Source organism: Tenacibaculum salmonis (assembly GCF_041053065.1).
GTDB lineage: Bacteria > Bacteroidota > Bacteroidia > Flavobacteriales > Flavobacteriaceae > Polaribacter > Polaribacter pacificus_A.
This window is the reverse complement of record NZ_JBFCVV010000001.1, coordinates 883358-925000: the sequence shown is the minus strand read 5'-3', so window position 1 is coordinate 925000 and position 41643 is coordinate 883358. Positions and strand designations below refer to the sequence as shown.

45 protein-coding genes (2 of these 45 only partly in view) are annotated in these 41643 nt (G+C 28.1%); 26 read left to right on the top strand and 19 right to left on the bottom strand.

What is annotated here, in order from left to right; all coding sequences use genetic code 11:
• The 3 genes from AB0T67_RS03870 to AB0T67_RS03860 form a co-directional block, all read left to right on the top strand.
• On the top strand, positions 1–134 hold the 3' portion of the coding sequence (locus AB0T67_RS03870; RefSeq protein ID WP_058884578.1) for a cold-shock protein. Its footprint begins 58 nt before the window's first position; 134 of the gene's 192 nt are visible here — the last part of the coding sequence; its start codon lies beyond the left edge, outside the window; it ends in the stop codon at positions 132–134.
• Between the two features lie 246 nt (positions 135–380).
• Positions 381–572: a cold-shock protein gene (locus AB0T67_RS03865; protein WP_271231713.1), complete on the top strand. Its 192-nt coding sequence runs from the start codon at positions 381–383 to the stop codon at positions 570–572.
• 88 nt (positions 573–660) lie between these two features.
• On the top strand, positions 661–861 hold the full coding sequence (locus tag AB0T67_RS03860; RefSeq protein ID WP_369219228.1) for a YwbE family protein: 201 nt from the start codon (positions 661–663) through the stop codon (positions 859–861).
• Positions 862–905: 44 nt separating this feature from the next.
• Here AB0T67_RS03860 and AB0T67_RS03855 read toward each other — a convergent pair whose 3' ends face one another.
• The 3 genes from AB0T67_RS03855 to mtaB form a co-directional block, all read right to left on the bottom strand.
• The gene (locus tag AB0T67_RS03855) at positions 906–1808 is read right to left on the bottom strand and encodes a lytic transglycosylase domain-containing protein (RefSeq protein WP_369219227.1); all 903 of its coding nucleotides are present in this window, start codon (positions 1806–1808) and stop codon (positions 906–908) included.
• A 52-nt stretch (positions 1809–1860) separates the two neighbouring features.
• Complete coding sequence (locus AB0T67_RS03850; RefSeq protein WP_369219226.1) at positions 1861–2523, bottom strand: alpha/beta hydrolase; 663 nt, start codon at positions 2521–2523, stop codon at positions 1861–1863.
• Positions 2524–2657: 134 nt separating this feature from the next.
• Complete coding sequence (mtaB, locus tag AB0T67_RS03845) at positions 2658–3974, bottom strand: tRNA (N(6)-L-threonylcarbamoyladenosine(37)-C(2))-methylthiotransferase MtaB (protein ID WP_369219225.1); 1317 nt, start codon at positions 3972–3974, stop codon at positions 2658–2660.
• A 39-nt stretch (positions 3975–4013) separates the two neighbouring features.
• Here mtaB and AB0T67_RS03840 point away from each other — a divergent pair, with 39 nt between their 5' ends.
• From AB0T67_RS03840 to AB0T67_RS03820, 5 genes are all read left to right on the top strand, one after another.
• Complete coding sequence (locus AB0T67_RS03840; RefSeq protein WP_369219224.1) at positions 4014–4520, top strand: GNAT family N-acetyltransferase; 507 nt, start codon at positions 4014–4016, stop codon at positions 4518–4520.
• A gap of 78 nt (positions 4521–4598) precedes the next feature.
• Positions 4599–5030, top strand: coding sequence for a PaaI family thioesterase (locus AB0T67_RS03835; protein WP_369219223.1), 432 nt, complete (start codon positions 4599–4601; stop codon positions 5028–5030).
• Positions 4987–6621, top strand: coding sequence for an ABC transporter substrate-binding protein (locus AB0T67_RS03830; RefSeq protein ID WP_455432240.1), 1635 nt, complete (start codon positions 4987–4989; stop codon positions 6619–6621). Before AB0T67_RS03835 ends, AB0T67_RS03830 begins: the two co-directional genes overlap by 44 nt.
• A 94-nt stretch (positions 6622–6715) precedes the next feature.
• Positions 6716–6910 (top strand): hypothetical protein, encoded by a 195-nt coding sequence (locus tag AB0T67_RS03825; RefSeq protein WP_271231721.1) that lies wholly within the window; start codon positions 6716–6718, stop codon positions 6908–6910.
• A gap of 11 nt (positions 6911–6921) precedes the next feature.
• Positions 6922–7626, top strand: coding sequence for a hypothetical protein (locus AB0T67_RS03820; RefSeq protein ID WP_369219222.1), 705 nt, complete (start codon positions 6922–6924; stop codon positions 7624–7626).
• A 59-nt stretch (positions 7627–7685) separates the two neighbouring features.
• Here AB0T67_RS03820 and AB0T67_RS03815 read toward each other — a convergent pair whose 3' ends face one another.
• The 8 genes from AB0T67_RS03815 to AB0T67_RS03780 all read right to left on the bottom strand — a co-directional run bounded on the left by AB0T67_RS03815 (position 7686) and on the right by AB0T67_RS03780 (position 15831).
• A complete protein-coding gene (locus tag AB0T67_RS03815) occupies positions 7686–8837 on the bottom strand; it encodes a geranylgeranyl reductase family protein (RefSeq protein ID WP_369219221.1) in 1152 nt (383 codons plus the stop codon).
• Positions 8838–8945: 108 nt separating this feature from the next.
• Complete coding sequence (locus tag AB0T67_RS03810) at positions 8946–9959, bottom strand: endonuclease/exonuclease/phosphatase family protein (protein WP_369219220.1); 1014 nt, start codon at positions 9957–9959, stop codon at positions 8946–8948.
• A 4-nt stretch (positions 9960–9963) separates the two neighbouring features.
• Entirely contained in the window at positions 9964–10818 is an 855-nt protein-coding gene (locus AB0T67_RS03805; protein ID WP_369219219.1) for a rhomboid family intramembrane serine protease, read from the bottom strand.
• 38 nt (positions 10819–10856) lie between these two features.
• Positions 10857–11582, bottom strand: coding sequence for a rhomboid family intramembrane serine protease (locus AB0T67_RS03800; RefSeq protein WP_271231726.1), 726 nt, complete (start codon positions 11580–11582; stop codon positions 10857–10859).
• Between the two features lie 9 nt (positions 11583–11591).
• A complete protein-coding gene (mutL, locus tag AB0T67_RS03795; protein ID WP_369219218.1) occupies positions 11592–13469 on the bottom strand; it encodes a DNA mismatch repair endonuclease MutL in 1878 nt (625 codons plus the stop codon).
• Positions 13469–13753, bottom strand: coding sequence for a riboflavin synthase subunit beta (locus tag AB0T67_RS03790; RefSeq protein WP_271231728.1), 285 nt, complete (start codon positions 13751–13753; stop codon positions 13469–13471). Before AB0T67_RS03790 ends, mutL begins: the two co-directional genes overlap by 1 nt.
• A gap of 181 nt (positions 13754–13934) precedes the next feature.
• Positions 13935–14441, bottom strand: a complete 507-nt coding sequence (gene ribH / locus AB0T67_RS03785) for a 6,7-dimethyl-8-ribityllumazine synthase (RefSeq protein ID WP_369219217.1) — start codon at positions 14439–14441, stop codon at positions 13935–13937.
• A 4-nt stretch (positions 14442–14445) separates the two neighbouring features.
• Complete coding sequence (locus tag AB0T67_RS03780; RefSeq protein WP_369219216.1) at positions 14446–15831, bottom strand: OmpA family protein; 1386 nt, start codon at positions 15829–15831, stop codon at positions 14446–14448.
• A 114-nt stretch (positions 15832–15945) separates the two neighbouring features.
• On the opposite strand from AB0T67_RS03780, the gene recF reads away from it, so the two are divergent.
• Positions 15946–17025 (top strand): DNA replication/repair protein RecF, encoded by a 1080-nt coding sequence (recF, locus tag AB0T67_RS03775; protein ID WP_369219215.1) that lies wholly within the window; start codon positions 15946–15948, stop codon positions 17023–17025.
• Positions 17026–17028: 3 nt separating this feature from the next.
• Positions 17029–17325, top strand: coding sequence for a DUF721 domain-containing protein (locus tag AB0T67_RS03770; RefSeq protein WP_369219214.1), 297 nt, complete (start codon positions 17029–17031; stop codon positions 17323–17325).
• A gap of 65 nt (positions 17326–17390) precedes the next feature.
• On the opposite strand, the gene AB0T67_RS03765 is transcribed toward AB0T67_RS03770, so the two are convergent.
• Complete coding sequence (locus AB0T67_RS03765) at positions 17391–19037, bottom strand: M1 family metallopeptidase (RefSeq protein ID WP_369219213.1); 1647 nt, start codon at positions 19035–19037, stop codon at positions 17391–17393.
• A 95-nt stretch (positions 19038–19132) separates the two neighbouring features.
• Here AB0T67_RS03765 and AB0T67_RS03760 point away from each other — a divergent pair, with 95 nt between their 5' ends.
• From AB0T67_RS03760 to AB0T67_RS03745, 4 genes are all read left to right on the top strand, one after another.
• Complete coding sequence (locus AB0T67_RS03760) at positions 19133–19933, top strand: SDR family oxidoreductase (RefSeq protein WP_271231733.1); 801 nt, start codon at positions 19133–19135, stop codon at positions 19931–19933.
• A 76-nt stretch (positions 19934–20009) separates the two neighbouring features.
• Positions 20010–20663 (top strand): fructose-6-phosphate aldolase, encoded by a 654-nt coding sequence (fsa, locus tag AB0T67_RS03755; RefSeq protein WP_369219212.1) that lies wholly within the window; start codon positions 20010–20012, stop codon positions 20661–20663.
• A 206-nt stretch (positions 20664–20869) separates the two neighbouring features.
• The gene (menD, locus tag AB0T67_RS03750) at positions 20870–22522 is read left to right on the top strand and encodes a 2-succinyl-5-enolpyruvyl-6-hydroxy-3-cyclohexene-1-carboxylic-acid synthase (protein ID WP_369219211.1); all 1653 of its coding nucleotides are present in this window, start codon (positions 20870–20872) and stop codon (positions 22520–22522) included.
• Position 22523: 1 nt separating this feature from the next.
• Positions 22524–22973: a S1 RNA-binding domain-containing protein gene (locus AB0T67_RS03745; protein ID WP_271231736.1), complete on the top strand. Its 450-nt coding sequence runs from the start codon at positions 22524–22526 to the stop codon at positions 22971–22973.
• Positions 22974–23051: 78 nt separating this feature from the next.
• On the opposite strand, the gene AB0T67_RS03740 is transcribed toward AB0T67_RS03745, so the two are convergent.
• Complete coding sequence (locus AB0T67_RS03740) at positions 23052–24314, bottom strand: alpha/beta hydrolase-fold protein (RefSeq protein ID WP_369219210.1); 1263 nt, start codon at positions 24312–24314, stop codon at positions 23052–23054.
• Between the two features lie 93 nt (positions 24315–24407).
• Here AB0T67_RS03740 and AB0T67_RS03735 point away from each other — a divergent pair, with 93 nt between their 5' ends.
• The 9 genes from AB0T67_RS03735 (at position 24408) to AB0T67_RS03695 (ending at position 31654) form a co-directional block, all read left to right on the top strand.
• Entirely contained in the window at positions 24408–25247 is an 840-nt protein-coding gene (locus AB0T67_RS03735) for a 1,4-dihydroxy-2-naphthoyl-CoA synthase (RefSeq protein WP_369219209.1), read from the top strand.
• An 86-nt stretch (positions 25248–25333) separates the two neighbouring features.
• Positions 25334–25942: a fumarylacetoacetate hydrolase family protein gene (locus AB0T67_RS03730; protein ID WP_271231739.1), complete on the top strand. Its 609-nt coding sequence runs from the start codon at positions 25334–25336 to the stop codon at positions 25940–25942.
• A 42-nt stretch (positions 25943–25984) separates the two neighbouring features.
• Positions 25985–27232, top strand: coding sequence for a competence/damage-inducible protein A (locus AB0T67_RS03725; protein WP_369219208.1), 1248 nt, complete (start codon positions 25985–25987; stop codon positions 27230–27232).
• A gap of 215 nt (positions 27233–27447) precedes the next feature.
• Positions 27448–27687: a 50S ribosomal protein L28 gene (gene rpmB, locus AB0T67_RS03720; protein ID WP_101917051.1), complete on the top strand. Its 240-nt coding sequence runs from the start codon at positions 27448–27450 to the stop codon at positions 27685–27687.
• A 27-nt stretch (positions 27688–27714) separates the two neighbouring features.
• Positions 27715–27897: a 50S ribosomal protein L33 gene (gene rpmG, locus AB0T67_RS03715; protein ID WP_028887391.1), complete on the top strand. Its 183-nt coding sequence runs from the start codon at positions 27715–27717 to the stop codon at positions 27895–27897.
• Between the two features lie 38 nt (positions 27898–27935).
• Positions 27936–28088: a DUF4295 domain-containing protein gene (locus AB0T67_RS03710; protein ID WP_101915823.1), complete on the top strand. Its 153-nt coding sequence runs from the start codon at positions 27936–27938 to the stop codon at positions 28086–28088.
• A 238-nt stretch (positions 28089–28326) separates the two neighbouring features.
• A complete protein-coding gene (gene ftsY, locus AB0T67_RS03705) occupies positions 28327–29280 on the top strand; it encodes a signal recognition particle-docking protein FtsY (RefSeq protein WP_271231741.1) in 954 nt (317 codons plus the stop codon).
• A gap of 200 nt (positions 29281–29480) precedes the next feature.
• The gene (rimO, locus tag AB0T67_RS03700) at positions 29481–30842 is read left to right on the top strand and encodes a 30S ribosomal protein S12 methylthiotransferase RimO (protein ID WP_271231742.1); all 1362 of its coding nucleotides are present in this window, start codon (positions 29481–29483) and stop codon (positions 30840–30842) included.
• 74 nt (positions 30843–30916) lie between these two features.
• On the top strand, positions 30917–31654 hold the full coding sequence (locus AB0T67_RS03695) for a Dph6-related ATP pyrophosphatase (protein ID WP_369219207.1): 738 nt from the start codon (positions 30917–30919) through the stop codon (positions 31652–31654).
• Positions 31655–31786: 132 nt separating this feature from the next.
• On the opposite strand, the gene AB0T67_RS03690 is transcribed toward AB0T67_RS03695, so the two are convergent.
• The 4 genes from AB0T67_RS03690 to AB0T67_RS03675 form a co-directional block, all read right to left on the bottom strand.
• Positions 31787–32167, bottom strand: a complete 381-nt coding sequence (locus AB0T67_RS03690; protein ID WP_369219206.1) for a DUF6122 family protein — start codon at positions 32165–32167, stop codon at positions 31787–31789.
• 7 nt (positions 32168–32174) lie between these two features.
• Positions 32175–32936 (bottom strand): TIGR02757 family protein, encoded by a 762-nt coding sequence (locus AB0T67_RS03685; protein ID WP_369219205.1) that lies wholly within the window; start codon positions 32934–32936, stop codon positions 32175–32177.
• 8 nt (positions 32937–32944) lie between these two features.
• On the bottom strand, positions 32945–33607 hold the full coding sequence (locus AB0T67_RS03680) for an ABC transporter ATP-binding protein (protein WP_369219204.1): 663 nt from the start codon (positions 33605–33607) through the stop codon (positions 32945–32947).
• Between the two features lie 91 nt (positions 33608–33698).
• A complete protein-coding gene (locus AB0T67_RS03675; RefSeq protein WP_369219203.1) occupies positions 33699–36164 on the bottom strand; it encodes a DUF5916 domain-containing protein in 2466 nt (821 codons plus the stop codon).
• A 228-nt stretch (positions 36165–36392) separates the two neighbouring features.
• Here AB0T67_RS03675 and sucC point away from each other — a divergent pair, with 228 nt between their 5' ends.
• The 3 genes from sucC (at position 36393) to AB0T67_RS03660 (ending at position 39181) form a co-directional block, all read left to right on the top strand.
• Positions 36393–37589 (top strand): ADP-forming succinate--CoA ligase subunit beta, encoded by a 1197-nt coding sequence (gene sucC, locus AB0T67_RS03670; RefSeq protein WP_271231746.1) that lies wholly within the window; start codon positions 36393–36395, stop codon positions 37587–37589.
• A gap of 383 nt (positions 37590–37972) precedes the next feature.
• Positions 37973–38317, top strand: a complete 345-nt coding sequence (locus AB0T67_RS03665; protein WP_369219202.1) for a hypothetical protein — start codon at positions 37973–37975, stop codon at positions 38315–38317.
• Positions 38318–38839: 522 nt separating this feature from the next.
• On the top strand, positions 38840–39181 hold the full coding sequence (locus tag AB0T67_RS03660) for a hypothetical protein (protein WP_271231748.1): 342 nt from the start codon (positions 38840–38842) through the stop codon (positions 39179–39181).
• Between the two features lie 90 nt (positions 39182–39271).
• On the opposite strand, the gene AB0T67_RS03655 is transcribed toward AB0T67_RS03660, so the two are convergent.
• Positions 39272–40255, bottom strand: a complete 984-nt coding sequence (locus tag AB0T67_RS03655) for a hypothetical protein (protein WP_369219201.1) — start codon at positions 40253–40255, stop codon at positions 39272–39274.
• A gap of 19 nt (positions 40256–40274) precedes the next feature.
• Positions 40275–41643 carry the 3' portion of an excinuclease ABC subunit UvrB gene (gene uvrB, locus AB0T67_RS03650; RefSeq protein WP_369219200.1) on the bottom strand. Its footprint extends 626 nt past the window's final position, so 1369 of the gene's 1995 nt are visible here — the last part of the coding sequence; its start codon lies off the right edge, out of view; its stop codon occupies positions 40275–40277.

Sequence of the window (41643 nt, the reverse complement as noted above, 5' to 3'; positions counted from 1 at the left end):
AAGAAGGATCAAACAAAGAACATTTTGTACATGTTTCAGGATTAATCGACGAAATTCGTGAGAATGACGAAGTTGAATTCGAATTACAAGAAGGAAAAAAAGGATTAAACGCTGTTGACGTAAGAGTATTATAATATATATTTTATTACCAGAGTAAACTTTTTAAAAAAGCCTATCAATTTATTGATAGGCTTCTTTATTTTTATAATTTTATTAAAAAATAGACTTCTATTTCTATTGAAAAGAAGTGTAAAAAGGTGTTTTAAAAATATAATTATAATAAAATCAATTAATTACATTGATTTTGGAAATTTGGCACTACATTTGCATTACTATTAACGTTGCTATCAATTAAGTAAGCAACATATATTTTTTATATTATGAGTAAAGGTACCGTAAAGTTCTTCAACGAGTCAAAAGGATTTGGATTTATTACAGAAGAAGGATCAAACAAAGAACATTTTGTACATGTTTCAGGATTAATCGACGAAATTCGTGAGAATGACGAAGTTGAATTCGAATTACAAGAAGGAAGAAAAGGATTAAACGCTGTTGACGTAAGAGTATTATAATATATATTATTACCAGAGTAAACTTTTTAAAAGAAGCCTATCAATTTATTGATAGGTTTTCTTCTTTTTAAAAACTAAATTTATTTTTATGAAAGATGGAACAAATAGAAAAGATATCAAAATAGGAGCTTCTGTTGAAGTTGTACAGAAAAATCATCAGAGAACAGGAGAACTAACATTAGGTATTGTTAGTAGGTTGTTAACGAACTCTGCAAATCATCCTCATGGAATTAAAGTTCAATTAACTTCTGGAATTGTAGGGAGAGTAAAAAAAGTAACTGAAAACTAGTTTTCAGTTACTTTTTTATTATTTAGATTTAGTTAAAAATGAAATTAATTCATTGGTATTTTTATAGTGTATGTTTTTCTACTTTTATTATTTAATCTTGATTCTCGTAACCAAGGATTTACTAATTTTAAATCTTTATATGTAACTTGATGTTTTTTTGCAAAATCAGTAATATTGGTTATTGCAGTATCTACTTTTACATCATATGTATTTGGGTAGGTATATAAATCTTCTTGATCATATACAAAGCCGTATTTACTAGGGTTACCTAAAACTTCTTTTAAAGCTAAAATTCTAAAAACATATCTACTTGTTTCACTATTTAAAAGTAAATCGTAATAATTATCAACTTTTTGTTGCTTTAAGCGTTGAGATATTCTACCGTTTCCTGCATTATAAGCAGCAGCAGCTAATGTCCAAGAACCTAATTTTTTCTTAGCTCTTTTTAAATATTCAGCAGCAACTCTTGTTGATTTTTCTAAATTATAACGCTCGTCTACATTTTTATTTACTTCTAAGCCATATTCACGACCAGTAGCAGGCATAAAATGCCAGTATCCTGCAGCACCTTTTGATGAAGGAATATTAATTAAAGCGCTTTCAGCGACACATAAATATTTAAAATCATCAGGTACACCATATTTTTCTAATAATGGTTCTATTATAGAGAAAAACTTATTAGCACGTTTAATTAATAATAATCCGTTAGATTGCCAATAAGTATTTACTAATAATTCACGATCCATATGTTCTTTAACATCTCCTTTCTCTAAAGGAACACGTTCTCCTGCTAGTTCCATATAACTAGGTGCTTTTACAGCTCTAATTTCATAACTTTCAGCTACGTTTTTAACTTCGGGTTCATTTGTTTGACTTATTGTATTTGTAAATAATACAGCTACAAAAACAATGGTTATAAGTGATAGAAATCGGATGTATTTATTCATTTTCTTCAATTTTTTAGGTTAATTAGTGGTTTTTTCTTTATATTCTAACAAGTTAACTAATTAAAAATTCTTTTTCTAGAATTTTAGAAATAGTTTTAGCTTTATTTAAAATCATAATATGTGTTCCTTTTTCAATTTCAATATAATTTTGAATATATTTTGAAGGAAAAACTTCATCATTATTTCCGTGTATGTGAACTATATTAGGTAATGTTTTTTCTTGTTGCCAATGTAATACATTATAAATTGCCCATTGTAAGTAGTCTTTATCTCTTACAGATAAATATATTTTATATAATTGCGCTCTTTTTTTTAAGTAGTCGGTAAAAAAATAACTTTCATAACTTTCTATGTTTTCGATTATTTTAGCAGGAAAAAGTTTATAAAGACCAGTTATAAATGCTAATTTTAAGGTTTTAGGAAGTTCTTTATTACTTTTGATACTTGAAATAATAATAACTTTTTTACAGTCAATAATTTTACTCATTTCTTGTACAAGTACTCCTCCAAAAGAAACCCCGACTAAAATAGGGTTTTCATGATGAATATTTTCGCACATTCTTTGTGCATAACTTTCAATACTTTCATCAATTTGAAGAGGTAATAACCACTCTAAAAAATGAAGTTCAGTATTTTCTTCGGATAAAGAAAGATACTCAAATATTTTGGTGTTAGCAGCTAAACCAGGAACAAAGTAGATTGCATTTTTTTTCATTATTTTATATATTTATCATCTTTTAAAATATCTAAAACCTATTATTAACGAAAAAATATTCGTCAATAATAGATCGTAATAAATTTATAAAAAAGATTGAATAATCTACTTACAATTTAAGCAATAACATTGTTTTAAACAAAGTTAAAACGTACTAAACCGTCTTCGTCAATTTTAGTTAAAGTAACGGTGTGTAAGGTATTTACTAATTCAGGATTCCAAGGAGTTTTAACTTTTACATAATTTTGTGTAAAACCATGAATATATCCTTCTTTATTTTCACTTTCAAATAAAGCCGTTAAGGTGTTTCCTATTTGAGTTTCATAAAATGCTCTACGTTTTTTAACAGATAAACCACGTAACATTTTACTTCGTTTTGCACGTACATTTTTAGGAACTATTCCGTCCATGCCAACAGCTTCTGTATTTGGTCTTTCAGAATATGTAAATACATGTAAATACGAAATATCCATTTCGTTCAAGTAATTATAAGTTTCTAAAAATAACTCATCTGTTTCTCCAGGAAAACCAACAATAACATCAACACCAATACAGGCATTAGGCATTACTTCTTTTATTCGAGTAACTCTATTTGTGTATGTTTGGGTTAAGTAACGACGCTTCATTTTTTTCAATAATTCATCACTACCAGATTGTAACGGAATGTGAAAATGAGGAACAAAAGTTTTAGATTTAGCAACAAAATCAATCGTTTCATCTTTTAATAAATTAGGTTCAATAGAAGAAATACGTAAACGTTTAATTCCTTCAACATCATCTAATTCTTTAACTAATTCTAAAAAAGTATGTTCGTGTTTTTTGTTTCCGAATTCACCTTTTCCATAATCACCAATATTAACACCTGTTAAAACGATTTCTTTAATTCCTTTTTCAGAAATTTCTTTGGCATTTTTTAAAACATTATCTAAAGTGTCTGATCTAGAAATACCACGAGCTAACGGAATTGTACAATAAGTACATTTATAATCACAACCATCTTGTACTTTTAAAAATGCACGGGTTCTATCACCAATAGAATAAGCGCCAACATAAGAATCTACTTCTTCAATTTCACACGAGTGAACCTCGCCAATATCATTTTTGGTTAAATCGTTAATATAACTTGTTACATTAAATTTTTCGGTAGCTCCTAATACTAAATCAACTCCATTTACATTGGCTAATTCTTCTGGTTTTAATTGTGCATAACAACCAACACCAATTATAAAAGCATCTTCATTTTGTTTTAAAGCATTTTTTACAATCGATTTAAAACGTTTATCAGCATTATCTGTAACCGAACAGGTGTTAATTACATATATTGCTGCTTTTTGATCAAAGTCAACACGTTCAAAACCTTCACTCTCAAAATTTCGAGCAATTGTTGAAGTTTCAGAAAAATTTAATTTACATCCTAAAGTATAAAAAGCTACTTTTTTATCTGCGTTCATTCTTGTACATTTATCAACTACAAAATTACAATTTTATTCATGATTTTTGAAACGGAAAGATTACTCATTAGAAAACTTATTTTTACAGACTTAAAACCTTTTCATTGCCTAGAAAGTAACCCTTTAGTTTTGCAATATGCAACAGGTGAGGTTAAAACAATTTTAGAATGTGAAAAAGAATTAAAAGAGCTAATAAATAAATATGAAAAACCAAGCAATGATTTTTTTATTTATGCGATAGAAAGAAAATCGGATGGTCTTTTTATAGGCACTTTAGGCTTAATTAAAGATGTTGAAAATAAAGAAGATGATGAAATTGGTTATCGATTTATTCAAGAATATTGGGGCAAAGGGTACGCTAGTGAGTTATGTCAAGGGTTGATTGGTTATTGTAAATCCGTAGGAATGAAAAAAATTATAGCGTATGTTATTGATGAAAATATAGCTTCTAGTAAAATTTTAAAACGTTTTAATTTTAAAGTAGTTAAAAATTTAATAAGTGACGATATTGGTTTACCAGAAACAAAATATGAATTAATTTTATAAGTAATTAAATGTACGCAACAATTTCAAAAATTTTAAGTAATTTTTTTAAACAAAATACTATTTTTAAATATTTCTCCGATGTACCGAAGGTCAACTGGTAAAATAATGAGTGTTTCTGATGATTTATTAACCGTAAAAATAAAAATTCCGATTAGTTATAAGAACAAAAATTATGTCGGTACTATTTTCGGAGGAAGTTTATTTTCAGCTACGGATCCTATTTTTATGATTCAATTGATGAATATTTTAGGAAAAAACTATGTTGTTTGGGATAAAAGTGCCGAAATTAAATTTAAAAGACCAGCACGCGAAACATCATATGTTAATTTTATTTTTACAGATGCTGAAATTCAACAAATAAAACAACGTGTAATCGATGAAAAAGAAATCGATTTAGAAAAAGACCTCAAAATAACCAATAAAAATGCTTCCATTATTTATGCTGAAGTTTTTAAAACGATATACATTGCAGATAAATCATATTACAAAAATAAAAGAAAGCAAGCGTAATTATTTCATTTTATTCGTTCTTTTTCTCGGTTTATATTCCTGTACCAAACAAACAAGTAAATTTAACGATACACAAGTTTTTCGCTACAATGAACATTCAAATATTACTTCGTTAGATCCTGCTTTTGCTAAAGATCAACGCAATATTTGGGCCGTAAATCAGTTGTTTAATGGTTTGGTTCAGTTAGATGATAGTTTACATATTCAGCCAGATATCGCTAAAAAATGGTCAATTTCTGATGATGGAAAAACGTATAAATTTACACTAAGAAACGATGTGAAATTTCATAAGCACATTTTGTTTGGTAAAGACTCAACAAGAGTTGTTACCGCTACAGATTTTGAATATTCATTGAATAGATTATTATCAAAAAAAGTAGCTTCACCAGGTGGTTGGGTTCTTCAAAATGTAAAAAACTTTAAAGCCGAAAACGATTCTATTTTTACTATCAGTTTAAAACAAGCTTTTCCGCCTTTTTTAGGATTATTAGCTATGAAATATTGTTCAGTAGTTCCTAAAGAAGCAGTCGATTATTTTGGAAATTCATTTAGAGCAAACCCGATTGGAACTGGTGCTTTTCAATTTAAATTATGGGTTGAAAATACGAAGTTAGTTTTTCGTAAAAATCTGTTATATTTTGAAAAAGATATAAAAGGAAATAATTTACCATATTTAGAAGCTGTTGCAATTACTTTTTTACCAGATAAACAAAGTGAATATTTACAGTTTATTCAAGGGAATCTTGATTTTATGAAAAGTTTAGATGCATCTTATAAAGATGATATTTTAAATATTGATGGTAGTTTAAAAGAAAAACATATTGATAAAATAGTTAAGAAAACAGGTGCATATTTAAATACAGAATATCTAGGGATTTATTTAGATGGAAGTGATGAGTATCCTACAAAATCTAAATTAATTCGTAAGGCTATAAATTACGGATTTGATCGTGTTAAAATGATTAAATTTTTACGTAACGGAATTGGAATACCTGCCACAAGTGGATTTACTCCTAAAGGTTTACCTTCATTTAATAATCAAAAAGGGTATTCTTATCAACCAGAAAAAGCAAGAGCTTTAATTACTAAATATATTAAAGAAACAGGCGATAAAAACCCTGAAATTACAATTACTACAAATGGTAATTATTTAGACTTATGCGAATTTATACAACGACAATTACAAAATATTGGTTTACAAATAAAGGTTGATGTAATTCCGCCTTCAACTTTAAGACAAGGAAAAGCAAATGGTAAATTGCCTGTTTTTAGAGCTAGTTGGATTGCTGATTATCCTGATGCTGAAAATTATTTATCGTTATTTTATAGTGAAAATTTTATTCCTAATGGACCAAATTATACACACTTTAAAAATGATAAATTTGATGCTTTATATGAAGAGTCAATAAAAGAAGTTGATATAAAAAAGAGATATAAATTATATCAAAAAATGGATAGTATTATTATTGAAGAAGCACCAATTGTTCCTTTATATTATGATGAGGTAATTCGATTTAGTCAAAAAAATATACAAGGATTGGGAATTAATCCTATTGATATGTTGCATCTTAAAAATGTTTATAAAAACTAGGATTGATATCTTTTAAATAATAAAATTATAACATTAGGTTATTATTTGCAAAGTATTTTTATTTATCTTAACTTATCAAAAACAATAATTTTTTATGAAAAATATAATCTTAATAGCATCGGCATTATTTTTATTTTCGACAGCTTGCGTAGACAAGAAATCAGAAGATAATAAAAAACAAAATTTAGAATTGAATAAAGAAGTCGAAAAGGTAGATAAAGAAGTAGAGTCTTTAGAAAAAGAAGCTAAAGAAATTGATCAATCTTTAAATGAATTAGATAACTTATAAAAAATACAGAGATGAACTTATCAAAATATTTATTAGTAGTAGTATTAATTGCATTTGTAGGAGTAGGTAATGCTCAAAAATCTAAAGGATCTGAAATAAAAGAAGCACGTAAAGAAAAGAGAGAACAGAAAAAAGTTGAAATGAAAGCTAAGCGTGAAGAAATGAAAGCTACACGATTGGAAGTTAAAGATCAAAAAGAAGTATTAAAGCTTAAAAAGCAAGAGCTTAAAGCAGATAAAAAAGAGTTAAAAGCTGAGCGTAGAGCTATTTTAGGAGAGCATAAAGAAAAAATAAAAAATATGACTTCTGAAGAAAGAAAGGCGTATTTAAAAAATAACCCTAAATTAAAAGAAAAACTTAAGAATCATAAACAAGCTCTAAAAGGAAAAAAAGAAGCGTTAAAGAAAAAACGAGCAGATTTTAAAAATGAAAAGGCTAATTTTATCCAAAGTAAAATAAATAATAAAAAAGAAAAATTATCTTTTTACGAAAGAAGAAGTGCTAATGCAGCTGATAAAATTAAAAGAACAAAAGAACGTTTATCTGCTAAAAAAGAATCAGGAGAAATAACCGAAGCTGAGTATAATGAGAAAATAGCTAAAGTTACCAAGATTCAAGAGAAACTAAAAAAGCACGAAGCAAGAGTTTTAAAAGTGAAATCTAGTCTTAAAAAGAATGAAGAGAAATTAAATAAGCTTAATACTAGAAAAGAATAATAATTCTTTTTTTCTGTAATAAATAAAAAAGGACGTTTATATAAACGTCCTTTTTTTATTTATTTTTCTGATAAAGAAACTAACGATGTTATTTTATTTTTTATAGATTGTTTAATGTTTTTCGGATAAGAACGTTTTCCATGAAAAACATCAGCCATTGCTTCACTAAAATGTTGACCATATTTTTTAAGTACCATATTACGAAGCGTTTTTTGTTCGTAAAACCATTTAGATAAATACAATCCTGTTTCTAATTCTGGAAGTAATTTTTCTGCTAATTTTTCTAAGTATAATTTTTCTGATTTTTCAGAGTCTAAATTTGCTTCAATAATTGCTTCAGCAACTAATTTACCACTGTAAATAGCATTTGAAATTCCTTCAGCAGTAACAGGATCGGCAAAACCAGCAGCATCACCAATTAAGAAAACATTGTTTTTTACAAAACCATCTGTTCTTGGAGCAACAGGAATTTGAAAACCATGCTGAGATTCACTAAGAATAGTCGTAATACCTATTGTTTTTAAATATTCAGTATAATATTCTTTTAAATTTATTTTTGTTCTACGAGCAGAAGCAACACCAACAGATAAATGGTTTTTCTTAGGGAAATTCCAAGCATATCCATAAGGAATCGCATCGATATCAAAACGAACTTCGTCTTTTAAACGATTAAAATCTTTTTCAGGAATTTCTACTTCATATTCTAAAGCAGGAATTAACTTTCGAGTATCTTCTTTCCACCCTGCCATTTTAGCAGTAGGACTTAAAGCGCCATCAGCAGCAATTACAAATTTTGCAGAAATTTCTCCTTGAGAGGTTTCTAAAATTATTTTATCTTCAGAAAAATTTAGCTTTTTTAGCTTATGATCTTCCAATAAAGTAACTCCAAATTCTTTGGCTTTTTTTACAATTAAATGATCGAAAGAATCTCTCATAATCATTGTAACGGTAGGATCTTCTCTGTGGGTTTTAAAATGTAATTTTTCACCTAAGTAAATATCTATTGTATGAAATTCTCGTTCAATAACTGAAGAGATATCAAAAGGTAAATCTTTACGACCTCTAAAAACAAAACCACCTCCACAGGTTTTATAGCGAGGTAATGTTTCTTTTTCTATTAAGACGGTTGAAATTCCGTTTTTAGCTAAGTAAAAAGCAGTTGAAGCCCCAGAAGGACCACTACCAATAATAGCTACATCAAAGTGTTTCATAGTTAGTTTTTAAAAAGCAATATACGGATTACTAGTGGTTTTTAAATTTTTGTATGATGAAAATGATATAATTATTTTTTAGAGTATAAATTAAAAGTCTATTAAAAACTACCAGTGTAAACGTGTCATAATAGGATAGTGGTCAGATAATTTAAGTGAACTATATGTTTTGTATTGATTTATGGTAGCTTTATTATCAGGTAAAATAAAATCAATTCGCATTGGATATGCATATCTAAATGATTTACCTAAACCAATTCCAGCTTCTAAAAAGGCATCTTGTTTATCTTTAGATAATTTTTGATATATCCAAGAATATGCAGTATTATTAAAATCGCCACATATAATTTTTTTCTTTTTCCAAGAATACTCGTGTTGTAAAATTAATTCAGTTTGTGATACTTGTTTTTCAAAACCATTTGCTAAACGTTTAAATAAACGTTCAGAATCTTTTTCACCAAAATTTTCTTTATTCGGATTTACTTTTAATGATTCTAAATGAACATTATATACACGTATTGTATCATTATTTTTAACAATATCTACAAAAATAGTATTGTTTGAACTTTTTTTAAAGTTTAAAGAACCTGAATTTATAATAGGATATTTAGAATAAATAGCAAGTCCAAATTTATCTGCTTTAGATTTTGTTTTAATGTATTTATAAGGGAGTTTTATATCTAAAAATTCTGATAGATAAAACTCTTGCATAGCAATAACATCAGGATTTTCATTATTAATAAATTCGTATATTTTTTGTTCAGTAGTAATATCATCAAGATGTTTGTAATAATTAAATAAACGAACATTGTAGCTCATTACTTTTAAATCATTATTTAAAACAGTTTCTTTATTTGAAAATATTACAAGAGGAGTAGATATAAACCATCCGATGACTAATATTAATAATGATAATAATGCGTATTTATGAACTTTAAGTAACCAATATATAAAGAAACCTATATTTAAAATAATTAATAAAGGTACAAATAAACTAAAAACAGCAACAGCAGGAATTATTTGAGGAGATACGTAAGGTAAAGCATATGAAAGTAACAAAACAGTTGCAAAAACTGAATTGATAAAAAATAATAACTTTTGTACAATCGAATATTTTTTCATTTAATTATTTACCTTGTTTAAATAAAAACTCTTTTTCGGTTTGGGTTAAAGTATCGTAGCCAGATTTACTTATTTTATCTAAAACAGCGTCAACTTCTTGTTGATTTATTGTTTTTTGAAAAACTCTAGTAGTTGGTTTTTTACCAGATTTATAAACTGTTTTTAAAGGTTTTTCTTTTTTATCGAACAATTTATTAACTGTTTTTTTAGTTTTAAAAATTGTTATTTTTTTATTACTTGCTTTTGTAACATATAAAAAACCAAATAAAGCTCCACCTATATGTGCTAAGTGTCCACCAGCATTACCAGTAGGTATTTGTAATATGTCGATAATAACCCAAATAGAAGCTAACTGCCATAATTTAACATAGCCAATTAAAGGAATTTTTAATTCATAATTAGGCATATAAGTGGCACTTCCTATAAAAATAGCCGAAATACCTGCGGATGCACCTAATAAAATACTATTATTGGTAACTTGTTGTAAAATTGGAATAAAACTATAACTAGTAATAAAAATAATACCTCCAAATAATGTTCCTAAAAAATAGAAATTAAGTAGTTGTTTTGATGTAAAATATTGTTTAAAAAAATGACCTATATAAAATAAAGCAAACAAGTTTGATAAGATATGAATAAAGCTAGTGTGTACAAATCCATAGGTAATAATTGTCCATGGTTTTGATAAAAAATCATCAAAATTAGCAGGTAAAGAAAACCATTGAACAATAAAACTATTATTTGATTGAAATATATTGGTCATAAAAACCAGTATATATACAGCAAGATTTATATAGATTAATTGCTCTACAATACCTGCATTTTTAAATCGATATTTTAAGGTATTTAAAATTTCCATTAGTTTTATTTTTCTTAAACGCAATTTAATATACTAAATTAATGAGTTTTCTCTTGATTTTTTTTCCAATACCAAGCGATGATAAAACCAATAATAGCACCTCCAACATGTGCAAAATGAGCAATATTACCAATAGAATATTTTGTTACACCAAAAAATAAATCACCAGCAATCATTAAAGGGATAAAATATTTTGCAGCAATTGGTACTGGGAAAAATATCAAAGCTAGTTTTGCATTAGGAAACATTAATCCAAAGGCAACTAAAATACCATAAACAGCTCCTGATGCACCAACAGCTGGTGTATGATACAAGCTGTAAAATTCACTCATTTTTTCATTAGAAAGTGTAATTAAAGTATCGTTATATTGTCCTGTATTTAAAAGTGTTTTTATTTCAATAGGTGATATTCCTAAGTTAATTAACTGCTCATAAATTCCGCTAAACTGATAATAATTAACAAGCGTATATATTAAACCCGCACCTATACCTGCTGAAAAATAAAAGAAAATAAATTTATTTTTACCCCACATTTGTTCTAAAGGAGTACCAAAAGCCCATAAAGCATACATGTTAAAAATTAAATGCATAGGGCTTCCATGCATAAAAATATGTGTAACATATTGCCAAGCTCCAAAATGTTCGTTCTCAGGGTAATGTAATGCGAAAATATTTGTTACATCTAAATTTAAAAGCTGTGGTGCAAAATACATAATCACGTTAATGATTATTAAATGCTTTATAGCATCGGTTATTTTAGCCATAATTATTTTTTATTTATTGAAAATGGTATCAATTTCGTTTAAGGTTAATGTTTTAAACGTAGGTTTACCAAATGGTGATGTGTTAGGTTCTCTGCAAGAAAATAAATCATTTACTAAGTTTTCTTGTTCTTTAATAGATAATACTGTTCCTGTTTTTAGTGCTAATGATTTTGCAAAAGATTTTGCCATTACATCAAAATGACTAAAACTAGCATCAGGCACTTCTAATTTAATATCGTCTAATAATTCTTCTAAAATTAAGGTGATTTGACTCTCACTAATTGAAGTCGGTATTCCACGAATAATAACACTTTCTTTTGTAAATTCATCAAACATAAAACCAGCACTTTCTAAATCTGATTTTATAGTGTAAATCATTTCTATATCTGATTTCGAAAAAGAAATATTTACAGGAAATAATAATTGTTGGCTACTAGCTTCTTTAACAGTAATATTTTCTAAAAAATCTTCATATAAAATACGTTGGTGTGCTAATGATTGATTAATTAAAACTACACCCGATTTAATAGAACTTAATAGATATTTTTTCTGAATTTGAAAGGTTTTACCCGTTTCTGTTTCTTGATGAGATTCAAAAAGTTGTTCTTGCTTTGTGTTATCTATCGATTTATTATTAGGATATAAAGCCTCCCAGTCGCCTGTGTCTTTTTTGAAATTAGATTGATAACTTACAGAATTTGAATTACTTGATTTATTCTGTTCGTTAGCGTAATCTGGAGTATCAGGTTTTTCTTGATAACTTGGAGATGACGTAAACGGATTAAAATTATGATCCACAGTAATTGGAGGAAGTTTAGATGAATCAGAAGACTTTTTACTATAATCATACGGCGTATCTAAATTAGCATCTCTGCTAAAATCTAAGGCTGGCGTTACATTATATTGTCCTAAGCTATGTTTAATTGTTGCACGTAAAATAGCGTATAATACTTTTTCGTTATCAAACTTAATTTCCGTTTTTGTTGGATGTATATTGATATCAATACTATTTGGCGGAACTTCTAAATATAAAAAATAAGAAGGATGTGATCCACTTTCTAACAAACCTTCAAAAGCCATTACTACGGCATGGTTTAAGTACGAACTTTTGATAAAACGATTATTTACAAAAAAGTACTGTTCACCACGTTTTTTCTTCGCAAACTCAGATTTTGTGGTAAAACCTCTTATTGAAATAATATCAGTTTGTTCAGAAATTGGAACTAATCGTTCGTTCATTTTATTACCAAAAACAGCTACAATTCTTTTACGTAAATTGCTTTTTTTAAGGTGATAAAGTTCTGTATTGTTATGTTGTAATAAAAAAGAAATATCAGGATGTGCTAAAGCTACTCTTTGAAATTCATCTACAATATGACGAGTTTCAATACTATCTGACTTTAAAAAATTTCGACGCGCAGGAATATTATAAAATAAATTTTTAACAGCAATACTTGTTCCTTTTGGTGTAGAAATACTTTCTTGTGAAACAATTTTACTTCCTGCTATTTTTATACAAGAGCCAAGTTCTTCATTTTCTTGTTTTGTTTTTAACTCTACATGTGCAATAGCAGCTACAGATGCTAAAGCTTCTCCTCTAAAACCTTTGGTGTTTAAGTTAAATAAATCTTGAGCATCTTTAATTTTTGATGTTGCATGACGCTCAAAACTTAAGCGAGCGTCTGTAATACTCATTCCTTTACCGTCATCAATTACTTGAATTAGGGTTTTACCAGCATCTTTTATTAAAAGTTTTATAGTGCTAGCACCTGCATCAATTGAATTTTCAACTAACTCTTTTACTACAGAGGCAGGACGTTGTACTACTTCACCAGCAGCAATTTGATTTGCAACATGATCAGGGAGTAATTGTATGATGTCAGACATTAGTTATTTTTTGATAAAAAGATAGAAAGATCGAAATCGATAAAAAACAAGAATAAAAGTATAAAAAAAGCAACTAAAATGATAATAGTACTATTAAAACCGCCATTTTCAGAGTTTTTAAATTCATTGATAGCCATTGTAAATTTTCCTTTTAAGCCTTTTGATTTACCAACAGTAGTACGGTATTTATCAAACTTATGTTTTACTTGATAGGGATTACCCTCGCCTTTGTAGTAAGTAGGTTTGTAATCGAATTTTTTATTTTCCTTTTTAATAAATCCCATAGTCACTGCTTTTGAATACTGAAGTGTAACAACAATCACACCAAATTAAGACGAAACTCAAAGTTACTGAATTATGAATTAATTGTCAAAAATTAAGGCTAAATTAAAGTTAAAAAAGAACCAAAAGGTATAATACCTTGGTTCTTTTTTATATAAATCTTTTAAATGTTTTTTTAAGGGTTTAAAACCCTAAAGAATTAGAAGGTTTATCTAAGTTTTTAAGAGCTGCCATTTTAACAGCTGCAATGGCACATTCAATACCTTTATTACCTAGTTTTCCACCAGACCTATCTAATGATTGTTGTTTTGTATTATCTGTTAATACACAAAAAATTACAGGAACATCATATTTAATGTTCAAATCTACAATACCTTGTGTAACACCTTCGCATACAAAATCAAAGTGTTTTGTTTCTCCCTGAATTACATTTCCAATGGCAATAACTGCATCTACTTTTTGAGATTCAATCATTTTTTTACATCCGTAAACTAATTCAAAACTTCCAGGAACATCCCAAGAAATAATATTGTTTTTTTCTGCTCCACAATCTAAAAATGCTTCAATAGCACCTTTGTGTAGGTTTTCTGTAATTTCAGGATTCCATTCTGAAACAACAATCCCAAATCGAAAAGATTTCGCATTTGGGATTGTTGCTTTATCGTAATATGATAAATTTGTTGTTGCCATTTAATTATTTTTTAGAAACTCTTGCTGCAACACGTCTGTTTAAAGCACGACCTTCACTAGTATTGTTGTCAGCGATTGAATGTTCGATACCGTAACCTTCAGCTTTTAATCTTTCTTTAGCAATACCTTTACTAACTATAGAATTTAAAACAGCATTAGCTCTTCTTTCTGATAATTTTTTATTAGAATTAGCGTTACCAGTATTATCTGTATAACCTCCTAATTTTAAGTTTACGTTAGGGTAGGCTTTTAAAATTGTTACAATATTGTCAATTTGATTATTAGATTTTTCATCTAAATCTGCAGAACCTGTTTTGAATAAAACTCTACGTAAGTTAAACCAAGTGTTTTTGTCAGCTTTAGCATCACTTTTAATAAAGTTTAATAATCCGCTTTCAAAACCTTTACTTAAAGCTATTAATTCACTTCCGTTTTCAAGTTTTAAATTTACAAATTCACCTAAATATTCATATCCTTTAACAGATTTCCCTAAAAACTCTGATGTTGTATTATAAAGAGCGTTAACATCATTTATAACTTTAACTTCTTTTGTAGAAGTTGCAATTTCATTAGTTTTTTCAACTTTAGTTAAAGAAACAGCGCTAGAAGCATCTGCATATTTTGCAGTATTGATGTATTTTTGAATATCTTTACCTTGATCAGTAGTAGGGTATTTTTCTTTAATTTTTGTATATAATTTTTCAGCTGTATTATATTCTTTTAAAGTCATTGCAGTTTGTGCTGCTTTGAATAAGAATAAAGGAGTTGTAAAATTATTATTTCTCTTGTTAGCTGCTTTTTCATAGTATGTTAAAGCATCTTCGGGTTGATTGATATCAGCAAAAGCATCACCAATTGCACCTAAAGCCGTTGGTCCTAATAATTCATCTTCAGAATTAAAATTACTTAAATATTCAATTGCTTGTTCGTATTTCTTTGTTTTTAAGAAAGAAATACCAGCATAATAGTTTGCTAAATTTCCTGCTTTAGTTCCGTTAAATTCGTTTGCAATATCTGTAAAACCATATTTTCCATCACCACCATTTAAAGCTGTGTTGTATAATGCATCAGCTGCAGTACCTGCAGATGTTGTTGCTTTATCAAAAAAAGTTCTTGGATATGCTAATTCATTAGAAGCCTCTTGTTCATTTGGCTTAGAAATAAAATTAGTGTAAGCTAAATATCCTAAAATTACAGCAGCAACTGTTACTAATCCTAAAAATAAAGGTTTACTGTTTTTTTCAATCCATTCCTCCGATTTATTCGCTGTATCATCTAAAGTATTAAATACTTCGGCTGTTGTACTTTGCGATTCATCAAAAGTCTCTTCAACTTCTTCTACAATCTTTTCTTTTTTAGGTTTGTATCCTCTTTTCTTGTATGTAGCCATAACTGCTTAAAAATTTGTGGAACAAAAATAGCTTTTTAAATTGGATTTTAAAAATTGATTTTTTAGCTAAAAAAAACATAATTTGCGCTTTCTTTTTTGAAACAATTTCCAATCATGTATTTGCAAAAAATATCACTAGTTAATTTTAAGAATATTGAAACACAATCTTTTGATTTTCAGAAGAAAATAAACTGTTTTGTAGGTGATAATGGTATTGGTAAAACCAATGTTTTAGATGCTATTTATTATTTATCGTTTGCCAAAAGTTATTTTAATTCGGTTGCTGGGCAGAATATTAAGCATGGTCAAGATTTTTTTATGATTGAAGGAACTTATCAATTAAACGATAGAAATGAGAAAATTTTATGTTCTTTAAAGCGAGGGCAAAAAAAAATACTAAAGAGAAATGATAAAGCTTACGAGAAATTTTCAGAGCATATTGGTCAATTACCTTTAGTTATTATTTCGCCTGCGGATAGAGATTTAATTGTAGAAGGAAGCGAAACACGTCGAAAATTTATTGATGGTGTTATTTCTCAGCAAGATAAAACTTATTTACAATGTTTAATTTCGTATAATAAAGTTATCAGTCAGCGAAATGCTTTGTTAAAATATTTTGTAGCAAACAGAACTTTTGATGCCTTAAATTTAAAAGTATATGATGAACAATTAGTAGAATACGGAACAGTTATTCATCAGAAAAGAAAAGCATTTTTAGAAGAGTTTGTACCTATTTTTAATGAGAAACATCAAATTATATCAGGAGCAAAAGAAAAAGTTAATTTAGGTTATAAAAGTCAATTAAATGATGCTTCTTTAACTGATTTATTTGCTAAAAGTTTAGAGAAAGATAGGATGTTACAATATACATCATCAGGAGTTCATAAAGATGATTTGAGTTTTGAAATTGGTGAATATCCAATTAAAAAATTTGGTTCGCAAGGACAACAAAAATCATATTTAATCGCTTTAAAATTAGCACAGTTTGAGTTTATTAAAAAACAATCAAAAGTAACTCCTATTTTATTATTAGATGATATCTTTGATAAATTAGATGAAAATAGAGTTGCACAAATTGTAGCTTTGGTAAATAATGATGCTTTTGGTCAAATATTTATAACTGATACACATTTTGATAGAACCGAAAGTGTGCTTAAAAATAGTAATCAAGAATACCAAATTTTTAAATTGTAAAATATGGCAAAACGAGAAAACGATAGTTTTTCAATTAAAGATTTATTAGGAAGCTATATAAAAGAAGGAAGCTTAAATAAAGGTTTTCAGAAAATTCATATTTCTGAAGCTTGGGTAAAATTAATGGGCGCAGGTGTGGCATCTTATACAGGCGATATAAAATTACAAAACGGAACTTTAATAGTTCGTTTATCATCTTCTGTTTTAAGGGAGGAATTAGGTTACGGAAAAGATAAAATCATCAGAATGATTAACGAAGAAATGGGTGCTGATATTGTGAAAAAAATAATGTTGGTGTAATTTTTTTAATCGATAAAAACAAAAAAACTCGTTACGATGGTAACGAGTTTTTTTGTTGTAATGTTTTATTTTAAATCTTTAATATTCACATAAAAATTTTCATCAACAGTAATTTTATCCGAAGAAATTGTTGTTGTTTGCCAGTTTTTAGTAGGTTTTAATTGTTGAGTTTTTTTATCAACTAAAATATTTAGAGGCATATTAAAACCTTCAATTACATTATTCCAACGATATGAAATTTTATTATTATTGATTTTATATTCAAAAACAGGAATTTTAACGGTACGTAAATACTGATTAAAAATACAAGTTAAATCTAATCCTGATTGTTCAATTAAATAGTTTTCAACTTGTTTTGTATTTACTGTTTGATGATAAAAAACCGAATTTAATCCACGTAAAACTTGTCGCCATTTTTTATCATTATTAATTAAAGTTCTAATGGTGTGTAGCATATTTGCACCTTTATAATACATATCTCCAGAACCTTCGCTATTTACATCGTATTGCCCAATAATAGGAATATCATTTTGAATACTTTTACGAGTTCCGATTACATATTCAGAAGCCGCTTTTTTACCGTAATAATAATCTAAAAATAAACTTTCAGAATAAGCAGTGAAACTCTCATGAATCCACATATCAGCAATATCAATATTTGTAATATTGTTTGCAAACCATTCGTGTCCAGATTCATGAATAATAATAAAATCGAATTTTAAACCCCAACCAGTTTTTGATAAATCACGACCTAAATAACCATTTTGATACTTATTTCCGTAAGTAACCGAACTTTGGTGTTCCATACCTAAATAAGGTGCTTCAACAAGTTTGTATCCGTCTTTATAAAAAGGATATTTTCCAAACCAATATTCAAAAGCTTTCATCATTTTAGGAGCATCTTTAAACTGCTTTTTTGCTTTTGATAAATTATCTCGTAACACGTAATAATCCATATCTAAAATACCAGCTTTACCATTATATTTTTCTGAAAAATGAACATAATCGCCAATGTTTACATTAACTCCATAGTTATTAATCGGATTATTTACAAACCAATGATAGGTTGTCGTATCATCTTTATGTTGTTCTATTTTACGTAATTTTCCGTTAGAAATATTCATTAAATTTTTAGGAACACGCACGCTAATAGCCATACTATCTACTTCATCGTACATATGGTCTTTATTTGGCCACCAAACACTTGCGCCCAAACCTTGGCAAGAGGTGGCTACAAAATGATTTCCGTTATTGTCTTTTTTCCATGTAAAACCGCCATCCCAAGGAGCATTTTTAGCTATTTTCGGATATCCTTCATAGTAAACATCTAATGAATTAACAGAACCTATTTTCTGATGCTTTTTTAAATGAATAAAATGAGCATTTCCATCAGAAACTACTTTTAATTTTTTCCCGTTCTGAATAACTTTCGTAATTTTTAAAGGCACTTGTAAATCAATTTGTAAAATAAGATGTGGCTTTAAAACGGTGTATTGTACTGTATTTTTTCCGTTGATAAATTTTTTATCAGGATTTACTGTAATATCTAAATGATAGTAGGTTAAATTCCACCAACTTCTTTCTTGAGTAATTGTACCACGTAAACTATCTTGACGAGTAAAATTTTTATCGTGTTTAAATAAAGATGTTTGTGCTAAAATATTACAACTGATAAGAAGTAATAAACCGTTAATTATTAATTTTTTACTCATAATAAATCTATTCTTAAATAAGAATTGCAAAGATAAGTGATTAAACTCTTTCTTTATTATAGTGAACTTTCTGATATTTGTATAAAATTAGGTCAATGTCAAAAGTTATATTAATAACAGGTGCTTCTTCTGGAATCGGAAAAGCAATTGCAACATATTTACATGATAAAAATTATACAGTTTACGGAACTAGTAGAAATTCAAATAAATTGAAGTCACCTTTTTCTATGGTTGCTTTAGATGTTACAGATGCCTCTACAATACAAACCGCAATTGATACCGTTATACAAAAAGAGGGTAGGATAGATGTATTAATAAATAATGCAGGAAAAGGAATTACAGGGTCAATTGAAGATACACCAACTGATGAAATGCGCGCTAATTTTGATACCAATTTTTTTGGAGCTATTGATGTTGTAAAAGCCGTATTACCACAAATGAGAAAGCAAAAATCAGGAGTTGTAATTAACGTAACTTCTATTGCTGGATACATGGGATTGCCGTTTAGAGGAATTTATTCTGCAAGTAAAGGCGCTTTAGAATTGGTTACAGAAGCCTTGAGTATGGAAGTTAAAAGCTTTGGAATTAAGATGATTAATGTTGCGCCAGGAGATTTTGCTACGAATATTGCCGCAGGAAGATATCATACGCCAGTTTATGAAGATTCGGCTTACAAGCAAAAGTATTCTGAAAATTTAGCCGTAATTGATGGGGATGTTAATTCAGGAATGAATCCGATAGTAATGGCAAAAGCAATACATCAAATTATTGAAAATAAGAATCCGAAAATACATTATAAAATAGGTGGTTTTATGGAGAAGTTTTCTATTGTTTTAAAACGAATATTGCCAGATAAAATGTATCAAAAATTATTAATGAACCATTATAAATTGTAAATTTGCAACTAATATTCTGCAAAGTCAAAAATAGGTTTTTAATTCAAGTTAATTTAACCACATAACATATATACAGATGAAATTTTTTATTGATACAGCGAATTTAGAGCAAATTAAAGAAGCGCAAGCTTTAGGTATTTTAGATGGTGTAACTACTAATCCATCTTTAATGGCAAAAGAAGGAATTACAGGAGAAGAAAATATTATTAATCATTACAAAGCTATTTGCGAAATTGTAGATGGTGATGTTTCTGCTGAGGTTATTTCAACTGATTTTGAAGGAATGAAAAGAGAAGGAGATGCGTTAGCAGCTTTAAATCCTCAAATTGTTGTGAAATTGCCAATGATTAAAGACGGAATTAAGGCGTGTAAATATTTTTCTGATAAAGGAATTAAAACAAACGTAACTTTAGTGTTTTCTGCAGGTCAGGCTTTGTTAGCTGCTAAAGCAGGAGCAACTTATGTTTCGCCATTTATTGGTCGTTTAGATGATATTTCTACTGATGGATTAAATTTAATCTCAGAAATTAGAACTATTTATGATAATTATGATTTCGATACACAAATTTTAGCAGCATCTGTACGTCATACAATGCATATTATTGATTGTGCTAAATTAGGTTCTGATGTAATGACAGGTCCTTTAAGTGCTATTGAAGGCTTATTAAGACATCCTTTAACAGATAGTGGTTTGGCTAAATTTTTAGCAGATTATCAAAAAGGAAACTAATAAATTTAGTTGTTTAGTTATTAAAAAAATAATTAGAAGCTATTTCCTGCTTTACACTATATCTTTTTGCTGGAAAAAGCAAAAAGGATGCCGTTTCAATCAGGGCTAGACTACCAACTAAATTTGGTGAATTAGAAGAATACAGAACTCCAAATTAATATGATTTGGAGTTTCTTTTCATAAAATAATGAATTATTAAAAATTTTATGTATCCAAAAAAAGAACTTGCGCAATTAGTTATTTCGGCATGTCATCAATTTAATATTGATACTGTTGTTATTTCTCCAGGATCAAGAAACGCTCCGTTAACTATTGGTTTTGTAAATCATCCAGATATAGAAACTTTGAGTGTTGTTGATGAGCGTTGTGCTGCTTTTTTTGCTATGGGAATTGCACAACAGAAGCAAAAACCTGTAGCAATGATTTGTTCTTCAGGTTCGGCATTGTTAAATTATTATCCCGCGATAGCGGAGGCTTTTTATAGTAATATTCCGTTAGTGGTTATTTCTGCGGATAGACCCAAACATTTAATTGATATTGGCGATGGACAAACTATTCGTCAAGAAAATGTATTTGAGAATCATATTTTATTTTCGGCTAATTTAATAGAAGCTGAAAATCAATTAATAAATAATACAAATTTATTAAATGAAGCTTTGCAAAACGCTGTGTTTAAAAAAGGCCCTATACATATAAATGTTCCTTTTGATGAGCCTTTGTATGAAACTATTGATGCATTAAAAAAGTTTGATTTTCCAAGTATTATTAAAACAGCATCAGAACCTTTTGTTGATTATCAAAAATTATCAGAAATTTGGAATTTATCTTCTAAAAAAATGATTTTAGTAGGAAGTAATTTTCCTGATGAATCATTACAAGAAATTTTAAATGAATTTACAATAGATGAATCGGTTTTAATTTTAACAGAAACGACATCAAATTTATATCATCCGAAATTTATAAATGCAATTGATAAACTGATTTTTCCGTTAACGGAAACTGATTTTACAACTTTTAAACCTGAAGTATTAATTACTTTAGGAGGAATGGTAATTTCTAAGAAAATAAAACAAATTTTAAGAAAGGCTAAACCATTACATCATTGGCATATTGATTTATTTAAAGCGATGGATACGTATCAATGTTTATCTGAATTTATTCAAGAAAAACCAGTAGTTTTTTTAGATAAATTAATTATTGAAACTCAAAAATCAGTAAGTAAGTATCAGCAAAATTGGTTAAAAATAAATCAAGAAAGAGAAATACAGCATAAAAATTATTTAGAAGTTTGTGAATATTCCGATTTAAAAGCTTTCGAAGCTATTTTAAAAGTTATACCAAATTATTCTCAGCTTCAAATAAGTAATAGTTCAATTATTAGATATTCTCAGTTATTTAATTTAAATAATACATTACGTGTTTTTTGCAATAGAGGAACTAGTGGAATTGACGGTAGTACAAGTACCGCTATTGGAGCAGCATTTGTAGATAAACAACAAACTACTTTTATAACAGGTGATTTAAGTTTTTTTTATGATAGTAACGCTTTATGGAATACCAATATTAAAACTAATTTTAGAATTATTATTTTAAATAATGCTGGTGGCGGAATTTTTAGATTTATTCCTGGTCCGTTAACAACAAATGCAGCAAATTATTTTGAAACACCACATAGTTTAACGGCACAGCATTTGTCAAAAATGCATGGGTTTGATTATATTGCTGTTTCAAATTTAGAAGAATTAACAATAGGATTGAACGATTTTTATACAAAATCAGCACAACCAAAAATAATGGAGATATTTACTCCGAAAGAAATAAATGACGTAGTTTTAAAAAACTATTTTAAAAATTTATAAAATGGAATTACAAGAAGGATTAGAAGAAAATTCACAAGACGGATTACAAGAAGGAGATCAGGTAAATTTGAAAATAGTTGAGCAAACTCCATTAGGATATAATGTTTTAATTGATGATGAATTTGACGGTTTATTATTTAATAGTGAAGTGTATCAAGATATAGAAGAAGGTATGGAAACATACGGATATGTAAAGAAAATAAGAGAAGATGGTAAAATAGATGTGTCTATACGTCCACAAGGTTTTAGAAATGTAATTGATACTGATGCCGATGTTATTTTACGTAAATTAGACGAAAAAGGTTATTTAATGTTAACTGATAAAAGTTCGCCAGAATCAATTAAATTCCGTTTACAAATGAGTAAAAAGGCATTTAAAAGAGCTATTGGTGGTTTATATAAAGATAAAAAAATCGAATTAAAATCAGATAGAATTGAGTTAATAAAGTAATTTATTCTATTAAATTTTTAATTAAAAAAATCCGTTACTTATAAAGTAACGGATTTTTTTTAGATAAATAATTAAAAATTATTCTTCTTCTTCATTATTATCTTGATTTTCTTCTTGGTTCTCATCAAGGTTTTCTTCAGGATTTTCATCAGGAAGAATTTCATCTTTTGGTTGGCTTTCTTTTAAACTATTTACACGTTTAATATTTTCGTAAAAAGCATTTGCATTAGGGTCAGAAGGATTCATTTTCCCGTAAGCAGCTTTGTAGTAAAAATCAGCTCTTTCATAGTCTTTTCCTAATTCATAGTATTTTCCTACATAGAAATCTCCAATATGAGAATTCGGGTATTTTATCATTACAAAATCACCTAAAACACGTAAGTAATCACCGTCTTGTTTGTCGATAACAACTCCTTCAATAGCAAAAACATCATCTAACCGAACATTTAAATTTGATCCATATAAATATTGAATATCTAAATATTTTTGTTCTACATATTTAATAGCTTCTAAAGGATCTAAATCTTTAATTTTTGCATCAAATTCACTTTTAGTTATTTTGGCATATAAGTAAAACATTTTTTCAAAAGCTCTTGGAATTGTTTCTCCAATAACAGATAAGTAATTAGGTGCGTTTACAAATTTATCAAAAGTAATATGCAAATTTTTAGCTTCAAAAGAGGATAAGAAAGTTCCTATTTCGCTAAATCGATCATTTTGATTTTGGATAATATATTTTTCATTATTACTAGAATATAAAAAGTACGTATTATCTTTTTGACCTAGTCTTGCTAAAGAATACGATTGGATAGTACTCGCACTAAATTTAGTGAATTCAGGAGTAATACAGATAAATGAGTTAAATATAGGTTCAGCATCTTTTAAAAAGTAAGTGCTAAAAGTAGCAGCTTTTCCTTCGGCAGCTATTGTCATAAAAGGAGATGTTCGATAATTTAATTCCATGTAAGGAATTAATTCTTTTTTTATAAATTGTTGAAATTTTTTAGCACTAGCTGTTAATGCATTATTAGAAGGAACAATAGAAATATCTTTTTTGTAGGTTTTACCCATATCTATTCCTACTACTATTTGTCGAGGTGCTTTATCTGTATCTGCATAAAGTTTTGCATTTCCAACATACATATCAAAAAGATATTGATTACCTAGAACAATAGCTAAAGGATAACGAACTGTTTTATCCTTATCATAATTTTTAGGAATGTAAATTTTTACAGACCTACCTTTATTAAATAGGGTAGATTTAATATTTTGGGTAATTACTTTTTGCGAAAAAATGCTTATACTTATAAGTAAAGCTACTAAAAAAAATACTTGTTTCATAGGGGTATGTATTATATCGTTCAAATATAAAAAAGAAAAACAAAGTTATTGTGTTATTTTTGCTATAGTTAATAACGTTAACATTTAAGAAATATGATAAAACCTCAGTGGAAAGTTGTTAAAGAATATGAAGACATTACTTATAAGAAGTCGAATAATGTAGCTAGAATTGCTTTTAATAGACCTAATGTACGTAATGCTTTTAGACCAAATACAACTTCAGAATTATTAGATGCTTTTCAAGATGCACATGAAGATACTAATATTGGAGTAGTATTATTATCGGCAGAAGGTCCTTCTACAAAAGATGGAGTTTGGAGTTTTTGTTCTGGAGGTGATCAAAATGCACGTGGAGAAAAAGGATATGTAGGTAAAGATGGTTATCATCGTTTAAATATATTAGAGGTACAACGGTTAATTCGTTTTATGCCAAAAGCGGTTATTTGTGTAGTACCAGGTTGGGCAGTAGGTGGCGGACATAGTTTGCATGTTGTTTGCGATTTAACTTTAGCAAGTAAAGAACATGCTATTTTTAAACAAACGGATGCAGATGTAACTTCTTTTGATGCAGGGTACGGATCGGCATATTTAGCGAAAATGGTAGGGCAGAAAAAAGCACGTGAAATTTTCTTTTTAGGAAGGAATTATTCTGCGCAAGAAGCTTATGAAATGGGAATGGTAAATGCTGTAATTCCTCATGATGAATTAGAACAAACTGCTTTTGATTGGGCTCAAGAGATTTTAGAGAAATCGCCAACATCAATAAAAATGTTAAAATTCGCTATGAATTTAACTGATGATGGTATGGTTGGTCAGCAAGTTTTTGCAGGAGAAGTTACTCGTTTGGCTTATATGACAGAAGAAGCAAAAGAAGGACGTGATGCTTTTTTAGAAAAAAGAAAACCAAATTTCCCTAAAACTTGGATACCATAATCAATTAATAAATTTTCAATGATGAATTACGAATTCTTATTTTTAAGAATTCGTAATTTTAAATTATTAATTCGTAATTAAAATAAATGAAAATAATTTGTATCGGGCGTAATTATGCCAAACATATTGAAGAGTTGGAAAATGAAAAACCAGAAAGTCCTGTTGTTTTTCTAAAACCAGATTCTGCAATTCTTCCAAAGAAAATGCCTTTTTTTATTCCACCTTTTTCTGATGATATTCATTATGAAGTTGAGGTTTTGGTAAAAATAAATAAGGTAGGAAAACATATATCGTCAAAATTTGCACATAAATATTATGATGAAATAGGTTTAGGAATCGATTTTACAGCAAGAGATGTACAAGCAAAGTGTAAAGAGAAAGGATTGCCTTGGGAAAAAGCAAAAGCTTTTGACGGTAGTGCAGTTATTGGTGCTTTTTATCCGAAGGAAGAATTCGATTTAAAGAGTATTTCTTTTCAATTACATAAAAACGATGAAGTTGTTCAAGATGGAAACTCTGAAACAATGCTTTGGAAAATTGATGAGTTAATTAGTTATGTATCGGAATATTTTACTTTGAAAAAAGGAGATGTTATTTTTACAGGAACGCCAGCAGGAGTTGGTAACGTAAAAGAAAACGATGTGTTAATAGGTGTTATTGAAGGAAAAGAGGCTTTTAATATTAAAATAAAATAAATATATCCCGCTTTTAGCGGGATTCTTTTTTAATGAAAATATATGAATGCAGAAATAATAACAATTGGAGATGAAATTCTGATAGGTCAAATTATTGATACAAACTCACAATGGATTGGTCAAGAATTAAATAAAATTGGAGTTTCGGTATATCAAATATCATCTATTCAAGATGAAAAACAGCATATATTAAATGCTTTAAAAGAAGCTGAAAGTAGAGCGGATATTGTAATTTTAACAGGTGGTTTAGGTCCAACGAAGGATGACATCACCAAAAAAACAATAGCCGAATATTTTAATGATGAAAAGGTTATTATATATGATGAAGTTATTAATCATATTAAAGAATTATTTGAAAAGATAAATCATCCTTATAATGAGGTTCAAAAATATCAAGCTGAATTACCATCAAAAGCAACTTTGTTGATGAATGAATTTGGTACAGCACCAGGAATGTGGTTTTTTGAAAATAATACTGTCTTTGTGTCATTACCTGGAGTGCCATATGAAATGAAAGGTTTAATGACAAACGAGGTATTACCTCGAATTCAGCAAAAATATAAACTTCCATTTATATTACATACTACAATTATGACAGTTGGCGTAGGTGAAACTGTTATTGCAGAAAGAATTGAAGAATGGGAAAATAATTTACCATCACATATAAAGTTAGCTTATTTACCATCTTTTGGAAAAGTTCGATTGCGAATTTCAGCAAAAGGAGCTAATAAAAAAGTTATAGAAAAAAAAGTAGCTAGTAAAATAGCAACATTAAAAACTTTAATTTCAGATGTAATTGTAGGTTTTGATACAGATGCATCCATCGAAAAAAGAGTAGGAGATTTATTAATCGCCAAAAATAAAACAGTAAGTACTGCCGAAAGTTTAACTGGCGGTAAAATTGCATCAAATTTAGTATCAATAGCAGGTTCTTCGGCTTATTTTAAAGGAGGTTTTATAACTTATACAGCCGAATTAAAAGAAGAATTATTAGGTGTTTCTAAAGAATTAATAGCCGAATTTACAGTTGTAAGTAGAGAAGTTGCTAAAGAAATGGCACTTGGTTGTTTAAAGAAGTTAAAAACAGATTATGCAATAGCTGTAACAGGTAATGCAGGTCCTACTACAGATAATACCGATAAAAGTGTAGGTGTAGTTTATATAGCTATTGCTACTATAAATAATGTAGAGGTACATGAGTTTAATTTTGGGCAACCACGAGAAAAAGTGATTAATAGAACAGTAACAAAAGCTTTAGAATTATTGATAGAAAATGTTGTGAAAAGCTAATAATTTTTTGTTTGAAAATAATTGTAAAAAAGTTATTAAGTATTTATTATTTTTTTGTAAATTTGCCGGCAGTTACGCTTCCAGTAGGTTAGATGCTTAACCTCAGTTAGAATACCAAAAATAATAACAATTTAAAAGAGAATTTTTTGCGCAATGAATATAAATGCGTAAATTTGCACCTCGTTTAGAAATAACACTAAAAAACTGTCAAGAAGATGTCTAGAGTTTGTGAACTTACAGGAAAAAAAGCAATGGTTGGGAACAATGTTTCTCACGCATTAAATAGAACTAAAAGAAAATTTAACGCTAATTTAATGACTAAGCGTTTCTTTATACCAGAAGAAGATAAGTGGATTACACTTAAAGTATCTGCTTCTGCATTAAAAAATATTAATAAAAAAGGAATCTCTGCTGTGATTAAAGACGCTAGAGAGAATGGTTTTTTAACTAAATAATTCCTTACTAGATAAAATTTCACAGAGATGGCAAAAAAAGGAAACAGAGTTCAGGTTATATTAGAATGTACTGAACACAAAGCAACTGGTAAACCAGGAACTTCACGTTATATTACTACAAAGAACAAAAAAAATACTCCTGATAGAATGGAATTAAAGAAATTTAATTCTATCTTAAAGAAGATGACAGTTCATAAAGAAATTAAATAATTAAAAGTTTTTTATAAACTTTAAATATCCCATAGAACATGGCAAAGAAATCAGTAGCATCGTTACAAACAGGAGCGAAAAGATTAACTAAAGCAATAAAAATGGTAAAGTCTCCAAAAACAGGAGCTTACACATTTGTTGGAGCTATTATGGATCCTGCACAAGTAAATGATTTTATCAAGAAAAATTAATACTTGTTTACAATTTTTAAAAAGCTATTTTCTTAGAAAGTAGCTTTTTTTTTGTGCCAAAAATTGATGTTGTTAAATTGTAATACTTTTATTTATTATTTTCGTTCCTTGTTATTTTTATGAAATATTAATAATGGCATTACTATTTAATATGAAAATAATTTTATAATGACAATTTGACCATATAATAAGTTTGGTATAGTTTTTACACTCTATAAAACGATTATAAAATTTAACCATGAGTTTTTTTAAGAAAATCTTCTCAAGAGAGAAAAAAGAAACATTAGATAAAGGACTAGAAAAAACTAAATCAAGTTTTTTCACGAAACTATCTAAAGCTGTTGCAGGGAAAACAAAAGTAGACGCTGCTGTTTTAGATAATTTAGAAGAAGTATTAGTTTCCTCTGATGTTGGTGTAGATACTACATTAAAAATTATTGATAGAATTGAAGCAAGAGTAGCTAAAGATAAATATGTTGGTACTGATGAATTAAATCAAATTCTTAGAGATGAGATTGCTGGTTTATTATCGGAAACAAACATAAAAGATGCTACCGAATTTACAGTTCCTGAAAAGAATAAACCACATGTAATTATGGTTGTTGGGGTAAATGGTGTTGGTAAAACAACTACTATTGGTAAATTAGCATCTCAGTTTAAAAAACAAGGATTGAATGTCGTTTTAGGTGCAGCAGATACCTTTAGAGCTGCAGCAATTGATCAGTTACAAATTTGGGCAGATAGAACTGATGTTCCTATTGTGCGTCAAGAAATGGGGTCTGATCCTGCTTCTGTAGCTTTTGATACTGTTACATCTGGTGTAAATCAAAATGCTGATGTTATTATTATTGATACAGCAGGTCGTTTACACAACAAAGTTAATTTAATGAATGAATTAACGAAGATTAAACGTGTAATGCAAAAAGTAATTCCAGATGCTCCACACGAAGTATTATTGGTTTTAGATGGTTCAACAGGGCAGAATGCTTTTGAACAAGCCAGACAATTTACAAAAGCAACCGAAGTTACTTCTTTAGCGGTTACCAAATTAGATGGTACTGCAAAAGGTGGGGTTGTAATTGGTATTTCTGATCAATTTCAGATTCCTGTAAAATATATTGGAGTTGGTGAAGGAATTGACGATTTACAAGTATTTAATAAACATGAATTTGTTGATTCTTTTTTTAAATAAGAAACTTTAAAATATCATAAATAAAAAAACTTCCAATTTGGAGGTTTTTTTATTTATAACAGGATTTTACCTTATTTAAAATCATTATAAAATTAGGTTCTAAAACGGCGCTATGTATAAAATATTGATTTACTTATAAAAAACAATATGTAAAATCTTTATTTAAACTGTATATTTGCAACCTAAATTTTTATAGTACAATGCGCACAAAATCACCAAAACAGAATAAAATCAACGTAGTTACTTTAGGATGTTCTAAAAACATTTACGATAGTGAAGTGTTAATGGGACAATTAAAAGCCAATGGTAAAAATGTGGTTCATGAAGATCCTGAAGATGATGGTAACATTGTTGTTATCAATACCTGTGGTTTTATAGGAAAGGCAAAAGAAGAAAGTATTGATACTATTTTACACTACGCACAACGTAAAGAAGCTGGTGAAATAGACAAAGTCTTTGTTTCTGGTTGTTTAAGTGAACGTTATAAGCCCGATTTAGAAGCTGAAATTAAAAATGTAGATCAGTATTTTGGTACGCATGAATTACCTGAATTATTAAAAGTATTAGAAGCTGATTATAAGCACGAATTAATTGGTGAGCGTTTAACAACGACACCAAAACATTATGCTTATTTAAAAATTGCTGAAGGTTGTGATCGTCCTTGTTCTTTTTGTGCAATTCCTTTAATGAGAGGTAAACATAAATCAACTCCGATTGAAGATATTATTATTGAAGCTACAAAATTAGCCGAAAAAGGAATTAAAGAATTGATGCTAATTGCTCAAGATTTAACCTATTACGGATTAGATATTTATAAAAAACGTGCTTTAGCTGATTTATTAAAAGAATTAGTAAAAGTTGATGGAATTGAGTGGATTCGTTTACATTATGCTTTTCCTTCAGGTTTTCCTATGGATGTGTTAGATGTAATGAGAGATGAACCTAAAGTTTGTAATTATTTAGATATTCCGTTACAGCATATTAATACCGAAATTTTAAAATCGATGAAGCGTGGTACTACTCACGAAAAAACAACTTCATTAATTCATAAATTTAGAGAAGCTGTACCAAATATGGCTATTAGAACTACTTTAATTGTTGGTTATCCTGGTGAAACAGAAGAACAATTTGAAGAGTTAAAAGAATGGGTTGAAGAAATGCGTTTTGAAAGAATGGGAGCTTTTGAATATTCTCATGAAGAAAATACAGGTGCTTTTGTTTTAGAAGATGATGTTCCTGCAGATGTGAAATTCCGAAGAGTAAACGAAATTATGGAGGTTCAATCTCAAATTTCTTGGGAATTAAATCAAGCTAAAATTGGTAAAACTTTCCGTTGTTTATTTGATAGAAAAGATGGTGAATATTTTTACGGTCGTACAGAATTTGATTCGCCAGATGTTGATAATGATGTAATTGTAGATGCTACAAAACACTATATTAAATTAGGAGAATTTATCGATATTAAAATTGATGAAGCTGGAGATTTTGACTTATACGGAACTCCGTTAGTGAAGCAAGAAAAACCAATGAGCTTAAATCAGAAGAAAAAAATAAATCATTAATAAACTTATTTTAAAATATAAAAATCCTGCTTTTAGCGGGATTTTTTATGTTTTAAATTCTATAATTTAGCCTTATGAAAAAAGCATATTTTAATTGGAGTTCAGGGAAAGATTCGGCATTTGCATTATATAAAATATTACAGCAAAAAGAATATCAAATAGAAAAATTAATAACCAATGTAAATGAAGATTATCAGCGTGTTTCTATGCACGGACTTCATGAAAATTTGTTAGAAGCGCAAGCAAAAAGTATTAATATTCCTTTAGAAAAAATATATTTTCCTGCGGATGTTACCATGGATTTATATAACGAAAAAATGAAAGCTAAAACTGATGAGTTAAAATCATTAGGACTTAATTATGCTGTTTTTGGCGATATATTTTTAGAAGATTTAAAAAAATATAGAGATTCAAAATTACAAGAAGTAGGAATTACAGGTGTATATCCGCTTTGGAAACAAGATACTAAAACATTACTTAGAGAATTTTTAGCTCTTGGTTTTAAAACAATAACAGTTTGTGTAAATGCAAAATTATTAGGAGAAGAGTTTGTAGGTAGAGTAATTGATGAAGACTTTATTAACGAATTACCAGATGGTGTTGATGTTTGTGGAGAAAATGGAGAGTTTCATACTTTTTGTTATGATGGACCTATTTTTAAAAATCCGATTGAATTTGAAATAGGTGAGAAGCTTTTAAAATCATATACATTAAATAAAGATGATTCTCAGAATTGTCATACAAATACTAAAGAAAAGGTTAAAAGTTATGATACTAGTTTTTGGTATTGTGATTTAATTTTAAAAGAATAGTAGTTTTTTAAAAGATGTATCATAGGTTTTTAGCCCCGATTGAAGCAATTGTTTGAGCTCTTTTTTTGATTTTTCTTCAAAAAAAAGCGAGTGCGGAAAGCGGGATTAGCTTCAAATCATTATTATAATACGCTAAAAAAAACTTGTTATTTGTTTTAAAATAGGTTCGGCAGTTGTGTTAATATAGCATTGTTTACAGTTGTTGTACATAAATAAACAGTCGATTAAATCGGTAAATATATGCAGTAAAAGCCCTAAACCAATAATGTTATAAGGCTTTTTTAAGAATAATAATACTACGTAAATTAGCATGGCATAATAGGTGTGTAGTGGGTGAAAACCAAAACTGCATCTGTTTGCTTGGAATATTGGAGTAGAAAGTAGATGGTCTAAATCGACAAGCATAGTGCTTATTAAAATGAGCGCTATGTTTATCCAATTTTTATTGAAAAAAAAATAAGCTATTAAAATAGGGAATCCGAAATGTAAAAAGTAATGTGTAAATGTTTGCATTTTTTACTTAGAATTTTTCAAAAACACCTAATCCAAATAAAGCAAAATCATATTTTACAGGATCTTTTTTGTCAAATTCTCGTAAGGTGATATCTAATTCTAATAAAGCTTTCCAGTCGTTTTGTTTTCTTGTTAGAATTTCTAATTTACGAGCAACATTTCCTGAATGAACATCTAACGGACAGTGTAAGTGAGCAGGATTGTGAGTTTTCCAAATACCTAAATCTACGCCTGTTTTATCGTTTCTAACCATCCAGCGTAAAAACATATTTATGCGTTTTGAAGCCGAACCTTTTAAAGGATCAGAAACGTGTTTTAAAGTTCTTTTTTGATGTGGAATTTCAAAAAATATTTGTTTGAAATTATGAATAGCTAATTGATAATTATCTGTATTATTTGTTGATAAAACTGCTTCTAATCCGTTGTGATTTTGATAAATGTTTTTAAGCGATTTAATAAATTGCCTAAAATCATCAGCATTAAAAGTACGATGTACAAATCCATCAAAAGAAGCTAAATCATCTTCGGTATGATTCATAACAAAATCATAAGGAGAATTACCAAGTAACTCAACCATTTTTAAAGAATTTCGTATAATCATTTTACGATTTCCCCAAGCAATTGTAGCCGATAAAAAACCAGCTATTTCAATATCTTGTTTTAAAGAAAATTGATGTGGAATTTGAATAGGGTCACTTTCTATAAAATCTGGATTATTGTATTTTATTACTTTTTCGTCTAAGAATTCTTTAAGTTCAGTTTTGTTCATTATAAAAATTATTCAATAATAACTCCGTCTTTCATAGTTAAAGTACGGTCTGCCATTTCGGCTAATTCTTTGTTGTGAGTTACCAAAACAAATGTTTGTCCGAATTTATCACGAAGTTCAAAAAATAATTTGTGTAAGTTTTCTGCGGATGTAGAATCTAAATTTCCAGAAGGTTCATCAGCAAAAATAACAACTGGTTTATTAATTAAAGCTCTTGCAACTGCAACACGTTGTTGTTCTCCACCTGAAAGTTCATTTGGTTTGTGACTTTCTCTGTGCGATAATCCTAAGAAAGATAATAATTCTTTGGCTCTTTTTTCTGTTTCATTTTTTGATTTTCCACCAATAAAAGCAGGAATACACACATTTTCAAGTGCAGTAAATTCAGGTAATAGTTGATGAAATTGAAAAATGAATCCAATGTGTTTATTTCTAAAAGAAGAAATTTCTTTATCACTTAAATCTTTTACTGAAATGTTATTTAGCAGTAAATCATGATTTTGAGTTTTTTGAGCAGTATCTAAAGTTCCCAAAATTTGAAGTAAGGTTGTTTTTCCTGCTCCAGAAGGACCAACAATAGCAACAATTTCACCTTTTTTGATATGAAGATTTACTCCTTTTAAAATTTCAACATCACCATAGTATTTATGGATATTTTTAGCAACAATCATAGTTTTATTTTCAATGTAACGAATGTATAAAAAAGAAATCAGATAAACTTTTAAAGAGTATCTGATTTCAAAAATATAGATAAAGTTAGTTTTAAATTAATTTTTTGATATTATTATAATCAATAAAATAAACAAGACGGACAGAAAATGTATGTCGGTTTGATTCTTTTAAAAGTGATTCTAAATTTTCTGAGAAATTTTGAGTAGCAATATCTGTATCATTAGAAATTGTATTTCTGTAAAAAGCAGTTAATTGACTACCTGGCGCAAATTGCCATAAATAATTGACATCAACATTCCAGCTATTAAAATTTGTATGATGAATATCAGTATAATTACTTTCAGTTAATTCACCATTATTTTTATTTAAAGAGTAAAATTGGTCATGATAAGGAACTTTACTCCAATTATGTCTGAAAGATAAAGAAAGTGTCGATTTTGTATTAAAACTATATTTTCCTGTTAAAGAATTATTGAAGGTACTCCAATCTCTTTGACCAAAGATAATGTCATCTAAAAAAGGAGAAAGTTCAGGGTTTTCATCGATATCTTCTTGATTGATTTCATTTACAAAACCTTGCCCGTTATTAGTGTGTCCATATCTAAAAGCATAAACTAAAGAAAATTGATTATTAAAACGATATCTTGGAGAGATTTTAAAGCCATAATTTTCTTTTGGATTATTTTTGAAAAAAGAATACCTCCAGTCATAATCAATAGCAAATTTATTTCTGTAATCTGTAGACCCCCAATGACTAATGCGTATTCTTTGTGGTCTTTTAAAGTAAATTCCACTTGTTGTACCTTGTCTAGGTTCATTAAAATCTTTTCTAGCGCTATTATAATTTATACGTCCTCCAAAATCAAAACGTTTTATAGTTTGCGCACGAAAAGATATATTGGTGTTAGTACCTGTATAAGTATTTGGTTTATGTAAAAAATTAACATTGTAAGATAGATTTACTCTATAGTTATTAAACATACCTTTTGGTTTTAATACACGATACTCTGTAAAGCCATATATTGCTTGTTCATTATTACTAAAAAGAATACCCATATCGTTAGGATTAAAATCTTTGTTTTTTAAGTTGTACCCAATTTCACCTCTCCAGTTCCCAGATTGCTTACCAATACTTGTATCAAAAGTATAACCTGTATTAGGGGCGTCTTCATCATCATAAATATTACTCATTTTAAGAGAGCCATCTATATTATAAGTACTGCTTTTATTTTCTAAATGCCAAAGTAAACCTGTAACATTTGCATCTCTAAAACTTCCATCTCTAGTAACGTTTGTATTAATTAAAGTTACAGATGAATTTTGATTAAATTGCTGATCTAAAACTAAAATGTTATAATTAGAAAGTGGATTGATTATTTCCTTTCTAACTTCTTTTGTTGAGTTATTTTTAATGATAGCTTCTGTTTTACTAGTAACAGCATTAAAAAAACCGATACCTAAACCTTTTTTTGTTCTCCCAGAAATTTTTATAGCATTTAGCATTTGTACTTTTTCAGGCGAATCAACTAGTGTTTCTGTATCGTCATTTACAGAAGCATCATTTATTGGAGCACCTCCAATTCTACGAGAATAAAATAAGCGTCCTTTTGAAAAAAGTTCTGTTCCTTCTGTAAAAAATTGTCTTTGCTCTGAAAATTGTTGTTCAAAAGGACCTAAATTTAAGGTAACATTATCAAAAGCTGTTTGCCCAAAATCAGGAATTAAAGTAGCATCTAAAGTAAAATTTTCGGTAAGTCCATATTTTAAATCCATACCAACACTCCAATCAAAATCTGTTTTTCCTTCAAAAGAAGTTGTTGTTGCTGATGCATATGGATAAAAATTTAAACGAGTAGGAGGTGTTATATTTTTAAAGTCTTCGACTAAACCGTCGTATTGTGTCCAGTTTCCTTGTGTATTATCAATAGGATTCCAAGTAAAACGGGCATTTAAATTTTTTATTTCTCGATGAAAATTAACTCCCCAAGATTGTATAGGACTATTTGAAAAACGTAACGCACGATACGGTATTTTCATTTCTACAGACCAATTATCGTTATTTATTTTAACAGCACTTCGCCAAACAGCATTCCAATTAAAGTCCTCATTACCTGTAGATACTTTCGAATCTGCTTGAACTCCTGAAGCTGTAACAATAAACATAGTTGGATTTTGTCCATCATCATTTGGATTAATCATCAATTGAAAAAAATCAGAATTACCAACAACATCTCTATTGTTAAATTCAGCAGGTATTTTAGATGGATTTGGAGTATACATTAAAGCACTTACATAAATAGCGTCATTATCATATACTAATTTAACTTCTGTTTTATGAGTACTTGGTTCGTTTTGTCCGTTTGTAGGACGTAACATTACAAAATCTTTGGCAATAGGAACTGTTTCCCATATTGATTCGTCTATAATTCCATCAATAACAGGCGGAGTTTTTATACGAGTTGCAGTTATTTTTTTTCTGTTTTTATTAATTTCTTGAGCTACAACTCCTTTAGATATAAATAGTATTAAAATTAGTAATGTTGTGGTTTTATACATAGTTGATAGTTAGCTTATATTTATTTGTAAAAATATTTATGATTTATACTTTTAAATCACAAATTAATGTTAATTACATAAAAAGACATGTTAAAATAAAAGATGTTACAATTAATGGAAAATAAAATTAAAAATAAAAGTTATAAGAAATTAGTAATAATTATTATAAATAGTAATGTATTATAAATTGAATTTGTATTTTTGTTCGACTTTAAAAATTCATATCTAATGAACTTACACGAATATCAAGGTAAAGAAATATTAAACAGTTTTGGGGTTCGTATTCAACGAGGAATTGTTGCAAATACACCAGAAGAAGCTGTTACGGCAGCAAAGCAATTAACTGAAGAAACCGGTACAGGTTGGCACGTAATTAAAGCACAAGTACACGCAGGTGGTCGTGGAAAAGGTGGTGGAGTTAAGTTGGCTAAAAACTTAGAAGACGTAAAAAGTATTTCTAATGATATTTTAGGAATGATGTTAATTACTCCTCAAACTTCAGCAGAAGGTAAATTAGTAAACCAAGTTTTAATATGTGAAGACGTATATTATCCTGGAACTAGTGAACCAGATGAATTTTACATGTCGGTTTTATTAAATCGTGCAACTGGTAGAAACATGATTATGTACTCTACAGAAGGTGGTATGGATATTGAAACTGTAGCAGAAGAAACTCCTCATTTAATTTTTACAGAAGAAGTAGATCCTGCTTTAGGGTTAATGCCTTTTCAAGCTCGTAAAATAGCTTTTAACTTAGGTTTAACTGGTGGTGCTTTAAAAGAAATGGTAAAGTTTGCTAGTGCTTTATATACTGCATACATCAAATCTGATTCAGCAATGTTTGAAATCAACCCTGTGTTAAAAACATCTGATGATAAAATAATGGCTGTTGATGCTAAAGTTACTTTAGATGAAAACGCTTTATATCGTCATAAAGATTATGCTGCAATGAGAGATATTCGTGAAGAAAATCCTATTGAAGTAGAAGCTAAAGCTGCAGGTTTAAACTATGTAGATTTAGATGGAAATGTTGGATGTATGGTAAACGGAGCTGGTTTAGCAATGGGAACTATGGATTTAATTAAACAAGCAGGTGGTGAACCAGCTAACTTTTTAGATGTTGGTGGTACTGCTGATGCTGAACGTGTTGAAAAAGCTTTTGGAATTATCTTAAAAGATACTAACGTAAAAGCTATTTTAGTAAACATTTTTGGAGGAATCGTTCGTTGTGATCGTGTTGCTCAAGGTGTTGTAGATGCTTACAAAAGTATGGGAGACAGAATTAATGTGCCTATTATTTGTCGTTTACAAGGAACTAATGCTAAAGAAGCTAAAGAATTAATTGATAACAGTGGAATGGAAATTATTTCAGCTACTGAATTTCAAGAAGCTGCTGATAAAGTTGCAGAAGTTTTAAAAGCTTAATTTTTATTTGCTATTAGCAATGTAAATTAATTCTTACTTAAATATTTAAAGCCTACTTTTTTAAAGTAGGCTTTTTTTATTGTCTATTTTTTAACTATTGACATACTTCTTTACAATATTACTGATGTTACCGTCTTCTTTTTATCTGATTATAGTAAATTTTATATTTTGTCTAAATTATTGTTTTACAGTTTTTTATACTTTTTGATTTGATTAACATTTAAGGTGCTTTTGAGTAACCGTTTAATGAGTTTTTGTTAAGTGTTAACTAACATTAAAACAGTTGTTTAGTAGTATGTTTGTAGTGGTTTGCAAACCGAATAATAGAAAATAAAAAATATAAAGAAAACAAAATTGGGTTAACTACCTTATTAAACAAAACTATGAAAACAATTAAATTTTTATTAGTCGTACTTTTTTTATCAGTAAATGTATTAGTTGTTAGTGCTACAAATCCTTCGGATAAAAAAGAAGATTTAGCAAGAATAAACAAGGAAGTTCAAAAATTATTAAAAAACCCTAAATTTCAATTAAAATCTAATATATCTGTAATTGTTAAATTGACAGTAAATAGTAAAAATGAAATTATTGTATTATCGGTAAATTCAAAAAATGAAAATAATAGTATAGAAAATTATATTAAATCAAGTTTAAATTACAGAAAAATAGCAGAAAAAGTTAATACAGAAGTTTATAGTTTACCTGTTAAATTAGTAGCATCAAAGTAAGTAGTTTTTTTAATAGTAAGGGGCTTTTATGATTTTCATAAAAGCCTTTTTTGTTTTTTAAAAAAGATAGAAGTATTTTGATAGAGAGATTAATTACTTAATTCAAAAACTTTTTTTATTTGAAAAATGTAAAATTTACTAGGATATCTGTAATGTAAATTTATGGTTAAGATGTTTTTTAACTAAAAATAAGTCTTATAATTATATATCTGTTAATCATTTTAAGTTATTGTTTGTAAGATGTGTATTCTTAATTATCTTTTATTGTGAAAATCTTTTTTTTTGTAAGTTGTTGTTAGTTAGTGTTTAAAGTTGTTTTCTAGAGGTTTGTATTTTTAGATAACTTTTTTATGAGCTTATGTTAAAGGTTATCTAACATTACAACAGCTATTTCAATGTAAGTTTGTAGTGGTTTGCAAACCGAGTAACATTTGATATTTTATTAGCTATAATAGTTGATGAAAAATAAAAAATTATAAAGAAAAACAAACAATTTGGTTAAATACCTTATTAAACAAGATTATGAAAACAATTAAATTTTTATTAGTAGCACTTTTTTTAACATTAAATACATTTGCTAACACTACAAATCCTTCAGATAAAAAAGAAGAATTAGTATTAATAAACAAAGAGGTTCATAAATTATTAAAGAATCCTAAATTTCAATTGAAATCAAGCGTATCTGTTATTGTTAAGTTGACAGTAAATAGTAAAAATGAAATGATTGTATTATCAGTAAATTCAAAAGAAGATAATGAAATTATAGAAAATTATATCAAAAATAGCTTAAATTATAAAAAAATAGCAGGGAAAGTTACCTCTGAGGTGTATAATTTACCAGTTACTTTAGTTGTATCTAAATAATTTTAAAAAAATAAACTTATTTTATTAAAAGGCTTCTATGAATATTATAGAAGCCTTTTTTTGCTTTATTTTAAAAAATTATAAAACTAATTATTTGGGCTTAACAATATATAAACCATCACTTTTACTTTCGTATTGGTTTGAAGGATAAGAACAGTCCATAAATGAGACTTCTGTTTTTGTCTTAAATTTTTCAGGAATATTATAATGACTTACATATCGCTTAGATTTAAAAAATATAAAAGGGTATTTACTAGCACTTTCTTTAAACCTAATATATTCATTTCTTTTTTTGAATTTATAGTACTCAATTCCAAAATGCTGAGAAATTATTGAAGTATATGTAAATGTTTCAGAAATGCCTCTTTTTTTAAATGAAATTTTCTTTATTTTTTGGTTTAAGTATTTTATTTTATCTTCAGGATAATATCTTTCTTCGCTCCAATCTGAATATCTATAGGATTTTAAATCTTTTAGATAGATTAACTTTCTGTATTTTGCAGGATATCCTTTTAATGTTTTTTCAGTGATATGTTCGCCGTCTAAATAAGGTCCATTAAGTGTCCGAAAAAGAATCCAACCTTCTTTAATTTTTAAATAGATTTTATCATCATTTCCATAAATAACGGTAGTTGCTTTATTGTAATATTCTTCAAATAATAAAAACCAGTTATGTTTATCAGGATTTATTTTTTTATAATATTGAATCATTTGTAATCTATCTTTAGAAAGGTCACATATCGTACTGTCTGTAAATACATAATGTGTTTTGTAAGGTAAATTTCCAGAAGGATGTGGTATTTTTATTTTTATATCTCCCTTATAATCTATTTTTATTTTACTGTATGAATCATCCATAATAAAATAATTATTGATTGTATCATACGTAATAAATGAATAATTATATTCTGAAATTCTGTTTACAACATAATTTTTAGAACTAATATTATTGCTTAAATATTTGTAATCACTTTTATTTAATACAAATGCGGGAATTAAATTAATATCGGTGCATTGTTGTACTAAAAATAGAAATGTAATTATTAGAAATATTTTTTTTTTATGCTTTTTCATTTATTATTAGCCGGATTTTTTATGATTCCAAGTTTTTTCTTAAAATAGCAATTTCATCACGTAGTTTAGCTGCTACCATAAAATCTAAAGATTTGGCAGCTTCTTCCATTTGTTTTCGTTTAGCTCTAATTCGTTTTTCTATTTCTTCTTTGGGTAAGTACTCTAAGTCTTGTGCTGCTACTTTTTGAATAGCATTATCATAATGAAAAGAAGTAATAGTATCTTGAGAAAGTGTATTATCTAACTTTTTGTTTATTTGAGTTGGTGTAATTCCGTTAGCAGTATTGTAATTTATTTGTTTTTCTCTTCTGTAATTAGTTTCATCCATAGTACGTTTCATACTATTGGTTATTTTATCAGCATATAAAATAGCGCGTCCATTTACATTTCTTGCAGCTCTACCAACAGTTTGTGTTATCGATCTATGACTACGTAAAAAACCTTCTTTATCGGCATCTAAAATAGCAACTAAAGATACTTCAGGTAAATCTAAACCTTCACGTAATAAATTTACACCAATTAAAACATCAAACAAACCTCTTCGTAAATCTTGCATTATTTGCACACGTTCTAAAGTATCTACATCAGAATGAATATAACGACAACGAACTTGAATTCTGGTTAAATATTTGGCTAATTCTTCCGCCATTCGTTTTGTTAAGGTAGTAACTAAGGTACGTTCATCTTTTTCTACACGAATTTGAATTTCTTCAATTAAATCATCAATTTGATTTTCACTCGGACGAACCTCAATTATAGGATCTAATAAACCTGTTGGACGAATTACTTGCTCAATAAAAACGCCTTCGGTTTTCTGTAATTCATAATCGGCAGGTGTTGCCGATACATAAATTACTTGATTTTGTAACTCTTCAAATTCCTCAAATTTTAAAGGACGATTATCCATCGCCGCAGGTAAGCGAAAACCATATTCAACAAGATTTACTTTTCTACTTTTATCGCCTCCATACATGGCGTGAGTTTGTGGTATCGTAACATGACTTTCATCAATAACCATTAAATAATCATCAGGAAAATAATCTAGTAAACAAAACGGACGTGTACCAGGATCTCTACCGTCTAAATATCTAGAATAATTTTCGATACCAGAACAATAGCCTAATTCACGAATCATTTCTAAATCAAATTCGGTTCGTTCTAATAAGCGTTTTGCTTCTAAATGTTTGCCGATTTCTTTAAAATAATCTACCTGTATTACCATATCATCTTGTATTTTATGAATGGCATTTTGTAAAACATCAGGAGAAGTAACAAAAAGATTTGCAGGATAAATTGTTAGTTCGTTTAATTTTTCAATTATTTTATTTCCTTCGATTTCAAAAGTTTCAATTTCTTCAATTTCATCACCAAAAAAATGAATACGATAA

Bases quoted from the DNA above. Each gene is read 5' to 3' on its own strand.
- AB0T67_RS03865 (WP_271231713.1), top strand. From the start codon at position 381: ATGAGTAAAGGTACCGTAAAGTTCTTCAACGAGTCAAAAGGATTTGGA.
- AB0T67_RS03860 (WP_369219228.1), top strand. From the start codon at position 661: ATGAAAGATGGAACAAATAGAAAAGATATCAAAATAGGAGCTTCTGTT.
- AB0T67_RS03855 (WP_369219227.1), bottom strand. From the start codon at position 1,808: ATGAATAAATACATCCGATTTCTATCACTTATAACCATTGTTTTTGTA.
- AB0T67_RS03850 (WP_369219226.1), bottom strand. From the start codon at position 2,523: ATGAAAAAAAATGCAATCTACTTTGTTCCTGGTTTAGCTGCTAACACC.
- mtaB (WP_369219225.1), bottom strand. From the start codon at position 3,974: ATGAACGCAGATAAAAAAGTAGCTTTTTATACTTTAGGATGTAAATTA.
- AB0T67_RS03840 (WP_369219224.1), top strand. From the start codon at position 4,014: ATGATTTTTGAAACGGAAAGATTACTCATTAGAAAACTTATTTTTACA.
- AB0T67_RS03835 (WP_369219223.1), top strand. From the start codon at position 4,599: ATGTACCGAAGGTCAACTGGTAAAATAATGAGTGTTTCTGATGATTTA.
- AB0T67_RS03825 (WP_271231721.1), top strand. From the start codon at position 6,716: ATGAAAAATATAATCTTAATAGCATCGGCATTATTTTTATTTTCGACA.
- AB0T67_RS03820 (WP_369219222.1), top strand. From the start codon at position 6,922: ATGAACTTATCAAAATATTTATTAGTAGTAGTATTAATTGCATTTGTA.
- AB0T67_RS03815 (WP_369219221.1), bottom strand. From the start codon at position 8,837: ATGAAACACTTTGATGTAGCTATTATTGGTAGTGGTCCTTCTGGGGCT.
- AB0T67_RS03810 (WP_369219220.1), bottom strand. From the start codon at position 9,959: ATGAAAAAATATTCGATTGTACAAAAGTTATTATTTTTTATCAATTCA.
- AB0T67_RS03805 (WP_369219219.1), bottom strand. From the start codon at position 10,818: ATGGAAATTTTAAATACCTTAAAATATCGATTTAAAAATGCAGGTATT.
- AB0T67_RS03800 (WP_271231726.1), bottom strand. From the start codon at position 11,582: ATGGCTAAAATAACCGATGCTATAAAGCATTTAATAATCATTAACGTG.
- mutL (WP_369219218.1), bottom strand. From the start codon at position 13,469: ATGTCTGACATCATACAATTACTCCCTGATCATGTTGCAAATCAAATT.
- AB0T67_RS03790 (WP_271231728.1), bottom strand. From the start codon at position 13,753: ATGGGATTTATTAAAAAGGAAAATAAAAAATTCGATTACAAACCTACT.
- ribH (WP_369219217.1), bottom strand. From the start codon at position 14,441: ATGGCAACAACAAATTTATCATATTACGATAAAGCAACAATCCCAAAT.
- AB0T67_RS03780 (WP_369219216.1), bottom strand. From the start codon at position 15,831: ATGGCTACATACAAGAAAAGAGGATACAAACCTAAAAAAGAAAAGATT.
- recF (WP_369219215.1), top strand. From the start codon at position 15,946: ATGTATTTGCAAAAAATATCACTAGTTAATTTTAAGAATATTGAAACA.
- AB0T67_RS03770 (WP_369219214.1), top strand. From the start codon at position 17,029: ATGGCAAAACGAGAAAACGATAGTTTTTCAATTAAAGATTTATTAGGA.
- AB0T67_RS03765 (WP_369219213.1), bottom strand. From the start codon at position 19,037: ATGAGTAAAAAATTAATAATTAACGGTTTATTACTTCTTATCAGTTGT.
- AB0T67_RS03760 (WP_271231733.1), top strand. From the start codon at position 19,133: ATGTCAAAAGTTATATTAATAACAGGTGCTTCTTCTGGAATCGGAAAA.
- fsa (WP_369219212.1), top strand. From the start codon at position 20,010: ATGAAATTTTTTATTGATACAGCGAATTTAGAGCAAATTAAAGAAGCG.
- menD (WP_369219211.1), top strand. From the start codon at position 20,870: ATGTATCCAAAAAAAGAACTTGCGCAATTAGTTATTTCGGCATGTCAT.
- AB0T67_RS03745 (WP_271231736.1), top strand. From the start codon at position 22,524: ATGGAATTACAAGAAGGATTAGAAGAAAATTCACAAGACGGATTACAA.
- AB0T67_RS03740 (WP_369219210.1), bottom strand. From the start codon at position 24,314: ATGAAACAAGTATTTTTTTTAGTAGCTTTACTTATAAGTATAAGCATT.
- AB0T67_RS03735 (WP_369219209.1), top strand. From the start codon at position 24,408: ATGATAAAACCTCAGTGGAAAGTTGTTAAAGAATATGAAGACATTACT.
- AB0T67_RS03730 (WP_271231739.1), top strand. From the start codon at position 25,334: ATGAAAATAATTTGTATCGGGCGTAATTATGCCAAACATATTGAAGAG.
- AB0T67_RS03725 (WP_369219208.1), top strand. From the start codon at position 25,985: ATGAATGCAGAAATAATAACAATTGGAGATGAAATTCTGATAGGTCAA.
- rpmB (WP_101917051.1), top strand. From the start codon at position 27,448: ATGTCTAGAGTTTGTGAACTTACAGGAAAAAAAGCAATGGTTGGGAAC.
- rpmG (WP_028887391.1), top strand. From the start codon at position 27,715: ATGGCAAAAAAAGGAAACAGAGTTCAGGTTATATTAGAATGTACTGAA.
- AB0T67_RS03710 (WP_101915823.1), top strand. From the start codon at position 27,936: ATGGCAAAGAAATCAGTAGCATCGTTACAAACAGGAGCGAAAAGATTA.
- ftsY (WP_271231741.1), top strand. From the start codon at position 28,327: ATGAGTTTTTTTAAGAAAATCTTCTCAAGAGAGAAAAAAGAAACATTA.
- rimO (WP_271231742.1), top strand. From the start codon at position 29,481: ATGCGCACAAAATCACCAAAACAGAATAAAATCAACGTAGTTACTTTA.
- AB0T67_RS03695 (WP_369219207.1), top strand. From the start codon at position 30,917: ATGAAAAAAGCATATTTTAATTGGAGTTCAGGGAAAGATTCGGCATTT.
- AB0T67_RS03690 (WP_369219206.1), bottom strand. From the start codon at position 32,167: ATGCAAACATTTACACATTACTTTTTACATTTCGGATTCCCTATTTTA.
- AB0T67_RS03685 (WP_369219205.1), bottom strand. From the start codon at position 32,936: ATGAACAAAACTGAACTTAAAGAATTCTTAGACGAAAAAGTAATAAAA.
- AB0T67_RS03680 (WP_369219204.1), bottom strand. From the start codon at position 33,607: ATGATTGTTGCTAAAAATATCCATAAATACTATGGTGATGTTGAAATT.
- AB0T67_RS03675 (WP_369219203.1), bottom strand. From the start codon at position 36,164: ATGTATAAAACCACAACATTACTAATTTTAATACTATTTATATCTAAA.
- sucC (WP_271231746.1), top strand. From the start codon at position 36,393: ATGAACTTACACGAATATCAAGGTAAAGAAATATTAAACAGTTTTGGG.
- AB0T67_RS03665 (WP_369219202.1), top strand. From the start codon at position 37,973: ATGAAAACAATTAAATTTTTATTAGTCGTACTTTTTTTATCAGTAAAT.
- AB0T67_RS03660 (WP_271231748.1), top strand. From the start codon at position 38,840: ATGAAAACAATTAAATTTTTATTAGTAGCACTTTTTTTAACATTAAAT.
- AB0T67_RS03655 (WP_369219201.1), bottom strand. From the start codon at position 40,255: ATGAAAAAGCATAAAAAAAAAATATTTCTAATAATTACATTTCTATTT.